Genomic DNA, 53,281 nt, shown 5'->3' with positions numbered 1-53,281 from the left:
TCCACCGCTGGCGGCGGTGGCCGGAGCTACGGTGAAATTTGACGGCGATCCGGCCGCTCGACTGCGTCCCATGGCCCCGGTACTGGATGCGCTAGAAACCTTGGGCGCGAACATCGAGTACGCGCAAGAACCTGGCATGCTGCCCTTCACCATGGACGCCAGCGCCTTGCGCTCCGGCGAACAGGTAGTCATCGACGCATCGGGTAGCTCCCAATTCATTTCCGCCCTGCTGTTGGTGGGACACGCACTGCCAGGTGGCCTCACGCTACGCGCCGCCAACGGCCCGGTGGCCTCGCCCGATCACATCATGATGACCGTGCAGACCCTGCGCGAACTGGGCGTGAAGATCACGGTGGACGAAGACGGGCGCGGCTGGAAGGTGGCCCCCGGAGCCCTAGCCGGCTTCACCGTAACGGTAGAACCGGATCTGTCCAATGCCGGGCCGTTTTTGGCTGCTGCCTTGGCCAGCGATGGCAGCGTCGGCATTCGCCACTGGCCAACGACCACCACCCAGGTCGGCGGAAAATGGGTGCAGATCCTAAGCCAGATGGGTGCCGAGGTGCACCACGGCGATGATGCGGTACTCACCGTGCGCGGTACCGGAAAAATCCACGGCATCAACTACGCGGACGCTTCCGAGCTGGCTCCAACTCTGGCTGCCCTGTGCGCGTTAGCGGATTCGCCGAGCAAGCTGACCGGGATCGGGCACCTGCGCGGGCATGAAACCGATCGCCTTGCCGCTCTAGAAACCGAACTGAACAAGGTCGGTGTGCAGGTGGTGGCCACCGCGGACAGCTTGGAAATTACCCCAGCCGAACTGCGCGCCGCCGATATTCACAGTTACGAGGACCACCGCATGGCCACCGCCGGCGCACTGCTGGGACTGGCCATCGAAGGAATCCGCGTGGAAAATATTGCTACCACCGCCAAAACCATGCCGCAGTTCCCCCAATTATGGGCTGACATGGCCTCCACCGCGAAGGCCCGCGGCTAATGCGTTACTCAGAGTACGACGAGTCCTCGGTCCGGGTTCGCCCGAATAAGCGCGGATCACGCCCCCGCACCAAAGATCGTCCGGCGTACGACAAGGCCCAGATCGGCCGAATCATCACCGTCGATCGTGGCCGATACACCGCCATCCTCGATGAGGACACCAGCACCGAACGCCTGGTGATCGCCGCGCGGGCCCGCGAACTGCGCCGCCAGGCGATTGTCCCGGGCGATCTGGTCGGCCTGGTCGGTGATACCTCGGGCAAGCCCGATACGCTCGCCCGCTTGGTGCGCATTCAGGAGCGCAAGACCCTCTTGCGGCGTAGCGCCGATGACACCGACGCCACCGAGCGCGTGGTGGTCGCCAACGTGGACAAGCTGGTCATCGTGGTCGCGGCCGCCAACCCCGAACCACGCACCGGTTTTGTGGACCGTGCCCTGGTCGCCGCCTACGATGCCGGCATTCAGCCGGTGCTGTGCGTGACCAAGGCCGATGTGAAGGACCCGGCAGATTTCCTGAGGCACTACGAGGGGCTAGATTTCCCCGTGGTCATTTCGCGCACCACAACGCAAGATGCTTCGGGAGTTGATGCCCGGGGTGCCGACGGATCTAGTGCCCGGCTGGATGCGAACGCACTGGAGGAGCTCACCGAGCTGCTGGCCGGCAGTGTTTCGGTCGTCCTCGGACACTCCGGGGTAGGGAAATCAACCCTAGTGAACGCGCTGACCGGTTCCACCCGTGCCACCGGGCACGTCAACGCGGTCACCGGACGCGGACGCCACACCTCCTCCAATGCGCTGGCCCTGCGACTGGGAGATATCCCCGGGTCCTGGCTCATTGATACCCCCGGTATTCGATCCTTCGGCCTGGGATTGGTGGATCCCGATAACATTCTGGCCGCCTTCGAAGACCTGGCAGAAATCGCGACCAATTGCCCGCGCGGTTGTACCCACGCCGTGGGGGAAGCGGGATGTGCGTTGGAAGCCTGGGCCCAGGAGGCCCCCACCCCTCAGGCCGCCGATCGCCTGGCCTCATACCGCCGGTTGGTCACGACCGAGCAAACCACGCACGAAAAGGAGCTCGGCGCCCTCTAAGCGCCAGAACACCATGGCAGATTTCACCCTTGAGCAAGATCTCGACTTCGCTTTGACCCTCGCCGACAAGGTCGACCAGTTGACCCTAGCCCGCTATGGTTCCAACGATTTGGTCGTCGAATCCAAACCGGATATGACCCCGGTGTCGGATGCCGATCGTGGGGCCGAGCAATTGATCTTGGCCGAACTGGCTGAACACCGCCCCCAGGATTCGGTGCTCGGTGAGGAATTCGGTGTGCACGGTAGCGGATCGCGGCGCTGGGTGATTGACCCGATCGACGGGACCAAAAACTTTGTGCGCCGTGTCCCTGTTTGGGCCACACTCATCGCGCTGTTGGTGGATGACGAGCCGGTGCTAGGCGTTATTTCTGCCCCTGCACTGGGTCGACGCTGGCATGCTGCCACCGGTTTGGGCGCCTACGTCAGTGAACCCACCGGAACGGGCGGTGAACGAGCCACCCGCAAGATTTCGGTATCCAGTGTCACCGAACTTGCCGATTCTTCCTTGGCCTACGCTTCGCTAAGTGGTTGGAAGGAGGCCGGGAAACTTGAGGGCTTCCTAGAGCTCTTGGATACCGCCTGGCGCACCCGCGGCTATGGGGACTTTTACTCCTACGCGCTACTGGCAGAAGGCGCCGTGGACGCGGCGTTCGAACCTGAACTGGAACTCTACGACATGGCGGCCCTGGTACCGGTGGTCCGCGAAGCCGGCGGCCGATTTACCTCGGTATCCGGTGTTGAAGGCTGCCACGGGGGCAATGCACTCGCCAGCAACGGCAAGCTGCACGACGTGATCCTCCCCTACCTCAATCGCTGATGTTAACCACCAGCGAAGAAGACTACCTCAAGGCGCTCTACACGCTCACTGAATGGGACGATACCGAGGTCAGCACGGGCGTATTGGCCGACCAATTGGGGCTCTCCCCTGCCTCGGTGACCTCCATGATCCAGAAATTGGCCGGCAAGGGGCTGGTGAACCATGTGCCGCGCAAAACCGTGGCACTCAGCCCCAGCGGGCGCCGCGAAGCTTTGCGCATGGTCCGCCGGCACCGGCTGATTGAGACTTTTCTGCGCGATGAGCTCGGCTATGGCTGGGACGAAGTGCACGATGAGGCCGAGGCCCTGGAACACACCGTCTCTGACCGCTTTATTAATGCGCTGGATGCCCGCCTTGGCCACCCCCAGCACGACCCGCACGGGGATGCGATCCCAAGCGCCGATGGCACCCTACCGGTTTCCGAGGCGATCCGCCTGGACCGCTTTAGTGGCGATTGCGCCATTATCGATCGCATTAGCGATGAGGACCCCGAGTTCCTGCGCCGTGCTGCGATCCAAGGCTTAGTGCCCGGAGCCCTCATCAGGCTCCCCCACCAACTAAATTTCATCGAGGCCTCACTGATCTGGGTCCGCAACGCTAATTCGAAGTGATCCGCCCGATGCCAATCAAGAAATTTACCGTGCGCCGAAGCGAAATCCTCTTGGTGTTCGCGGGGGCCAGCGTTGGAACCGCCACGAGGCTAGCGGTGAGCTTGGCCCTGCCGCGCGAAGGGTCGTTGCCGCTGGCCATCTTGCTGATCAACCTCTGCGGAGCGTTCGCCCTGGGTTGGCTGCTTACGTCCCTTGCTACCCGGGGCCCGGAAAATAGTCGACGTAAAAAATTGCGGTTACTGCTTGGCACCGGGTTCATGGGCGGATTCACCACCTATAGTGCGCTGGCGACCGACACAATGTTGCTTCTCACCCAAGGTGACGCAAAAACCGGTCTACTTTATGCGCTGGGCACCGTATTATTCGGTGCTTTGGCAACCTGGTGCGGCATGCTCGTAGGCGCCAGGACCCGTACTGATCCTCAGGGCGGGAAATAATGCTCATGACTCCGATGCTCTTTGTGATTGTTGCACTGTGCGGTGGCCTAGGCGCAGTGATGCGCTTCGCGCTGGACACGTTCATCTCCGCTCGAAGCGGCGGCCTGCTTCCTTGGGGAACCATGACGATCAACGTCTCAGGCTCTCTCGCCCTAGGATTTTTCACCGGCTTGCTGACAGGCACCGGAATGGACCAAACTTGGCTACTAGCGGTGGGAACCGGGGTGCTCGGTGGCTACACCACGTTCTCCACTGCCAGTTTTGATACGGTGCGCCTCTTGCGCGCTGGTCGCCCGCTCGCCAGCCTGGCCACGGCCTTTGGCACACTCATTACGGCGATCTTGGCCGCCTACATCGGTTTCCTGCTCGCCACGATGCTCTGAAGCGCCGTAGGTCATTAAAACGAGAAGCCCAGCTCTTTGGCTGGGCTTTGGAATTTCTTTTAGCGTGCTGCGCGACGCCCTTTGGGGGCTCCGGTTGCTTGACGGTTTGGCGCGCGTTTGATGGGTTTAGGCGTTCGATCATGCGGCACCACAAAACCGCCGGTGGCCAAGACCAGGATGGCACTGATTCCGGTCAGGCAGAGCATGGCAATGGCCCAGATCTGTGATTGAGCGTAAAAACTATGGTCGACGCTGAGCCACAAGACGTAGGCACCGGCCAAGTAGATGAGATGAATCAGCAAGATTCGAGTGCGCAAACGCAGTTTTACCACGGCTTTGGGCGAGAAGAAAATGGCCCAAATAACCAATAACGGGATGACGACAGTAAGTATGGCTAAGATCGTGGGCCAAGGAATGAAGGCGATCGCTGCCAGCGCAGCTGCGAATAGCAGTCCCACTTCAAGCAAAAAAGCAACCACTGCGTAGATGCCAGAAAGGAACGGCGATACCCGCTGGGAGCTCTTTTTACCCATCGACTTTAATCTCACTCCAATTCCGCACAGTCAACCGACCAGTAATCTCCGGCTTTCATTTCAAGTCTATGTGTAAATCCTCAAAGCCGCGAATAGGCTCGCGAAATTCTAGAAGTGTTTAGCCAGCGTGAACTGTGTCGCCATCAATTCGCGTCCGTTATACCTTGTTCAGCGTCCTAGCAACAAAAAAGCTCTGGAACCAGGTTGTCCCTAGTTCCAGAGCTTCAAAATGTGGAGATGGGGAGAATTGAACTCCCGTCCGATGTGGTGTTGCCAGGTCTTCTCCGGGCGCAGTTTGCTGCGGAATTTCTCTGCCCCAACCATCACGCAAACATGTGGTTGATCCGGGCACAGTTGCCTAAATATGTATCCGACAGCGGCAACAACCGCCAGATACAGTGGCTATCTAAATGACGTTAGGATCAGAGGCGATAGCAACCTCTGGCTAACGGACTGTCTGGCTGCTTAGGCAGCGAGAGCGAAGTCAGTGCGCTTTGATTCGGCACTTATTGGTTTGCAAAGAGCGTTAACGAGATAACTTTGCGTCCTCGGCCCGCTTCATCTGTCGCGACTCACACCGTCGAAACCGATCATCCCCGTATTTTGTTGTCAGTCCCGGTTTCCCGGGTGCAACCACGCTAAAAGCGTGTCTATCAATCATAGCGCACCGACGGGTTATCCCCCAAAGTCAGATGCGCCACAACTAAATCCGAACTATCTGCGATTGCGCTCACGCATCGCTCGCAACGCCTCGCGGTTATCCTGTTGTTCGCGCAAGGTCTGGCGCTTGTCGTACTCGCGCTTACCGCGAGCAACACCGATCTCAATTTTGGCGCGGCCCGACTTGAAGTACAGGCTCAGCGGGACAACTGTAAGTCCAGCTTCGCTAATTTTGCGCTCGATCTTGAGCAGTTCTTGACGGTGCAACAAGAGCTTACGACGCCTACGTGCCGCGTGATTGGTCCACGATCCATTGAGGTACTCAGGGATGTAGACGTTCTCGATATAAAGCTCACCACGGTAGAACTGGCCGAAACCGTCAACCAGCGAGGCTTTACCTTCGCGTAATGACTTTACTTCGGTGCCAGTGAGGACCATGCCAGCTTCGAAGGTATCGAGAATTTCAAAATCGTGGCGCGCCTTGCGGTTGCTCGCGATCACCCGATCTTCTTGGTTCTTCTTAGCCACGTTACTCCTTGCATGTCGCGTACGGATTCTCGCACGCAGACTACAAGTCTAGCGCTAGAGAAGTCCCAATGGGTTCACGGCCGTGCCGTTGACAATCGTTTCGAAGTGCAGGTGGCAACCTGTGGAGTTACCGGTGGTGCCAACATAGCCGATAACTTGACCCTGCTTGACGTGCTGTCCCACGCTCACTGCTACGCGTGACATGTGGTGGTATCCGGTCGCCAATGCTTTGCCATTAACAACACCATGAGAAATGAGTACCTTGTTTCCGGCGGTACCACCCCAACCGGCCGTCCATACTTCACCGTCGGCCGCAGCGGTAATTGGCGCACCACACTGGCCGCCAAAGCCCCAGTCGATACCTGCGTGGACATATCCGCCCTGTCCACCGTAATCAATCGTTCCAGCAGGGGTTGGACGCCAGCCAAAGCTTGAAGTCAGATTGTTGCTGGTCGTAGGCTTGACCAGGCCCCACGCGCTTGAACCGCTGGAGGTACTCGCCTTGGGCGTCTCAGTGGTTGTAGGAACGTAGGCCTTTTTCTTGTACGTCTTTTTCTTTGCAGCTGCTTCTTCGGCAAGACGTTTCTGCTCAGCCTCGTAGGCTGCCTTACGCTTTGCCTCGGCTTCTGCGGCCTTACGCTTGCGCTCAGCTTCCTCCCGCAACAAACGCTCTTGGCGTTCCTTGATATCGGCCTGAACCTGCGCGTATTCCTTCTGCTGCGAAGCTAGCTTTTGTTGAATCTGTGGCTTCTTGGCTTCAAGTTCAGCTCCGAGCTTTTCGGTGCTAGCAACCAGTGCATCGAGTTCATTCTTTGCGTCCTGCGCCTGATTACGAGCAGCTTGTTCCTGAGCCAGCGCATCCTCGGCCTGTGACTTTAGAGAAGAAATTTCCTTCTCAACGGCATCAAGTCGAACTTTATTGTTCTCATTGTTTGCCTGTTCTTGGGCCAAGTTATTGTAGGTGGCGCTTTGGGATTCCATCGCACGGTTTGCCAGGTCAAGACCGTCGGCAATTTCGGTGGCTGAATCCATATTGAGGATCATGTCCAGCCCGCTAGAAACTCCACCGCGCTTGTAGGCTTCCGAAGCAATAGAAGCCATGGCTTCCTTGGCCTCAGAAATCTTCTTGGCATTGGCTTCAATTTCTGCAGCGACCTGATCGCGAGTTCCCTGAGCTGCAATTAGCCGGTCGTTCAAATCAGCGACGGCCGCTTGAGCATTGGCCACACGGCTCTGCGCATCCGCGAGAGCCTGTTCCGCAGCAGGTACCTGAGCCTGTTGGTCACGCAACTTCTGATCAGTCGCCTGAATATCAGCGTCCAAGAACTCCATGTCTTGCTCAAGATCGTTGATATTGCTCTCAACTTGGGCTTTCTTATCATCCAGCTCATCAGCTGCGACAATTCCAGCTGGCAAAGTTAAAGCCAGTGCCATGGCGCCACCGAGGGTGGCGCGCAAGAACTTACTACGCACTGCTTTGGACAGCATGTGACTCCTTAGAGAGTTTTGTCGAGCATCAGATAGACCGAAGATAACGATTCGGCTAAACCTTCAGGTAACGCTTCAACGTTACCACTGATGAAATTGTGGCCAAAACGATACCAATTATCAAGAGGACAGGCGCAACAAGCCAAACTTCACCGGTGGAAATGAATGCCACACCGACATTCTCGCTAGCAAGTTTGTCTTCGACAAGGAACTTAAGCAGCAACCACAGAGTCCCCGAAGCTAGCAGCCCACCAATCAGCGAGGCGATCACACCTTCAATAATGAAGGGCAACTGAATCGTCGCTTTAGAGGCACCCACCAGTCTCATGATGGTCGTTTCCAACCTTCGATGCATTGCCGAAAGCTGGATCGTAGTTCCGGTCAGCAAGACTGCACATACGATCATGACGATTGCCACTACGGCTGCTGCAGCGGAGGCAACACGCACCAGCTGGAAGACCTTTTCTAGAAGGTCACGCTGGTCGATAACGGAATCTACTCCGTCGACAGTCGAGAAGGCTTCATTGATTACCGGATACTTCTCGGGGTCAACTAGTGCAACGCGGAAGGACTCAGGTAACTGGTCTGCAGTGATCTGATCAACCAGGGAAGAGTTCTTGTACTGATCCAAGAAGTTCTTATAGGCCTGATCTTTAGACTCGTAAGCGTATTCCTTGATGTACGGTGCGAGTTGATCAGACTTTAGGGTCTTTTCGATGTTTTCTCGCTGTGCATCAGTAACGCTGTTTCCGCCACAGTTTGGTGAAGAGCTGGTGTCGTCACAGAGGTAGATGGCTACCTCCATACGGTCATACCAGTAGCCCTTCATCTGATTAATCTGCAGTTGCAGAAGAATAGAGGCACCCACAAACGTTAGCGAAACGAAAGTCACCAGTACGACTGAAACGACCATGACGACATTCTGTCGCAGGCCCTTCGCCGCTTCGCGGAGGATAAATCCTAGTCTCACTGGTCCTCATCTTTCTGGTCCTCAGTAACCTGTGATTCTTCAACGTGTTCTACGGCCGAATCACCAACAAGCAGCTCGCGGGAACCATCTTGGTTCACCACGGTGGTCATAGGCGTGTACTGACCTTCAATCTCATCGCGGATAACTTGTCCGCGCTGCAGCTCAATGACGCGATGACGGTATTCACTGACAAGTTCGTGGGCGTGCGTGGCCATCAAAACGGTTGTCCCATTCTGATTAATTCGGTTCAGCACGTTCATTACTTCGATGCTGTTCTTGCGGTCAAGGTTGCCAGTAGGTTCATCGGCCAGCAGGATCGATGGCTTGTTCACAATGGCACGTGCAATACCAACGCGCTGTTGCTCACCACCGGAGAGCTCGGTTGGTTTACGACGGGCCTTGTCTTCGAGTCCGACCAGTTTCAATGCATCTGGAACGCGCTCACGAATTTGCGCTCGTGAGGCTCCGATCACCTCCATTGCGAAGGCGACGTTGTCAAAAACTGTACGTTCGCGCAAGAGGCGGAAGTCCTGGAAAACGAATCCGATATCTCGACGTAGTTTTGGCACGCGACGACCGGGGATTCGGTTCAGATTTTGGCCAGCAACGTAAACGGCTCCATCTGTGGACCGTTTTTCGCGTAGCACCAAGCTAAGGAAGGTCGACTTACCGGACCCGGATTCGCCGACTAAGAAGGCGAATTCGCCGCGGTTGATCTCGATGTTTATATCGTCCAAGGCAGCATTCTGCTGTCGTGGCTCATAAACCATCGAGACGTTTTCGAATTTAATCATGTCTTCAATCGCTAGTTTTCGTCGGGGCGCGACCCACGAATACCTATCTCGAGATCAAACGTCAATAGATGCGCCAATGATCCACACACTATCGGTGCAACCTGCCGAACCAGCCGAAATCTTAGGCGTGTTGCCATATTCATTCGATACACACAGCCAAGAGAAATCACCGAGTTCATGCATGACCTGAGGTCATCGGCCATTGTCCCGAGACCAGGGTGACGATACTTACACTGGTTGTGGCAAGTCCTGCCAACTCGAGAGGTATTCGAGATATCCGCTATTTGTTTGGACGGCGTTGGCCTGCACGCCAACGGATTCCTGCATCAATGAAATCGTCGATTTCACCGTCGAGCACTGCCTGAGTATTTCCTACTTCATGTTCAGTGCGCAGGTCCTTGACCATTTGATAAGGATTAAGGACATAGGAACGCATCTGGTCGCCCCATGAAGCCTTCACATCACCGGCAAGTTCCTTCTTTTGCGCGTCTTCTTGCTCCTTTTTCAAAAGGAGAAGTCTCGACTGCAAAACACGAAGCGCTGCGGCTCGGTTCTGGATCTGCGACTTTTCATTCTGCATGGAAACAACAACACCGGTAGGAATGTGGGTCATGCGAACGGCTGAGTCAGTAGTATTCACGCTCTGCCCACCGGGACCCGAGGAACGGAACACATCCACACGAATTTCAGATTCCGGGATTTCGATGCTGTCTGTTTGTTCAATGAGCGGAACGACTTCCACAGCTGCAAACGACGTTTGGCGACGTCCCTGGTTGTCGAATGGCGAAATTCGCACGAGACGGTGGGTTCCAGCTTCCACAGACAAGGTACCAAAAGCGTAAGGCTCTTCGATCTCGAAGGTTGCCGATTTCAGCCCAGCTTCTTCTGCGTACGACGTATCCATCACGGTCGCCTTGTAGCCACGCTTCTCTGCCCAACGCAAATACATACGCAGTAGCATCTCTGCAAAATCTGCAGCATCGACACCACCCGCGCCGGAACGAATTGTCACCACAGCACCACGTGAATCGAATTCGCCGTTAAGCAAGGTGACAATCTCTAGATCGTCGAGAGCCTTATGGATACTGACTAGCTCTTTATCTGCTTCTTGCAGAGTCTCTTCATCATCTTCAAGCTCGGCCAATTCGACAAGTACTTCTAGATCGTCAATTCGGGTCTTGAGTTTAGTAAGTCGTTCAAGTTCCGACTGGCGGTAGGAAAGCTTACTCGTGACAATCTGTGCCGCGGCAGGGTCATCCCACAGGTCAGGAGCTCCTGCTTCTTCGGAGAGCGTTGCAATGTCAGCTTTGATCTGATCAACATCGCTTACATCTTCAATTGCAGCGAAAGTTGAGCGCAGGGTGCGGATTTCAGCAGAGAAGTCAGTTTTAGCCATGGTCATCTAAGACTACGTCATTTAGGCGGTAATCCTTGATTCGACTATCACCTGCTCAGCACCGTCTGTGCTGTGGAGTTTACGGAGATCGGAATTCCATCCGGCACAATCCAACCAACGATCGGAGGTTGTACAGTTCCGGAAAGTTTGAGGTTCGCGCCCTGACCATCCGACCGAATGGTCACCGAAGAAATCTTCAAATTATCAATTCGGTTAGTCGCTCCGACGTCTGATAGATACTTTCCTACTGCTTGCGTTACACGATGTTCGTTCAACTCAATTCGAGGGTTTGGCCCGTTGGCTACGAATTCGAATTCATCGACCGCTGCGACCACTGCCCCGTCAGCAATGGACAGTAACTGGCGTGCTTTCAGGTTAACCGCACTCACCGCGAGAACCACAGAAATCGTCAACAAGGTGATCGCACAGAGACCAATCGCAAGCACCAGTGATTGTCCGTCCTCAGAGCTTGCCCACGTCTTGTTCTGAGTGTCGTTATCCAAATTGATCAACTCTTTGAGAAGCTGCGGAGTCAACCGAGAATGCCGACGCTGTAAACATCTGCGAGACAAAGGGCAGTGGTACGTCCAGCTCGACCGTGACTGTCACGACGCTTCCAGGACTGAGGCACTCGGAATCACAAGAAATAGTAGTTTTTGCGCCAGTGTAGCCAAAATTATTCATCGTACGGCGTACCGCTTCTTCGGCATTGGAGTGAGCCTGAGCTGGGGTCTCCGCGATGGCAAAAACCTTGGCTGCCTGATCCGCGGCGCCAACGACTGCATAGCTACCGGCTTGAAGGTGACTGGCGGCGAGAATGAGGTAAATCATCGGAATGAGAAGCACGGTCGCTGCGAAAATAAACTCAACGATCGCATTTCCGGATTCGTCGCGCGCGTTCTTTCCCAAACCTAATAAGAATGCTTTCAGGAGATTAGCCATATTTCACAGCTTCACCTTGTACATGCAGACCCCAGCCGTTAGGGAGCAGCCCAATCAACGGCACCTGGGTTTCTACGGATACCGTAATCACGCGACTCTCACCTATGGTTGCAGATCGAGCGCTGACATTTCCGGCAAAACCGGCATGCAGGCTCTCGGTGATCAAGAGCCGTGTGCGGTCCTGCGCATCGGCAGTTGATCGGTTCGCCAGAGCACCATAATGGGCTCCGTTTGAAGCGGCATCGATCAATGTGTTGCGTACGTGCAGAACCAAAGCGAGTTGAATCAACGTCATCGCGATCAGAACCAACAAGGTCGAGATCATGACGAACTCAGCAACAGCTGATCCTTTGGTCTCAGTTAATACCCGCTTCGGAAACTGCGACGTTCCCCGTTTCGCAACGCAACACATGTTTGTCTTCTATCCGAGCCCTGATACCCGATCAATCGCTTGATTAAAGAGGTCCTGTAGTCGTGGGCCCGCTATTGCTAGGAGTGCTGCAACCAAGACGGCGGACATTAGTATGAATGTGCGCTGATTGCTATTAGCGGTTAGGTGTTGGTCATGAATGTGAGTAGCCTCCGACTGCTAGTACTCGAGGTCCACCGTGATTCTCTGCATTACCCACTACGGAAGGCGATCTGTGGTCTCGCGGGAATCCGCTCTGGTGAGATTGCTAGCTACAAGACTGTCCCAAACGCGACACTGCCGTCGTTACCTTCGCCCCTTTCATGATCCTCACTGAATTCATCACGGAGCGCCCAACTCGGGCTGATCCCGTTTAAGTGCGCACTTAGCACATTATGAACCTCTGTTGGAGCGTCAGGCAGAAGATCCGCCAGCGCATCTTCAGTCTCGTAACGAGTCGCGCAACCGAGCCACCAGTATCCGTCTACGGCCTCCGGCTCAGTGGAATAGGAAAGCCTCGCCTCGTCTGGGGTTTGATATTCCCGGTGAAATTTCTCCAAGACTGCTTCCAGGTTCGCTCCGAGGGACGGTATCGTCTCGCCATGCCACACATATGAATCGTCGCGTGGATCATATAACGGAGCACCTAAGCTGAATTCTTCGTGGAAAAGCGGATCAACACCCTCTAAGCCAATAAGCATGATAACGTCGCTCAGATCGAATTGGAGCCCACCCACGATTCGCCATTCTCTTTCCCAGTCAAAGGCGTACTTACCGCGATCAACATTGTCAACGAATGGCGTAACCCTCCAGATCGGGTCCTTCCAGTCCTTAGCTGCGATTGCTGAATCTTTCATTGACTTCAGAGCAACGAAGGGTGTGCTATCGCTGCCGAGGTACCATATGCGCTGTCCCCCTTTTTCCTCAATGAACTCTTTCTTGAAAGCAATTCCCCAAGATTTCCCCCGGTCCCGAAGCCGGTCCAACTCGTTCAAAGGCATCTCTGTGAAACACGCAGACTGATGTTCAGCAGCAACCATATCGAGAGTTCGCCCCATACCGAAGCGATTTCGAGCCTCCACTTGACCACTTATCACAATTTCCGCCAACGACTTAGCGCTGCATGTCATATGGACCAGGTACTTGCTAAGATCTTTCGCCTGTTGATGCTGGTTTGTGCCGAGTAAATGTTCCGGTGGGTTGTCGCTCAATTAATTGTCCTTCACTATCTATTCACTGGTCATGTGGCAGGATAGCCAACAAAGTAACGCATGAACGAAATTCTTCTCGCTCACACCGCGCTTTCTCGACTTACGTGATTGACTCATCATAATGTGACTTAAACAGAAATTCGCCCCACCCTCGTTTGAGGATGAGGCGGTTTCGTGCTATTCGTCCAGGGTGGCCGAGTCGGTTACGTCGACATTACCTGCAGGTGGTTCGTCGGCTGTGCTCCCCGCTGCCAGCCACGGCAGGAAGCGCTGGAAGAATTCCTCCACACCGGGCAGGGCCATGATGCGGGTGACCGCTGCGGCGATGGTCAGTGCCAGCGCCGCGGCGCCGGTAGCTGCTTCTGGGCTGCCCATCGTGGCCGCCGTGTAGATCGACGGGGCCATGGCGGCCAGTGCCACGATGACCGCGAGGATCGTGCGGACGGTAGCTCGCCAGGGGTGCTGGGACTGGGTGGTGACTGCTGCGTGCTTAGCCATGGTGTCTCCTTAGTTGTTGTCGTTGAGCCAACGCTGGATGGCTTTGCCGGTTTCCTTCAACGGCTTGCCGTCCAGGCGCCACTTGCGGGTGTCGTAGTAGACCTTGCCTCGGTGGCCCAGGTCGTCGGCCAGCATGCGCTGGAACTCGACCCAGAACCAGTACCCCGCCTTGCCGTCCTTCTTGAGCGGGGTGCCCTTCTTGACACCACGGGCAGTGAACGGGGTCTTGAGGTAGTAGCCGTTGCGCTGCATCAGCGTCATGGTGTCGGTGATGGTCAGCTTCTCGAACTTGCCATCCCACTGCTTGTTGAGTCCGCCGATGACGTTCTTCAGCAAGATCTGCAGGGCGCCGATCTCCCACGACTTGAAGTTGCCGTTGATCTTCAGATCGGAATAATTGTCGGGGAAGTTCGTAGAACCGTTAGGAACGTTGTCCGGCGACTGGTCCTTGACCTTCGGACGCGACGCCACGGGCACCGTATCGCCTGTGACCTTGCCGCCCAGCTCCTTCTCCCACAGGGCCACGGTGTCCTCGACGCTGCGGTTAGCAGCCCTCCAGGAGAACTCGACGTGCAGGTGATCGGTGTGCGGGTTCACGCCGGTGTACTTGTACCAGCCGGTGTACTTGTAGCCGCCGGAGAAGATCTTCCGGTTGAAGATGATGCACTGGATGCCCAATTCCTTCGAGTTCAGGCGCAGCTGCTCGGCCAGCTCCTGGAACACCTCGATCTTGTCGTACCACTTCAGGCCTAGGTCGAAGGCTCGGCCTTCACCATGCAAGCTGGTGGTGCGGGTGGAGCCGCGCACGGGACGGCAGTTGTAGATACCAGAGTTTCGTCCGCCCTGTTCCTTGTACTTGGCGAGGAACCAAGCCATGGCGCCCTTCGCGCCGGTGGTCGGGCCCTTAGTGCAGGTCTTGGCGCCTGCATAGCCTCGGTAGATCGCCATGGTTACTTACCTCCTAGCGGTTTGATGCCCGCTGCGGGTTCGACATAGTCCGGGTGGTTTGGGTCGGTGACTTCCTCCGGGTTCGGGTCGTCGTACTTTTCCTGGTCGATGGCTTCCATCGGGTTCAGATCAGACATGATGTGTTCCTTTCGGGCATAAAAAACCCAGACACCGTTAGTGCCTGGGCATAAGAAAAGCCACCCTCGGGTGGCTTAGGATTCTGGTGCGTACTTCGATTTCAGCTTGCCAACGTCTTCGACAAGCTTTTCTTGGGCCTTGTCGGATTCCTTGGCGATGACGATGTGCTCGTCTAGTTTTGCCGTGGTCTCGGCGAGTTTGTATGCGGTCTCATTGCTACGGTCCTCGATGCGTTTCACCGCATCCTTGATCGAACCACCATGATTAGGTGTCACCTCGTGGTGAATCCGTTCGGTCTTCTCCTCCAAGGTGAGGATTCGTGCTGACACACCAGGCTCGGCATGCTGCACGATCTGCCCGGATCGGTCTTTCTTCTCGGGCTTGCCATTCCATTGGTCAAGGAACGCTGCGAACTCTTTGAGCCTTGACCAGATGACCTTCACCGGCTTCCAGAAGAACGCGATCAGCAAGATCATTACCGCCGTATAACCAAGCCAACCATTCGGTCCGCCAAGGAACTCAGGAATTATCGGCACATGCGCCCCCTAGGGAGAATTTCGGCATGAATAAGATCAGTTGGCATCCATATCGCCTGATTTTCTGATTTGCCTGGGATGGATACCGGTTCGAATGCGTGCACCCGCCAAACATATTTTTAAGTGTTTCGGATGAAGCAAAATGCTGAATAGTTGAATTAATGGTTGACTTCCTCTTGGTGATGATCGCAGTGAGTACCCTCGGGAGGAACAGAATGAATGCTAATTCCAAAATTAGGAAAAATCTCAAAGCCAGAATCACCCGCGCACGAAAACAGTACGAGTCCTTGGTAATATCGGCTGAGAATATTTCGTATGCCGACTTATCGTTCGATACTTACCACGATCCGGCCAAAGGAAGAACGGAACTTCATCTCAAGCTTCCCACTGTCCCGGATGAAGTAGGGATACTTGCTTCGGAGTGCTTACACCACCTGCGTTCTACACTAAATATGGTTTTGTCATCAGCGATTCGTTCAAGTACAGATGATCCAACGAAGATATCGAAACCCCAGTATCCGATATTCGATACCGCTGAAAAGTTTGACAAAGAAGCACGAAAACGTGACCTAAAAGGAGCAAATGACGCCTTAGTAAACTGGGTTCGGGAGAATCAACCATTTTCGTTTGAGGGAAAGTTGGCAGATTCCTTGTCGTTGCTAAACAAACTCAGTAACTCCGACAAGCACACGGATCTCACCGCAATAGCTACCGCAATGATGAACCCCGCATACATCGAGACATCAAGCATTAGTCCGAGTGAAGACGTTAGAAGCTGGCGTGTAGCAATCCCTATGGCGGTACCTGCATTTGGCTATGTACCAACGATGCTGATGGCGATAGAGACACAGCCTCCGACTGCAAGAATCCATTTCGGCAGTCCCTCCCTGCTCATGCAGTACGTGGACATCTCGGTGGTCTTCGCCGAAGCTCCACAATTCTACGTCGGCGACATTGACCTGATGATTGACGATGTAGAAATCATATGCAACTCCCTCATGGACTTTGTCTAATCGAGCCAGCTAGTCGTTATTTTCGTCGTTAGCAAAGCCCATCTGCCATCCCCTGCATTTTTCGTCTCCGCAGTCGCATTCTGAAACCATTCGACCGTGGACAGCAAGGAACTCCTTCGTAACCCCGGACCGCCTTGCATAGGTTTCTAGAAACTCTTCCTTATCCATGACTCCCCTATTGGTACCTGTGTGGAGGGCATAAAGAATGCGCCCTCCGCACAGGCGCTGCGATCTTGCTATTCAGTCATTGGCGCTTCGGGTTGCAGGTCTTCGGCCTGCCCGCCCCCAGCAATGTACTTCGCCGTGAGTTCCCGGATCTGCTCCGGGATCTCCGCTAACGCCTTGCGGCGTTCCTGCTCAGCTAGTACCTGGTTCAGGTGTTCGGCGAGCTCTTCGTCGTTCAGTGCTGAAAAGTCCACTGGGTTACTCCTTACTGGTATGGGATTGTTCCTACTGCGGAGCCGGGAAGAGTGGTTGGCCACGGGTCAGCAGTGGTGTAAGAACAACCGAACTCCATCAGTGTTCCTGCTGGCATATCTAGGATTCGCAGCAACGACGTGAACGGTGAGATCGGGCGGACAATGTTGCTGGAACGACTCGTGGCGACCCCGGCACGCTGAGATCCGTCATCTGGGCGGAAACCTAGCGGCAGATCCAAGATGGTCATGTGTCCAGCCGTGGAGCTTGTTACCGCCTGCGCTGAGACGTTCACGGTTCGACCCGTCCTGCTGATGCGCAGGTTCGTCACCGTGATCCCGGCTGGCACCAGCGAAGATACGTCGCGGACTCCGGTATCCCCGTAGATCAACTGCTCACGGTTATTCAGGTAGTCCCACACGGATACGGTGCGTCCGGCTGTCTCCCGGACTACGTACCGCTGGTCCTTCGACACCACGGTGCTCACCATGAACTGGGTGACGCGTGCGTACCCCTGCGAGGTCAGGTGAATGTCCGTGGAGGATGAAGCATACTTCAGGCTCAGCGTGGACCCATCAGGATTCGTGATCGCCATAGCCATGTCGATGAAGTACGAAGCACCACCGGGCAAGCTGGTTTCCAGCCATTCGTTGTACTGCTTCCGGACCGCTTCTTCAGGTGCGGAACCGTTGAACCGCGGGAAGATCGAACACAGCACAACGTTCGGACCGGCAAAGGCCCGAAGTTTCAGCCAGCAGTCATAGAACCGCTGCTTCATGGTCGCCAGAGAAGCCCCCGAGCCGAAAATGTCATTCGACCCCATCGCGAAGTACGTGACGTCCGGACGAGCCAACGCCTTCCACTGGTGGAACTTCCACGCTAGGTCATTGGCGAAGTTCGCCAGCGTGTCTCCTGAGGCAGCCCAGAACATCGGCAATGCACCCTCGGCGCGGCATAGCTTGGCCAGCCAGGAATCATGCACCGGCAACGTTGCTGAGACGCCCACACTGAGAGAGTCGCCAACCACCGCTTTCACGGGCGTTGCCTCCGGCACTTCGGCTTCGATCCAGAACATCAGCGGCATCGTCTTCGACATTGTGGAAGGTGTGCTGACCGAGTTCACGGCTGCAGAACCATTGGTGAGTACGAACCCTCCGCCTTGGGCCTCAACGACCATCTGGCCGCTGCCTCCGGTGAAGGCATAGGACAGCAGATACGCCTTCTCCTTCGAAACCTGGTAGTCGAAGAAGTTCGTTATGACTTCAGAACCGCTGCTCGGAGTCGTTATTCCACCCTGGAGGAACTGCTGCGTACCCTCAATCCAGTTGCCCGTGTACTGTCCGAACGCATCTATCTCAGCTTCGCCAATAGACAACGCCGTAATGGTCAGCACGCCAGTGTAGGCGTTGGAATCACGAAGGTTATAGTTGCGAATGTGCGCGCGCCAGCGTGGGATATCAACACCGAAGTTCACCGGGAGACGGCCGCCGAAGTCGGTACGCGTCTGCGCTGCTGAACCACCAGTCAGGGTCAGTGAAGTGCCGACACGCTTCGTCTTGACCCGACGCACCCAGCCCGTAACATTAGCGGTATCCGTGGAGACCGTGCGATCCCAGATACTCGCATCGTCACCGTACTCCATCCACGTCACAGTGCTGGTCGTGGACCCCACAGGGCTGACCAGCACATTGCCCGGACCAGCGCCCAGCGGGATCCCGGTAATGGCATTCACCTGTGTCTGCGTTGGAACACGATAGATCCCGGCGTTCGCCAGTCCAGTCCACGTCGAAACATCACCAGCAGGGACACTCGTCTTGAACTGCAACGCATTCTCTGCGCCAAGCCCAGGATCGCCCTTGTCGCCCTTCGGGCCTTTGACGTTAGTAATCGTCACCCAAGCCATGGGGTCACCTCCATTGTCTTACGTCGCCGGTGCCGGCAGGATCTGTGTTGTCTGCTGGGTTCATGTGCAGCCAGATATATCGGCGTGAAGGTGGCGCGGTTAGCCCTACCCACCAGATCATCGGATTCGCCCCACCAGATCCGAGCTCGATCAAGTCCGAGAGGACTCCACCAGAAGTTGGCACACGAATCTGGAACTCCAGATACGTGATCAGATTGCCGACGTTGTCCAACCACTCGATGCGGACCATGTACCAGGCATCCGCGAGCATGCTCACAGTTGGTTCGAGATTCGTGGAGAACGTGCCGTCGGAACTTGGCGTGACCGTCTGCGTGTTATTTGGTCTGAGACCACCGCCAGACGCGGTGATGTTTCCGGCGTTGAGGGTGAATTTCACAACCCCATTGCGGTTGCCCATGGCCGCACCGCCAATGTCCTTCAAGTTCCCCGTCACTACGGCCATGCCGCCTCCTTAACTAGAAAACCCACCGACTAAGCGGTGGGTTGAGAGAGTTGGTTGATCGCCTCAGCACGGGAGCGCTTGATACGTTCGCCGGCGAGCTGTGTGCTGAGGTCGGCCAGCATGAGATTCGCTATCTGCAGTTCGTTCCGCAGATTGTCGATCACTGCTTGCTGATCCTCTGTTACGGGATCTTGACCGTCTTGGTCTGCCATTCTTCGGCTCCTTAGATTAATGTGTGGAATATGCGCCCAAAACTTATTGCCCTACTCGCTGTCGCCGGGCTCGCCTTGGCCGGCTGTTCTCCAGCGGAAACACCGGCTCCTTCGCCCGAGCCGACATCCGTCCATCCGACAGCAACAGAACAGCCGACAGCAGCACCGGCGAGCGCCGGAACCGAAGAAGCTTTCATTGAGTCTGTAGAAGCACAGATCGCAGGCAAGGAAGAAGCACTCGAAGCTGAACTGCCAGCCAAGAAGATGACGGAGGAATACTGGATCGAACGCGGCGAGGTCTACTGCGAGCAGCAGGCTGCTGGGGAACTGGATCGGCCAACATTCAAAAACGCAACTGAGGGGCAGTTGGAGATTGTCCTTATGGGAGCGTCCATTTCTACTCTTTGCCCCGCGCTGTAACTATTGCACTCGGTAGAAGATCCCGTTTGAATCAACGTGGACGTTGGCTGTGGCTACCGTTGTATTCGGTAGTGCCGCAATTCTCAGTCGGTTATTTGCCACCTCGCTCGCAGTGCCCACAAAGAGCTGAGGGACCCTGGCAACACCTGTAGCTTCGAATTGTCCCCGCGCCCAGATTTTCGTGGCCGTCAAATCGATCGCCCCAGCGCGGGCGGTCACGGTGGACCCGCCTCCCGTTAGCTGGGCCTGTCCGCCGAGGCTTTCCACTATGGCGTCGTTTCCTGCTGTTCCAGTGAATCTCATGCCAAACAGACCTGCAGTAATTCCACCGGCGCCAAAGCCAATGCTGCCCCCATCGCTGGATGGGTCAATCACGACCTGCCCGGCGGTGATCTTACCGGTGTTGAGTACGTTGATGTCGTTGCTGACGTTCAAAGTACCGTCTGCCAAGATTTCCAGGGTTCCGAAGTTCGCTGACCCGTCAGGCCGCAGCTCGAATAGGCCTGCTTGCATGGTGCCGTCCGAGGCGATACCCAGGGCACCGAACTTCGCAGAACCATCCGGGTAGATGATCGACTCGCCAGCCTTGAACTGTCCACCGGCAATGATCTCGAAGTTGCCGGCCACATCAGTTGGCCCAGTCAGGTGATTCACCCCGGAGAAGTTATTCGTACCGCTGAGGTTAGTCACACCGGAACCGTTCAAGGTTCCTGTTACATCCAGCACTCCCCCGACGTTCACGGTGCCCGTGAAGTTGCCTGTACCGATCAGGTTAAGGATGCCCTCGATGTCCACACGGGACCCGGACAGCCAGCGGGTAGACCCACGCTCGACTGCCGTTCTAGACAGCGGAGTCTGAACGGCGAGCGCTCCCTGGTTCTTTTTGAAGCGTTTGAAGCTACCCGAGTTGAGGTTGGGCTTACGTGCCATTGGCGGTCACCTCACTTGGGTTGGAGTTCGAGTTTGATCCAGTCGCTAGTGACGTTGCCGGAGTACTTGATAATTTCGGACAAGTGCCAGCCGTCGGGGATGTGTGCGTCTCCATTGCTGTACCAGCGGACCAGGGTTCCGGGTTTCAGGTCCCACATGTTGCCGAAGCGTGGCGAGTCAGCACGGATGCTGAAGTCGATCTGGCTGATGAGCTTGCGGGCGGCGAGCGCAGAGGTCGCGTTCTTCTGCAGTTGGGCCGCGTCTTTGATGTTCTTGAATTGGTCGATGACTTCGAGTGACATGGGACCGGTTCGGGTTGCGGTGGCTGTGAGCATGTCGATGCCTGATCCTTCACCGATGGCCACCTGGTGGGTGGCCATGGTGCGCCCGGATCGTTTGTAAGTAATTCCTCGCAGATCGGTCTTCGGTGCTGCGAGGTTGACCTCGATGGTTTGGCCTTCGGGGCTGAGGTCTCCTGTGCGCATGGTCCACCGCAGGGAACCGCTGGTATCCCATTCGGGGCGGAAGTCGATGTCGGGGCCGTCGTCGAGATCCATGATTTCGGTGATGGCGTCGAGCACGGTGTCGAGGTTGTACCCGTAGTAGGTCCGTTCTTCTCCTCCGGTGTAGTCGTCTTCGTATCGGATGGGTATGTTCCGCCCGAGGCCGGTGGTGGCCAGCTGCATGAGGCGTTTGACGATGGTGTCGTAGGACAGACCCGAGTAGGTTTTCTTCCAGTTCGTGATGTTCGCCGTGCGGTCTTCAGCAATAAGCCGCAGGTCGAGGATCGACCAGATGTCATCGTGGGTGATCGTGAGTGTTTGGGCGTCGCGGTCGTAGGTGTCATCCCAGATGAGTCCGGCGTATGTGACCACGCCTCCGTCTTCGATCACGATGAATCGTTCCAGCGGTTCCAGGATGCCGGCTTTCATGTGCTCTGCGGTGGCTTCGTCGTTGATGTTGAAGCTGGCGGTGTGGCTGGCACCGTCGTTCGGCGCTCTGGACCAGGGGCAGTCATCCGGGTGGATGAGCGCCTTGTCTGAGAAGTTGGCCGCGGAGACGCTCCATACGCGTGTGCCTTTCATGCTAGGCCTCCTTAGATGTAGGTGTCGGTGACTTCGATGGCTGCTGTTCCGATTCCGGTGGTCAGCGGCGCCAGTGCGATGGCTTGTCCGAGTCCTGGTTCGATGGTGTTCCACTGGTAGTCGTTGAGGCCGCCGGTGACTACTGCTCCGTTGATGCGTAGGATCCCGGTGGCCATGTCCAGGGTGTGGATCTGCGAGCTGGCGAGCGGGGCGGTTACGGAGACAATTTGCCCACCTTTAGTGAGCTTGTAACCTCCGGGCATGTTCCCGCTGATCGTAATGACGGGCAGCGAGGGATAGGTCCCGCGCTGGAACACCGTGACAGCAGCAGATCCGACGCTGGCCGAGAATACTTCGGCGTTGCCATATTTGCGCGGGTCTACGGCTTTGACCTGGATCGAGTATTCGAGCAGCTTGTACGCTGTCCAGTTCATTTCGGGGTTATCCACGAGCTTGACCGTGGCCCATTGGGCTTGGCCATCGATGCGCACCACCATGATCTGCGGTCCGGAAGACAGCAAGGATGAGAGGATGTCAGCGCCTACCCAACGGTCAGCAGACGATTTCGCAGCAAAAGCGCCCTTGATAGTGATGTAGCGTGCTTCGTAGTTGTCGACTGATCCGAAGTCACCGTCCGCGTTGGGGCGAGACGAGTCCCGGGACTTGCGCGAGGGTGCTTTCCACCATCCGTCGATGTCGTCCACTTCGAAGTATCCGTTGCGGTGGGATGGATCGTTCAATTCCATCCCACCTATGGTGAGGCTCAGGTTATCCGCCAAGACCCAGCCCTTCCTTCCTGGCTTCGTTCCGGAACATCGGCCATAGCTTCTGGAACAGCTCTTCCGAATCTGCCCCCTGCACTTGATACACAGGCGCTAGCGTCACGTTCTTCTCAGTAATCTGAGGGGAATGACGAACCGGAGCCGTGGCCGCAGCGAAACCTACCGGCCCCGGAGCATCCGGAACTTCTACCAGGTGCGCCATGGACGCGTCGATCGCCGGTGCCATGTCCTCAACACCGACCAGCACACCTTCGCCGATGTTCTCGCCGAAGCCAGCAAAAACACGGGACGGCGAATGGATGCCGAGCGCCGCTTTGAACGGGCCAACGATCCAGCCAGGCAGCAGGTCGAGGAAGAAGTTTCCGATGGATCCTGCCAGCGAGCCGATGCCGTCGAGCAGGCCTTGGATGATGTTCTTGCCGGTCTCGACCAGCCAGTTTCCGGCTCCGGAGAGGACACCGAGGATCAGGTCAGGCAGGCCGGTGAAAAAATCGACCAGATTCTGACCCATATTTCTGGCGCCGTCTACGAATCCCTGCCACAGCCCGGACAGGAATTCTCCGACCCCGGCCCACATGGCGTTCCATCCCTCGATGAAACCGGCGGTGGCTTCGCCAAGCCACCCCATGAAACCGCCCCAGACCTCGGTGATCCACGCTACGACAGAGTCCCAGTTGGCGATCAGCAGCGCGAGCGCGGCGATCAGCAGGACAATGCCGGCCACGATCCATGTCACCGGGCTTGCCCACATGACAGCGTTGGCGATGCCCTGGGCGATCGCGAACGCGCCGATGGCCAGCACTAGCGGGCCAAGGATCGGCGCGAACTGCGCCAGCCCCTCCAGCAACGGCTCAAGTACCGGTAGCGCGCCGGCCACCATGCCGCCCAGGGCGGACTCCGCCTCGCGGCCCAGAGTGGTCAGCGCGGCCTGTGGCCCATCGGTCAGCGCGGTGGCCAGCTCGTCGGCTTTGCCAGCTGTTTCGCCCAGCCCGCCATCGGCCGAGGTGAGCGCGTCGAGGAATCCCGGGATCTTGTCCTTGCCGATATCCTCCAACGGGGTGCCGAACAGGGCCACCGCGGCGGCGGCCTGCTTGCTTGGATCCTTGATGCCCTGCAGCTCGGACACGATCTGCTGGAACGCACCAGAGGCTTGCTCACCGCCCGCCAGCAGGCTGTTGGCCATGTCCGTTCCGGACAGGCCAATCCCAGCCAAGGCTTCCTGCGCTCCCGTGTCATCCAGGTCGGATGCGCGGATCATGAATTCCTTGAGGGCGTCGCCCGTCTTGTCCATCTGGATCGTGCCACCCTGGGCCGCATCAGCGATCAGCCCCATGGCGTTCGGCCCCTGGATGCCCAGCGCCTGGAAGTCCTTCGAGTACTCGCTGAGCACCGGCAGCAGTTCAGCACGCATCTGCTTGGGCACCTGCTGAGAGGCGGCCGCAAGCAGATCGAATGCCTGCTCGCCATCCTTCGCCAGCCCGGTCTTGACCATCGTGCCCGCCGCAGCGGACGCTTCGGCCACATCGACTTCCAGCGTCTTGGCCAAGGCGGATGCCTGCCCGGTCATGCCCTCAATCACGTCCTGCCCGGCCGACTTCAGCGCCGGGAAGGTGGAGATGACGGACTCGACTGCCGACCCTACATCCGCGAGGGACTCGCCCCAGCCCTCAGTGTAGAGTGCAGCGGTAGCTTCGCCAGCGGCGGCTGCCTGCCCCGGGTTCAAGCCAAGGCCAGCAGAGATTTCGCGGTTGATCTGATCCGCGTCCAGAGCGGTCATGAAGCCCTTGGTCAGTGCCGCGCCAGCCAGTGCGCCAGCGCCAGCCCCCACCCGGGGATCCATCATGCCGGCGAACGCGTCCTTGCCCGCCGCCTTCAACCGGCCGCCCATGGTCTCGGCCGACTTCACCACATCATCGAACGCCTTATCAACATTCTTCGCGTTGCCAATGATGTCGAACATCAGCTTCTGAACAGCCATGGCCACCCTTCCTGCCTAGCGTCGGCGACCCGCCCTCGGCGAGCGCTTGCGTTCGCGGGCTTTCTTTTGTTGTTCGGCCCATTTGTCTGCGTGTCGGACGTAGAGGATCCACATGTCGTATTTCATGTCCCAGACGTTGAGCGGGGTGATTCCTGGCCAGACGTGGGAGATGGTGGGGAGCCAGCGGAAGACGCTTTGCTCGATGTCGTCTATGTGGTCGTTGGACCCGCTTCTTGAGGTTCTTCGTCCGGAGCGGAATCCTTCGGGGTTTCTTTTGGGTCGGCTTTGGCGGTGTCCTCTTCTTCGGTTTCGAATCCGATGGAGCTGAGGGGCATGTCGGTTGCTTCGTCGAAGTCGACGTGTTCGCCGGCGGCTCGGCGGCAGAGGAAGATCATGGCGCGCAGTGCCTGGATTCCGTTCTCGTCTTCGAGGAAGTCGAGGTGGGTTTCGGCGCCTTTGAGGCCGTTGAAGGTCTGCATGATTGTCTTGATGCCCATGCCTGATTTGATCTTGAGAACGTAGAGGTCGCCGAGGCTGGCTTTGGCGATGCCTTCCTTGAGCGGGTATTTCTTGTCGCCGATGATCAGCTTCATGGTTATCCTTTTCCGTTCAGTGCGTCGTTGATGGCTTTTTCTGCCTGGGCCGCGGCTTGCTTGCTGCCTTTGGCGATCGGTTTCCACCAGTAGGGCTGGCCGTACTGGGTGACCCAGTCGCCGCGGCGGTTGCCGAAGGCCGGGTGGCGGAAGGTCTTCTTGTTCCAGACCTTGGCCATGTCGTACTTCTTGCCGCTGGTTTTGCTCGGGGTCTTGGCCGCTTCGATGCGGATTCCCGAGCGGGTCTTGCCGGCGACGACGCGGGTCTTGAGGTTCTGCTTGATGCTTGCGCGCAGGTTGGTGCTGCGTGAGCGTCGGGCTTCGCGTGCGTCGTACACGTTGATGGTGCGCAGGTAGGCTTTGCGGCCGTTGCGTGGCTTGACACGAACGATTTTCTTGCCGGTGCGGACAGCTACGCCGGGCAACGGGCCGGAGAGTTCCTGGCGTTGCCCGGCGATGATGCCGTCACCTACGGATCGGAGGTTGCGGCGGAGGTTGCGCAGCATGCGCGGCCCCTGCTCTTCCTTGACCCGCAGGAGGGTTGCCCGCAGATTCTTCGTGTCGAATTCAATCTGCGGTTCGTTGCCGCTCATCAGTACGCGGTGTCGGTGGACCGGTACACGGCGTAGACCGGTTCGACCCCTGCGAGCAGCCCGTCCAGGGATGTGAAGTCGATGGACTGGGTGATTGGTTCGCCGCCGTTGGAGGCGGGCAGCTGGCCGTCGAGCTTCACCGAGGACAGGAAGATCTGCAAGGTGGGGCGCACCCCGGCGGAGATCTCGGCTCCTGCTTCGAAGGTGAGGACGATCTGCAGCGCTTCCTGGTTCAGGAAGGCGTCGCGCAGCATGTTGTTGTCGTACTCGGCGACCATGGAACCGGTCGCTTCGATCAGGCCGACCTCGGGGCGGCGTCCACGCTTGCCGGCAGAGCCGAAGGTGAAGCCTCCCTCGTCGATGCCGTTGGACAGTGAGAGCGTGAACTCGGTGATGTTGCCGGCGACGGTGCCGCCGGCGGCCAGCGCGGTGCTGGTCGGCGCGGTGACCGAGCCGCCGATGGTGATGGCGCCGTGCACGAAGGTGAACAGCTCCATGTCTGCCGGGTACACGGTCGGCACGTAGGGGGTGTCGGTGACGGTCTCGCGGGCGTTCCAGGTGGTGGACAGCTTCACGATTTCGCCCTGTGCGGCGCTGAACTCCGCGGACTCCACGACAGCGCCGTGGAAGGTGTGCGGCTGGATCGCGCCGCCGCCGATCAGCGGGACGCCCTTCTGGATGGTGTACGACGGCAGCGCACCCTTGGTGTAGGTGTGCACCTGCTGGTAACCCGTACCGGCATCGATCGCGGCGATGGTCGATTCCCCGAAGATCGCATGCAGGAACATTCCAAGACCCTTGGTAGTCGCTTCCACCTCGATGTCCCCGCCGGACATTTCCTTGCCCAGCGCGCGGCGGGCGGTGCGCGGGGCTCGCGACCCTACACGCAAGCCCTCGCCCTGGACCATTTCCGGGTTCCAGGACAGCGACTCGGAGACGAACTCCACGAACTGGTCCGGGGTGGCCGGCACGCCGTAGTCGGTTTCCTTGCCGAGCCCTAGCGAGCAGTCAAGCTGAGTAGTCATCGGTTGCCTCCAACCTGTTCGAAGTTACGTGCTTGCGCCAAGAGCTTGTCCGCTGCTGCTTGAGGCACGCTTATGGTCTGCCCTGCTTTGACGATCTGCCCGAGCAATGGCACGTCGAGGTCGCCCAGTGGGGAGATGTTCTTGATCTTGATGTTCTGAGCCATGCTCGTTCCTATCCTCGGACCCGGTTTTGGGCGGTGAAGGTTGCTGTGACGTCTACGCCGCGGCCGGCCTGCAAGTATTCCTCTGGGGTCTGCCCGTCGGTCTGCACGCCGGTGAGCAGGCACTGGCGTACCACGCCGCCCAGGGTGGTATCGACCATGCGCACGTGCCGTTCGACCCTGCCTAGCAGCTCGAAGGCGCGTTCCTGGGCTGGCAGTTCCTGCGTCTCATCGCCGCCGATGAGGCAGGAGAAGACGACGGTGACGGTCAAGGTTTCCTCGCGGGTGCGCAGATTGCCCATGGTCGCGAAGTCCTGCTGCACTTCCAGCGCCGTCACCGCGATGATCTCGTCAGGCTGGAAGCTCCCGGGCATGCCGGGCGCAACCAGGACATTCTCGGTATCTGCGATTTCGGCCATGATCGCCTTGATCGCTTCGAACAAGGCCTTCTTGAACGCCATGCCCGCGGTAAAGGTCGAACTCATGCGAAACCGCCTATCTGCTCGTGCGGGGCGCACAGCTCCACAACGCGGCGTGGAACGGCGAAACCGGAGGGAGTGAACACTTCATCGGTCGGATCGCTGCGGACGCCGGAGCCGCCCGCGTACTGCTTGCCGAGCTGCACCCAGTGGCGCACCAACTCGCGCGCAGCGAGGCGGACATTCGGCGGAACGCTGTCAGCGCCGAGCTGGACGGTGGCCACGAGCGTTCCCACGGGGAAAGTTCCCAATTGCTGGCGAGTGCCGGCATAGAGGATTCCATGCTCCACATACCAGTCAGCCACGGGCACACCGTCAACGCTGACCTGCGTCACCGTCCGGGCCGTCCAATCCAGCAGCACCGAACTGCCGCCGCCAGCAGCCGTCACGGTTACCGTTGAAAGCAGGATCGGGCCAGTGATGTCCTCGATAACCGGAGTAGCCGCCGCGATATACAGACGAAGATCATCGATGTACTGATCACTGGCGCGACCTGCGTTCAGACCGGCGAGCGCGTCATCGATGCTGATGATGAAGCGCGGGTCGGTTGGCCAGACGTCGAAGATGTCCGTATAGACCAGGCCGGTGTCGGTGGACCAGACGATGCGCCACCGCCCGGCCATGGTGGCCGGGATCTGGGCGGTGCCGGCGGCTTGGTCAACGGTGGCGGTTCCCGTCGTGCCGTCGGGGCGGGTGACCTCGGCTGTGAGCGTGGCAGTCTCCGGACGGGTCTTCCATTCGGTCGTGTACGTTGAGCCGAGATCAACCGCCGCCATCAGGACTCCTTGGACTTAGCAGCCGGTGCCTTCGGCTTTTCCTTGGCCGCTGCGGCCTTGGCTTCGGCTTCGGCCTTGGCAGCTTCTTCTTTCACCTTGGCTTCGGCAGCCAGGGCTTCCTTGACTTCCTCGCGGATGGACGCGAGCGACTTGTTGCCGGCAGGGGTTACAGCCTTCTCGGCGCCGTCTGCGACTGTCGCGGTCTCGGCTGCATCGGGGTCTTCTGCGATGCCCTGCGCGATCAGCTGGGCGGCTTCCTCGGCGGGAAGCTCGATAGTCTGTCCGGGCTTGGGCCATTTCTTGCCGTTGCGCGATCCGGAGATCAGCGCACGCATGCGCACTAGAGGTGCCATGATCGTTCCTTTCAAAGACAGGGAAGGCGCCACTGGCGGCCGCCTATGGGGGTGACGGCCGCCAGTGATACCGACTTGGTTAGGCTGCTGGCAGCAGCAGGTGCTTCACGGCACCGGACTGGTCCATCAGCAGGCCATCACCGCGCACCAGAGCGCGGAAGGTGATGACGTCCTTGTTGAATCCGAAGTGCTCCGAGGATTCGAAGCGGACTCCGTTGACCAGGCGCACCACGTAGGAGGCCAGATCGCCGAACAGCAGCGGCTTGGCGTTGGCGCCCATCACTGGCATGTACGGGTCGGTGCGAACCGGCTTGCCCTCGATGGTGTCGGGGGTACCGGCGATGACCGAGGCCTGCCAGATGTAGTTCTGGTTGCCGTCCTTCAGCTTGCGCAGGTAGCCGGCGGTGGTGTCCTCCATGACCCAGGAAGCTGACGGGCGGTTCCGGTATGGGCCAATGACGGAGTAGAACAGGTCGATCACGTCATCGAAGGTCGGGGTCAGCGTTGCCGCGGTCTTGCCCAGGGTGGAGCTGCCGACGACGCCGGCTGGTTCGCTGGTGCCGGTGCCGACGATCAGCTTCTCGCCCAGCGCGTTGCCGATGGCCCAGCCTGCAGCGCGAGCAAGGTAGCCCTCCAGATCCACGCCGGTGTCGTCCAAGAGTTCCTTTGGCACCTCGATCAAGTCGCCGTACTTGTACGAACCGAGGGTCCGCTTGCCGAAGACCGGATCGGACTGCGGGATTACGCCGCCCTCGGAGACCTGCGCACCCTGCGGGTGGGTCACGGTCACTGGGACGTCGATGTTCTCGCCGCTCGTGGTGGTCCAGGTGGTGGCACCGCCTACCAGCATGGTGGCTACCTCGATGGCGTGCTCCATGAGCTTGCCATAGAAGGTCGTCGGAACGGTGGCACCACCGGCGCCCAGGGTGCCGGTGGACAGCGCGCGAGTTTCTTCCTTGGTCCCGAAGCCCTCGAAGCTGCGCGATTCGCCCTTCAGGAAGGAGCGCAGCTGCTCCTCGGTTTCGGTTGCGCCGCCGCGCTGCTCCGGAGTGCCGGTCACGCCGGCCTTTTCCAGTGCATCACCAGCAGCACGGGTGCGCTCCTTGGCCTGCACCAGGGAGTCAGCCTGCTTGCGCAGGGAGTCCATGTCGGAGCTCATCTTCTCGAACTGCTCGGTTTCCTCGCCGGAGAGGCTGCGCTCTTCCTTCTCGGCGTTGTCCAGCAAAGCGCGCATCTGCGCCTCGATGTTCTTGCGCTGCTCCATGAGCAGCTGTTCCATGGTCTTGGCCACGATGGATCATTCCTTTCAGAAATGACGAAAGCACAGCACGATGCCGGGCCTTGGGTGATTTCGGAATGCGGGTGGTTTGCTACCTGCCCACGGGTTTAGAGCATGTGCTCTGCGAGCTGGGCCCGACGCGACTGCGCATCGAGCTTGGCTCGTAATTCGCCGATAGACGGATGAGTTGCGCCCTGTCCGTCCACCGGCTTCTCCTCGTGCCCGTGGGCTCGGGAAGCTTCTTTGTTGTGCAGCAGGCTGGCCAGAGTGTTGCCCTCGGCCGCCTTGCGCACCTCTTCCAGATCCAGCTCGTTGCGTTCCGCGAGGGAGCGCAGGCCGGTCGTGGTGTCCCGGTAGGCAGGCGTGACTACAGGGGCCACATCGGCAAGCTGAACCGCTTTCAGCGTGCGCAGCGGGAAGTCCTCGTCGGTGTATCCCCAGTCGTCCTCCATGGTGCGGAAGGCGAAGGAGCTGAAGCGGAGGTCTCCGCGCTCGGCGAGCGCCTTGACGTCGCGGCCTACGGAAGTGTCCGGGAGGTCCACTTCGTACCAGAGGCCGGTGCCGTCTACGCCGAGTCGCAGGGTCTCGGCCAGCAGGGTTCCGAGCAGTGCGTCATCCGAGTGGTTGAAGCGTGCCAGGACGTCGCCGCCATCGGCAAGAGTCTTGTTGAAGGCGGCCGGATCTACTTGCTCGACGAAGCCGCCGAGGTTCTGGCTGTAGCGGTTAAACACTGCGGCGTATCCGAACAGCACACCGATTCCGTTGGCGGAGGCTCGCAGTTCGATCTTGGCTGTGTGGAACCGCCGCTCGATGTCTTTGATTTTCACGAGGTTTCCTCCTTCGGTGCGGTGGGTTGCTTGCCGTAGTTCTTCAGCCATTCCTGCTTTTGCTTGTCGGTCAGGATTGGGCGTTCTTCCAGCTCGCGGCCTTCGTCCTGGGTGAGCAGGCCAATTTCCAGATTGAGCTTGTTCACTTCGGTGCGGGTCTTGATGTCGGTACGCACCAGGGCGTCCGGGTTGAACTTCATATAGTGGAAGTCCGGGAGCAGCCGGGTGATGTGGTGCTCCAGGCGGGTGAAGATCGGCTGCAAGGCCCGGGTCTGGAATTTGATCTGGTTCATTTCCAACGTGGAGTACGTCAGCGAGCTGCCGGCTTCTCCTCCGATGTCCGATGGGTCTACCCGGTAGATTGCTGCGATCTGGTTGGCCGTGGCCTTGATCGTCTCCAAGAACTGGGCCTCGTTCGGTTTAACCGAGAGCGCTTCCCAATCCCAGTCGCTGCCCGAAACAAACAAGTCGTTGTTCGAGACAGCGGCCTTGAACCGGGCCTTCGCCTTGGCGGAATCTGATCCGGTCAGCGATCCCTTGTTGTACTTCAGGTGCCCGGAAGGGGTGGACCCGTTCTTGAACCAGTCGGCGCCGTACTGCTCGGCCGAGCTGCCCGTTTCCAGCATTCGCCGGAACTGTCCAATCGGCGACAGACCCACCACGGAGCCGGGGACCGGATACCACGGGATGTGCACGACGGTGCTGGGATCCAGATCCTTGCCCTTGTACTGGTACTTGGGCTGGCTTCCGCTCTCGTCCACCGTCACCTGGTCGGGATGCAACCAGGCAAGCTTGGATGGAACACCAGCGGTGTCCACGGCAACGATCAGCCCGTACGCGTTGCCGCGCAGCAGGAAGCTGGTGGTGTACTGGTGCAGCCATTCGATGCGGGTCATCGTGGCCGCGGGGTGCGGGTCGAGCAGGAGCGGCGACTGATGCTTCGCCTTGACCTTGGAACCGCCCGTGGATTCGTACTCGCTGCAGGGCATGATCGCGATCGAGTCGGCAATCAAGCTGGTGGCCGCGTACAACGGCACCAGGCGAAGCGCCGACTTCATCGACCCGTCCAGGCCCTTTCCGCTCCCGAAGATGCTGAACCAGCCATCATTCGAGGAGCGGGCTTCAATGCTCGATCGTCGGAACAGGCTCATGCGCGCGTCCTCCGATCAATCAGCCAAGAGAGCACCAGCAGCAGCACGCCGGCCGCGGCCAGCGCCCCGGGGACCGAGTACGCGGCCACGGCGAGCGCGATAGCAGCAATGACTAGTAGGGATCCGAGCAGGTCAAGGATGCTTGTGAGCCCTACAGGACGTAGGTCATCCGAGCGTTTCATCGACATCGTAGGCGTCCTCTCTCTTCTCGATGTACAGCCAGCGGGCCAGGGCGACTGCGTACATGGGCGATATGTCCTTGAGTTCCCGGCCGCGGGCGAAGACGAACGCCTTGTCGGCGATGATGCGCTTGACCGTGCAGGCCATGGCATCGTTCAGGAGCGAATCATCCGGGAAGCGGAGGCTTCCCACCAGGGCCTTGTCGTAGAAGTCGCCACAGGCGGCCACACGCTTCGGGCCAGTGACGGTGATGACTTCGAAGCCTTCATCTTCCAGATCCTGTTTCAAAGACACTGCGGAGCCGTTGCCGTCGATTGCGACATGACTGCCGCCCAGTACTTCCCTGAGCCGTTTCAGCTCGGCTACGACGTTCTGAGTGCCATCCAGCCGGTCGAATACCTCGACGTACGCATTGGCTTTGACATCCATGGGTTTGGCCGCCAGCGCGATGGATGCGAAGTCCCGCTCCGGGGAAACATCAATCGCCCAGAACGGCGTGCCCTGCCAGGATTCGTCATCGGTGGGCACGAAGTTCTTCTTCCAAGCAAGCTCGGGAATCAGCTTCGGTGGCCCCTTGGCAGCAGGCCACCATCCCAACCAGGCGCGTTCCCACTCGGTTTTGTCTGTCGTGTTCACGCGCAGGTTCATCACGCGTTCGGCTTCGATGGTGTAGCCGATGGCCGGGTGGCAGCCGAGCAAGGTTTCAACGTCATTCGGATCCGAGTCCACCGGCGCCGAGTACTCGATATAGCAGGTCCTCGACTCCACGCCTGCATCAATCAGCGCCCGGCCCAGATCCACCTTGTCCTTCAGGTACGCCGAGGACGTATCGCCTGCTGCCGACAGCACCCACATCTGGGAGCCGACAATGGTCATCAGCGTCGGCTGCAGACCGCCTTCCAGCATGCTGTCCCGGTGCACGTACGCTTCGTCGATGTGCGCTTCGTCGTTCGCGTCGCCGTGGCCGGATTCGCGCTTCACCGCATCGATGGCCAGTTCGGCCCCGTTGATGAAGCGCACGGCCTCCTCGCCTCCGCGCCACCGTGGCTTCGTCAGGAACATGTCCAGCGGAGAACGGTGCAGCGGCAGGTAGTAGTCATCCTTGAGCCGCTTGAGCGCCTTCAGCCGGTTCTGGGCCGTGTAGATCATCCGGGCGTCCTGCGTCGTCAGCGCTCGGTGTGTCAGCTTCCCGCGGCTAATGGTGGTCTTCCCAGCACGACGCAACACAATGATGATCACCGTGTCATACCAGAAACCACCAGTGCGTGGATCAATCTCGCAGGCCACGTTCAAAGCATCACGCTGCCACGGCATCGGGGTATTGCCCATGGCCTTCATGACCTTGGCAACCTGGCCACCGCGAGTCTCCCTCTGCGGGTTGCGAGGCGTCGCGTACAGCGGCGCGGGATTCCGCGGAGCATACAGCGACTCCACGAGCTACCTCCATTACTGCGTCGAGGCGTCGCCCTCTTCGCCAAACAGGCCAGCCAAGAACTCCTCGGGCGAGGTGGCTGCTTTGTCACCGCCGTCGGTGACCTTGCGCAGCCGGTCGAAAACGTTGAACAGGCGCGACTCCATGCCGGAGATCAGGTCGGGGCGCTCGATGCGCGGGATCTGATCCAGCACCCTGGCGTTGTACTTGGCCAGCACCACCAGAGTCTTCTTGAACGGGGGCTCTCCAACGAGCTTGCCCAGCTCTTCGGTGAGCACTTCCTCGATCTGCCCAGGGGCCGCCTGCCAGTCCAGCGACATGCTCGATGGGTCAATGGCCGGGGGAAGCGCCGGCAGGTCCTCCAGCACCACCTCGCCGCCCTGCTCGCGCAGCTTCCGGCGAGCGCGGTACGCCGCCATGTCATCGCGCTTGGCCTTCTTGCATCCTGCGCAGCGGCAACCACGGCGGTATCCGTTGAGGCTGGGCTCGCCCTTGCCGTGGCGGTAAGGAATTGACGGGATCTGAGTGTCTTCCATGCCCTTAACCGCCTCTCTGGTGAGCTGGTGAAAAATCTGCCGAATCGTCGTCTGACCTGCCTACATGTGTAGGGCACTACCCGGGAAAATCGGGGAGAGAGAAAAAATGGAACATGCGCGGGTGATCCGTACGCGCTTTTCCTAAAAAACCGGAGGTTTCCGGGGTGGATCGAGGGTCATCGACGCCTCAATGCGGATAATTTTGTGACCGGCCTAGGTGCCGGTTTCTTTTTCATCCGTCGCCTGGCAGCTTCCTTCTTGCTGTTGCATCCGAGGTGCATGGGCTGAAGGTTCCATGGGGCTGTCGGGTGTCCGCCATCGGTCAGTGCGATGATGTGATCGAGCGATGGACCGAGCGGATGCCGTGGCCGAAGCCCGAAGATTATCTCTTGACTGCACCATGAGCAGATCGAACCAGACGGGCAGTGCAGTGCAACCAGACGGCGCCATGGCCTGCCTTGCCTGCCACGCTTCGGGTCCCATTCACTGAGCACTTGCACCTGCCCTAGATACGACGAAAGCCCAGCCGATAACTGGCTGGGCTTTCGATTCACAGGGTTTTGGATACACCTGTGGTAAGCACGTTCATCGTACAACGTCCATCGCTGAACTGTCGAATCAGGCTGGTCTGGTCAGCTGCTCCAGGATATGAATGTCGTTCCCCTTCCACTCAGCACCGCATACCCGGCACAGCACCAGCACGGAAGTTTCCTGGTTGCCTCGACGGATCTGGGCGACAACTGCACGATTCACCACTCGCTCGCCATTCAGCTCCTCGCGCACCTCATTCGAGCGGCAGGCAGGACACGGCCGGCGCAATGCCACGATGATCGGCGGATTCAGCAGCGACTCGATCTCCTGCACCCATGAGGCCAGCACGCGGTGGCATTCGTTGAGCGCTTCCTCATCCACGCTCACCGATCCGGACTCATGCTGGATGCTCAGGCTGTCGACCCACTGAACGACCTTCTCATTCAGACCCGGCGCGGTCTTGCCTGGATACCGGAGCCAGTACTGGTCGTTGGCTTCCTGCTCGATCTTCATCTGCAAGTCCAACGCGGCCGCATCCAACGGCAACCCCGGACCAGACGAGCTACCACCAGAGCTGGGCTCCCCCGATGGCTTTAATGCCCTGGCCAGCAACAGCAACAGCGCCTCGGTCTTCACCACGCGCGGGCCTTCCGGCAACCGCTCAATCTCATGCGTCGATTCCAGGAGCTGGTCCCGCAACCGCCACACCTGCACCAACCGATACATGGACCGACTCTCCACTGCCATTCCCCCATTCATTTGCACGCACCCCCAACATCCACAGTCTTCAACATCCTTATGCTCGGGCACTGGTCGCACCTCCTCGCAGGACCTTCTCAATACGGCGACTCACCCAATCCGACGGACGCCACACCTCAGCAAACTGGCCACCAAGACGAAGATCATCCAGCCACAATTCCTGCGCTGCACTGACTCGCCCGCCCTGGGACTTCAACTCCACGAACAAGACCTGCTTCGTCCGACCATGAATCATCACCAGATCCGGGAACCCTGCCTCGGAACCACGAGAGTCCTTGGTGTGATAGATCCTCATGTAGCCCAAGGACTTCGCCAGACGGATCACGTTGGACTGGAACACGGCTTCACTCCACTGGAGGACCGGATTATTGAACTGCTGGCTGTACTTCATTAGCTCTTCCTCCTACGAGGTCTATTGCGTCTTCGACGAGGCCGAGAGTCAGCCACAGGCTTCGCAGGAGCACCGTGGACGGCACCAGCGTGCCCGTCCAGACCCAGCCCAGCCCGACCCAACCCGTCCCGACCCGACCCGGCAAAGCCAGATCTGACATAGCTTTCACCTGTGGTCTGGTTTTGCTTATCAGTTGGTCGCCGTTTGATCGGCGTTTGATCAGTGCCCTGGTTCGACCGTGCGCCTGAGTGGCCGGAGGGTTCCGTTGCCTGTTCTGGTTCGGGAGCCTGGGTTTCCTGATCTGCAGCTGGATCCTCAACCTTGGCGGGAGGTTCAACAGCGGCGGTTTCTGCTTCGATCGCTTCAACGCTCGGATACGAGGCCAGATCTGAGTGCGATCTGAAGCCCTGGGCCGGTGATTCCGTCGCACCAGGTGACTCGTCCGCGTGCGTCTTTCCCGTTGCGGTAACAGGTGCATTGGTGGCGCCGGAGGTGTCCGTCGCGCTCACCTTGGCCGGATCCTCACCACGAGTGGGAGGTTCAACAGCCTGCTTCTGTCCTGCCGGAGACTTTGCGGGAGTCTTCGTTTCCTTGCGTTCCTCGGTCGGTTTAACGTCGAAACCACATTTTTCCATCAGCCACTTTGCCGTCGCCGCACTGTAGTACGGATTCGTCGGCGCGGGCCGGAGTTCCTTATCCCAGTTGTCACCGTCCTGTCTTGAAGAGTTGCACGATTTGCAGGCTACGACCCGGTCTTCTTCCTTCGCGTTCTTTTCGCCTGGCTTCAAATGGTCGATGGTTCCCATTCGCGCTGACCTGCGGTCTGAGTCCCATCTGGTAATCCTGCCGCACCAGCGGCATTCGTCGCCGTCACGCTTGCGCACCGGGCCGGAGCGTTCCGGGTTGCGGTTGTCGTACTGGCGCTGAGCTTCCCATTCCTTTTCGGAGCGGAGAATCATGTGGAAGAGGTCCTTTTCTTCCACGAGCTTCAGCACCTGGCGCGGTCTGGTTGAGACGACGTTTCCTTCGTCGTCCTTCACCTCCTCGGTGATCTCCTTCTCGAAGAAGATCCCGCAGAATACCGCTGCGTCCCGGAGGGCCGCATAACGCGACCCTGCAAACAGGCGAGCCTGGCCAATCTCCACGATGTAGTCCATGTCGTGAGCGGCAGACATCGTCGCGCAACGATTCACCCAGCCGTACATCTCATTCAGGAGACGATCATCGTAGTCCTTCCACTCCAGGACTCGAAGGACGAGAGGATGTGTCGCGGCGATGTCCGACTGCTTCAACCACGACATTCTCGGTTCCGTTCTTCTCTCTTGCTTTTGGTAGCTTCTGGACTTCTGCCCTGGCTACGGCGAGCGCGTCTTTTGGGTGTTTGGTGTCTGCGATGGCGTGGCCCCGTTTGAGGGTGAACCAGCGGAGCGTGTACGGGTTTCGGCAGACGTAGATCTTGTCTGAATCATCTGTCAGGGCTCTCATGAGCATCATTGGTGGGCCTCAATTCTGATGACCAGCTCGGGGTCGCTGCGGTGCTTGATTTGGATCCCGTTCCACGTGAGCTCTATGACAGTGGCATGGAGCTGGTGCGTGAGATACGTGATGCGCCCGTAGAGTCGTTGCTCGCCCGGTACATTGATGCAAGCGTGCAGCCCCATGTGCTCCAGGTTGTTGAGTCGGCCGGTTTGGATCGCTTCCATGTCGCGCAGCGGGTCGAGGCGCGAGACTGGCCCATCGCTCCTGGGTTGCTTCTGCTTCGCTGGCTCGGTCACTCGTCTGCCTCCGGGCTGTACTGTTTTGTGCGGTCACGGAGCCAGGCCGCTACGCTGCCTCGGCTCACCATGTCGCGAAGCATGACCGGGTATGCGCTGGCGGCTTCTTCGAGCGCTTCCTGTTTCGCTTCGGCGCGGACCGTTTCGAGCCATCGGTTGAACTGGGCAGCTCGGCCGGGAAGAGGGTTCCCGTCCGTGTCACTTGTATAGAACGTTCGTATGGTCGCGGTGTCAGGGGTGAATTCGGTGCCATCTGGGCGCTCAGTCATGGCTACTGCTTTCCCGTCTGGAGTTCCAGCTCCGGCAGTAGCGTTTCCGGCTTGATGATGATGCGGGTGTGGTAGACGCTCACATCGATGGCGCCGAGCTGTTCAGCCACATAGAAGGTGTTGTCCGATAGGCCGATCATGTGCTTGCGGTATTCGTTCTCGCCGTGCCGGCAGGTGACTTCCAGCTGGTGCCCCTGGTCATTGATCGAGCATCTGCCGACAACCTCGAAGGCGTACTCTCCGGTGATGCCGTTGACACCAACGATGTGGCGCTGCACCTCGAAGTTATCGGCAGCGATCGACAGGTTCTCGTTAGCCTTGTCCGCGTTCGTGGTGCAACCGGCGAGCGCGATGGTGGCTAGGAATGCGGCGATGATGGTAGTGGTTTTCTTGGTGATCATGATTCCTTCTTTCGGGTGGTGGCGATTTCGGCGATGGATCGGCCAAGCTTGCCGTGGAGTTCGGCCAGTGCGAGCGGTGAGGCGTCTTTGCTGATGTGTGCCAGATGCCGTGCAATGGTGCGGGCCTCGCGGCGTGCTTTGGCTTCAGCTGCGGTTCTGTTTGGCTGCGTCGTTGGGTTCGTGCTCATGCCCGCACCAGGAAGCCGGAGAACGGACCGATGACTGGGGTCTCATGCGGCAGCATCTGACCATCCTTTGGATAGACCAGGGCGGCTTCGTCTAGTGGATTCTCCGGATCTCCGCCGGGCAACCAGTACCAGTCCTTGCGGAACTTGATTTCAAACTCCACGAGGTCATCCGCGTCTTGGAACGCTTCGATGGTCTCCCCGGTGTGGTCTTCGACCCATCCGCGTACGGCTTCGTCTGCGCTGTGCGCGTCGGAGGTTCCTTCTACAAGCCACGTGTCGGTGTCTTCGCCGAGTTCCCAAACTGTGATGCTCTCGTTGCTCATGGCTGCAGCTCCTCTTTCAATTTGTTGATCTTGTCTGGCTGGTAGCCGAACCAGGTGGTTTCGTCGGTCGTGGCCGGGTAGTAGACGTGCACGAACGGTATTTCGCAGGCCACGCCGAGGGTGGCGGCCTCGCGCTTCAGCTCATCGATGAGTTCGAGGTGGTCGTCGTGGACGATGATCTTGTTGTGCGGGATGCCGGCCTCGTCGAGCTTGCGCAGGGTCGCCTTGCAGCCCTGGCACACGGGCGGGCCCTTCCCGGACGGCTTGACGTACACGGTGATGCGGGGACGCTCGTCTACCTGCGGTTCCTCGCCTGGTGCCTGCTCAAAGTCGCTCATGCTACTGGTCCTTTCGGTCCTTGGAGAGTGGCTGCCGATCTTCTCATCTGGGTGATGAGCCGGTTCACGGCGACCGCGCCCTCGGGGGTGAGCTTGAGAGTGTGCATTACTTCGCCGCGGAATCGTGGCGCGTCGTGCACGAGGACCGCATGGAAGTACTTCTTCTTGTCCGCCATGGCGCTGTACCGGTAGATCAACTTCTTGCGCTGCTCCTTCTCCGACCAGCGGGATGATTCCTGCTTGTAGATCCACTTGCGGTCCAGCAGGATCGCGCGCAATTCGTTCTCGCCGATCTTCAGATCCGATGCCAGCGTGCGGAAGGTGATCAGATCCTCGTCGGCCACGAAAGTGTCGACGTAATCTGCTTTAGGCTCCAGTTCTGCGATCTGCTGGTCTTTCGCCGCGATCATCGCCTGCGCCTCGATCACGGCCATGGCCAGCAGCTCAGCGCCGGACGGCTTGGCCGGCGGCGCCTGCACCTCCGCGGCGCGGGTCTGGATCGCGAAGTACGACTGCGCGGCCGCGACCTCCGGCTTGCGCGGATCCCCGTTCATGGCGACCAGGTAGCAGGCGTAGCGGGCGAGATGAATATCCTCCGCCGGACGGCCGCCCTCGGACTTTTTGACGGTGCCGACGAAAAGTGACTCGATGGGCTGGTTCTGGTTCGCTGCGGTGAACTTTGCACGGGTGATCGATTCCTCGAATCGGCGCCAAGTCTCATAGCCGAGCAGCGGCATCAGATCGCGGGCTGACCAATATTTTGTACCGGCTTCAGTCGTGAGCTTGATCTGTTCGAACGGCGATCGCGCGGTGTCTCGTTGTGCTGCGTAGGTGAGTAGGTCGTTCACTGGTTCCTCCTTACAAGGTGGTTGGCTTGTTAATTTCTTGACAAGGTTTCAGCTGACGACGGCCAGGTGCATCGGCACGTGAGCGATCCATGCTCGTTTGGTGGTTCTGAAGTTCTTGTCAGCCGTATTGTCGAGTTCCAACTTCGATACGTGCATCAGGCCGATGAACCGCGATCCGACCATGACCAGGATTTGCCCGCCGCCGGCGGCAGCGATCAGGCATCCGACTCCGTACACGGTTTCTGCAGCCTTGAACGCGCCGAGGGTTTTGCTGTCGAACTCGATCGGCGGAAGCTTGGAAGACTTCGCCTGCACGTAAGTCGCCAGCATGTGCCACGACTTTTGCAGGTCTTTGCGTTCCTGCACCGGAGTGGTGACGCGGTACGAGTCCCCTCCGAATAGCTGGCCCAGGCGACGGATGTTGATCGTCGCGAGCTGGATGTCCTTTTCCTCAGGTTGCCGTTCAACGGTGAAGGTCACCGTGATTTCCAGCTGCACTTCCCAGTCCGTCTTGGACGGCGTGAACGCAGCAATGACGGTTGAGGCGATGTCCGGAGTCATGCTGAACTCACCCAGCTCGCCATCCCACTCGTCCTGGTCCACTTCTACGCGGGCCATTCCGGTGGTGAGGCCGTTCTCGGCGAAGACCAGCAGATCCCCGTTGTGACGGAGAGACAAAGTCAGTGAATTACCGACGGTGTCTTTCTTATCCTTGGATGCGTGAGTCTTTACCGAGGCCAAGGCTGCACGGAAGTAGTACATATCAACGAGGAACTTCATGATGCTGCCCTCCTTCTCTCTTGTCTTCTCTGGTTCGCTTCGACGCGCTGCTTGAGCTTGTACCGGGTGCGTCGTTCTTCCTGGCTGAGTCCGCCGAAGGTGCCGTACTGCCGGCTGTTCGGATTGCTCTGCCCGTGCTCGTAGCAGATGCTGACGACTGGGCATCCCGCGCAGATCGTCTTGCCTGGCTTCGCGGCGAACGGCGCGGAGCTGACCGGGTAGAACGGGTCCCCGTTCTTGCGGAAGTCCCATGTCTTGGCCATGTCCGCGCAGGCGGCCTGGTCCATCCAGGCGTTCGGGTCAGTGGACTTGTCCGGAGCCTGCTGGATCATCGATGGGATGCGCCGGGTCACCATTGCGGCGCCCTCCTCAGCCAGTCGCTGGCCATGAACCACGGCATTACTTGTCGCCGCCGTCGCAGGTCGGGCACGGGGTGGACGCGTCGGCAGCGATCACCTGATGCTGGCCACAGCCCGCGCACACCACTTCGGCGCCCACCGGCAGATCAACATTCATGCCCTTGCTGAACTGCTCGTCCTGATCAGAGGCCCAGCGCATCGCGTCGACCTCGTCTCGGTCTGGCACATACCCGAAGTAGCGGATCAACTGGTTGTACCAAGTGGCCATCGGCTTCCACCGGGCCGATTTCTCCCATGAATCCCGCTGGTACAAGTTGGTCTTGTGCGACATGTCCTCGGCGGCCGCGGCCTGCAACCACGCGTACAAGCGCACCTGCTGGCCCAGCGTCATCTTGAGCACCAGGTCGATGGCCTTCATCTCCCACAGTTTGCGGCGTTCCTTAACCGCTGGATCCCAGGCGCTCTCATCGCCTTCCGGCTCAGGTATCGGGAGGTTGACGGCCAAGGCGATCAGCTGTTTGCGCTCCTCGGTCAAGGTGTCGAGCGCAAAGATGATTTCGATAAAGATCCGGCGGTCATCGAGATCCGTGAGCGCCTTCTTGTCATGGATCTTCGAGACCACGAACTGCTGGCGCGCAGCCTTCGAAGTCGGCAACGTGCCGTTGAGCCTGCGAACCAGTTCCAGTTCGGCCTTGCGCTCCGGAGAAACCTGCTTGGCCTTCGTCTTGGTCTTGGCCCACCAGTTGACCGACTCCGGGGTGCTCACGTCGAACTGGTGGCCTGCCTGGATATGCTCCTCAACGGACAGCACCGCGTCGGTCTTGGACCAGCGGCCGCTGTACCGGTTCTCGGAATCGATCTCCACCGCGCCTTGGCCGGTCAGTTCGGCGCGCAGCACGTTGCGCTTAGCGTTCGCCTTCTTCTGCTCGATCAGTCTCGTTACATCGTGCTGGTCCTGCTTCCAGCGGGAGCCTGCCAAGTCCTCCACGACGCTGTCGAACAGTGAACCGTCGCCGGTCTCGCTTTCCACATCGAGGATGTCCGCGGCCGTGAGCAGGTCAATGGTTCCGCGTTCGTGCAGCTTGGCGACCTTCGGCTGGCTGGCCAGCCGAGCGCGCGGCTTCACCTCGGCCTTGTCGATCTGGAAGTTCTTCGCGATCCACGAGTCCGTCTTGCTCTCGGTGAGCATGCCCTGGATCGCCTGCGACTGCCCCAAATGGTCGAGGGCCAGGTGGTTGGTTCCCGTGGACATGGCGTCCAGGTACAGGGCCAGTCTCGGATTCTGCGGGACCTCGACGATACGGCAGTTCAGTTCGGTCAGGCCGGCACGCAGCGCGGCCGCGTGGCGGCGGTGACCGCCCAGGATCTTCCAGTCGCCTTCGCGCTCCGGGTGCGGGTAGACCTTGATCGGTTCCATCTGGCCCACGGACTTCAGCTCGTGGGCCAGCTTGTCAATGTCGCCCAAGTCCGTACGAGGATTGTCTGGATCCGGATGAATCGCATTGATCGGCAGCATCTTCAGCTGCCCTGGATTTTGAGACACGAAGTCCTCCAAAGATGTGTTGAAAAAGAATGTGATTGGGCCAAGAAGGCCCGGAAGTTAGGCCGCAGTATCGGATGGGGCGAGGCGGTCGGCGCGCAGTTCGGCGGTTATCCAGTCCCCCAAGGCCAGGACAACCCACGCGAACGCCACCAACGCGGCCAGCGCCGACACTCCTGTCGGCCACTGAGCCGACAGCCACGACACGAGCAGCAGGAGCCCCACCACAGGCATGTGCACCCAAAACATGCGGCGCACCGCGAAGAGAAGAATCGTTTCAGCAGTCACCAGGCTCACCCCTCGAAAAGCGAAGCGACATCAACCGGCTTCGGGACGTACACGTAGCTGGTGACCTTCGCGTACTCGATGCCGTTCACGAACAGCACGCCGACGCCATCGTCGCCTTCCTTGGAAATGGATGACGTATCGACATACACGGCGTTTCCCCGGTACTTGTCGCGGGCCCAAGCCATCGCGGCCTTCTTGACCTGACGGGCACGGTCCGCCTTCGAATCAGAATCCCAGAAAGCGGTCAGCTTCGCCGAGTGCTCGTGCTGCCCTCTCGGGATGATCAGGACTCTGCCTTCAATCTTGCTCACGCCGCGACCGCCTGCGCGTTGGACTCTGCGCGCCAGCTGGCATAGACACCAGCAGCTTCCCGCAGGCACTGCTCCCGCGAAGGCCGCGGCTCCGCCTGCGAGTTCTCAGCAGTGTTCGATACACTGGACATTGAAATCACGCCTTTCTTACCGTTGGTTTTTGGTTTCATCGCACCCAGCAGTTGCCGCTGCTGGGTGCTCTTTCATTTCCGGGACAACCGGAGTTAGGCCCCTCTCGGTAGACTCGGAAGTTCCACCAACCGCGCCACATGGCGCACCATCTACTGAGAGGGAAGAATCATGGCGACAATCATTTACGGCGGGCAAGTCATCACCAATGCTGACTCGTCCATCAACGCGGATACGCTGGCCGCCATTGTTCAGAAGGTCAATAGTGGCGAGACCTTCTGGATGAATATCCACGGAGCTGACGGGCCGCTTTGCCTTCTGCTGGGACCCGGCATCCCGTTCGGAATCAAGGGCGAACCTGGTGACAAGCATTCGCTCATCGTTAGCGACTCGGCACTCGGCAATCTCTAATTTCGACTCGCCCTCAGCAGATGCGCCTGCTGGGGGCACTTCCTTTTCCTGCTCGATCATGATCCGGTAGGCCCGGGCATAGTATTCCCGTGCCTCAGCGGCCGCAGCTTCCTTCTGCTCGGCCAGTTCTTTCGCCTTCCTGTAAACATCGATTGCGGTCTGGTCGACGGTGCCGGAGGTGACCACCTGTTCGGCGATGTCCACTGCTGCTGAACCGACTAGTTGACGAGCATCGTAGAAATCGACCCCAGCAGCGCGAAGGGCCCCATAAGCCTGATCGTGCTCTTCCCTGTTCCGGCTCATACGGCACCGCCTGATGGCTGCGGAAAGCTCCTGGCCCATGCCTGCACGTCGTCGATGCACTGCAGCACGCGCTCCAGGTCCTTGCGATCGACGGTCACCGTCTCGGCGAGCGCCTGGGCATCAAGCTGGGCTTGGAGGTTGTTCTTGGCCTCGGTGGTGGTCATGCTACTTTCTTTCGTCCGATTTTCATGTCCGAGTGTTCGATCTTTTCTTCCACTTTGGTCAAGAAAAGATCGTCCACTCCGACGCCGAGGAATTTGGCGATTCGAAGGGCTGGCTCTGGCTGCAGAGTATCCACATCGCCATTGCAGAGGCGGTTCATATAGCTATGCGAGTGCCACCCGGCCACTCGGGCCAGCTCTCTGCGCGATACCTCCTGAATCTCCATGATGGTCAGGAGCTTCTTCCTGTCCTTGAGTTTCATCCAGAGATCTCCTAACGGACTCGGGAACTTTACAACCTTCACTGTAATCGCCTTTCTTCCAAGTGTCCAGTAAATCATTACATTAAGTCCCGCCTAGTGTCCACCCTCTTTTTTCACTTTCCCCCTTATTCCGCGTGGAATCGGGCATATTCGTCAAGAAAAAGCTAGAGTTCTTAGTGTCCACGAAGTGCTTACAGCGAGTGTCCGCGCGGTTTGCCAGTGTCCGAGTGATCCAGAAAGACTGATGCCGTGAACGAATTGCACCCGCTAGGCAAGCTGATCCAGGCCGCACAGGACCGTGAAGGTTGGTCAACCCGCGATCTGGAACGCGCCGCCGAACGCAAGGGCCATTCGATGAAGCACTCGAATTTTTCCCGCCTAAAGATCGAACCTGTTATTGCGATCAAGGCGAGTCAGATCCAAGTGCTCGCATCGGTGCTTGGCGTAACCGAGCAGGCCGTTGCCATGGCTGCCATTGAAAGCATGGGAGTCCGGCTGGATTCCACCTCCGCCTCGCTGGAAGATTCGCTCCGCAACACGACCGACCTAAGCAATCGCGACCAGCGGCTTATTTTGAGCCTTGCGGCCGCGATGCGCGATACCGGAAGCGGAAGCATTGGACAACACGACAACCCCAGGCCTAATAACGACACCGCACCACGACTGCGAGCGGTGGCGCCCACGAGTGACACTCGCCCTGGACAGAAGACCGGTGTACCTGACGACCTGGAACTTGCGCTTGATGAGCACGGCGTGCAACAACTCCATGGCGATGATGCTACGAGCCACGCCCGGCCGGAGCAATCACTGGCAGCGCATCATGCCTTTGAGACCGAGCGTCAAAAGTTCGAAAGGCTCCACGGTGAGCGTGGAGAAGAAAACCAAGAATCACCTGAGCAGTAGCACAATTCATTAATCTCACCTGTTTCCATGTTGGAGGAAAATTGGCGACACAGTTTGGATACCGTCTCTTCGAAGTTGAACTTCTGCGTGAGCATAAGAAATCCCCCTTAGATTTCAGTAGTGCCACGTTAGGTTCGGGTGAAAGTGAAGTTGCTTTCATCGAGTCACTGCGCCGAATTTGCGCATCTATCCAAGGTGTAACCGTGACTGGCATACTGCGATACCGGCATCGTGACGTTCCTTCAAAAATTGAGGAATCTGAAGATACCCAACCTTCGATTCGATTGCTCAAGTTTGCGAGTATCGGTAGTCGTATTGATTTCGAATTTCGTTATGGCCGTCGAGGAAGTCATGACCTAGCGATGGCAGAATCAGCGGAAGAGGATGCAGAGCTCAGTGGCAAAGCCCCGACCAACCCCTTTAGAGCTTTTCTCTATCTCCCCGTTTCCGGAACTAAGGCCATACTCGCGGTCGAAGCCAGAAATAGGATATGCCCAGCCGATAATTTGATGAAGTTACTTGGCGTAAGCAGCAAAGAGCAAGATGAAGAGCGCTCGCTAGACGCGCAGATTGGTTGGTGGCGATTCCGATATTTTCGAATCACCGACCCTGAACAATGGGTAAAGTTCATAACCCAGGGCGAACCTCGCAGCATTAGCCTCATTAAGCACGAAATTAAGCCGGATGGAACTCCTGGCACTAAGAAAGTTACCGTTCGCCAAGACGGTCTTACGGGAACAGGCGTAGCTAAAGCGTCCAAGACCCTTGGTATGTTTTGGATCAAGAAAGCAGAGGCCAAGAATCTGAGAGCCCTGGGTATCGATCCATCTGGTAATAGCGTTCAACAGCTCGCGACTCTGGTTGAAGTGAATGTCGACGCAGCAGATTTCGATGAGGCCGGGTTCACTTGGGAGGGCCCAGATGGAACCACCAAGTTCATTGGCCCAGACGACGTAGTGGACCAATTTACCTATTCAGTCGGAAAACCGGGAATATCGCCCGACAATGAAACGCTAATCGAAGCGATCGAATCAAAGCTAAGGGACTTGGCGCCTTCGCATCGGATACCGTTGGAGCTGTAACACAGAAGGAGCCCGTAATGCTGGAACGTTTTACACCTGCAGCTCTTTTTCGGGGTCAATACAAATCGCTAAGTGATTATCGGGGCGAAAACCCGAAGCCGGCATGGATCGAGCGGATACTCACATTTCTGACGCCAATCATGGCAGGTGTCGCCATGTGGTTCTTCAATGGTTCAATTGCGGATCCAAATTCGCTGCTTGCCGGAGCAGCGTTGTTTGCCGGCGCGCTGATATCAGCTTTTGCCCAGCTGTCGTCTTGGCGTGATCGTCTGACGGAAAGAGCAGCCAAGTACCGGTTGTCCGAATCTGTAGACAGGGATGCTCTAGACGAGAGTGCAACTCACCTTCTTGCCGCGTCATATGTATCAGCGCTCGCAGCGGCCTTCTTAATATTGGCAATTAATTTCGGTAGCGATTGTGATGGATCAGTAACAGGACCATTCGCCTGGCTTGCGACTGCATGTGGCGTCTATGTATTCATGGTATTTCTGATCGCTTTGCCACGCTTATACAAGAACTACGTCATGATCAACAAGGTACGTACTGACTTGGACGGAACCTCTTCTTAAGTCACCGTCTTGTCAGTTTTCGACACCTGCGCCAATTCGAATATATATTCGAATCATGCAGAACGTATGGGGAAAACTGCGCGAACTCGCGCACACGGTCGTCGTCTGGACCAAGCCACCTTCAAGTGGCTTGGCAGGAACTGACGGTCAACATATTTGGATTGATCCGTCACTCTCGTCAACTGAGAAGCGTTGTGTACTCGCACATGAAATCTTCCATCTGGTCGCTGGCCACACAACATGCCAGCCTCCGACTGTCGAGCGGCAGCTCCGGTTGGAAGTTGCGCGGTTTCTTATTCCTTACGAGGATTTGCGTCGCGTCGCCGGTTGGGCCACTTGTCCAGCAGAGATGGCTGAGGAACTCAACGTTATAGAACAGGTTGTCTTGGACCGGTTGGCCACGCTTGATGGCGATCAGCTCCAGGAACTCTGGCCACCCAGCGAACATATCGCCTAAACACTAATCCACATCTCGCTTCTCCCATGCTCCCTGGCTGTCCTGCGCCCTGATCATGGAATAAAGATTCGATATTCACAGGAGTATCCACAATGAACCCGAAAGCACGTCCTAGGGCGATCCTCTACCTCCGCCAATCAGTGGCCAGGGAGGAATCCATCAGCCTTGAGCTGCAAGAGGACGCAGGCCGGCGCTACGCAGCGCAGGCAGGCTACGACGTTGTCGCCGTCGAGGCCGACCACGGGATCAGCGGACGCACCTGGAAACGCCCAGCCGTGCTGCGCGTCATGAAGATGATCGAAGACCAGCACGCCGACGTCATCATCCTCTGGAAATGGTCGCGCCTCTCACGCGCCCGGCTGGACTGGGCCGTGGCCATCGACAAAGTGGAAGCCGCCGGCGGCCGCATCGAGTCAGCGACAGAGCAGGTTGACGTGAGTACGTCCACCGGACGTTTCGCGCGCGGCATGCTCGCGGAGTTCGCAGCCTTCGAATCGGAACGCATTGGCGATACTTGGAAAGAGGCGCACCGGCGCCGCGTCGAGCAAGGAATCCCAGCCACTGGAAAGAAACGATACGGCTACGAATACGACCGGGCCACAGGTTTCACCCCGCATCCGGTCGAGGGGCCCATCCTGCAGGAGTGCTACCGCAAATACATTACCGGCACCTCGTTCTACGAGATCACCGACTACCTCAACGCCGGGCCCACCAAGCCAGGAGAAGGCTACACCGGGCCGAAGCCTGGCATCTGGTCAGCAACCACCGTCCGACGCGTCATGGACAACCCCTTCGCCTCCGGCCACTTCATCTCCAAGGGCGAAGTCCACCAGGGGATCCACGATCCGCTGATCGACGAAGAAACATGGGAGCAGTACCAGGTACGACGCAAGAGCCGCAGGGTCAGCCGCTCCAGCACCAAAAGCACATACCCCTACACAGGCCTGATCTTCTGCGAACTCTGCGGCCACGGCATGTACGCCGGCCTCTTCGGCTCAGGCCACACCCTCAAATACCGTTGCAGCGGCGCCGCCCAATGGAAACTCCATTCCGGTGGCTACGTCATGAGCAGCACCATCGAAGCGACGCTTCTTCCCTGGCTCACGGACTTGGCTGCAGAAATCAACGAGGCCACCAAGGACCGCAAGGCACCCAAGCCTCACGATCCCACCCCCAGCCTCCGGCGAGCGCTGATCAAGGTCGAGTCCAGGTTGTCGGCGTTGACTGAGAAGCTGGTGGATGGGACGGTGCCGCAGGAGGTGTATGAGCGGATGCGTGACCAGTGGCTCGGTGAGAAGAAGTCTTTGGAAGATCAGTTGATGGCGGCGCGGGTTGAGGCGCGGGTAGAGCCGGTGAAGTTACCTCCTGACCTGATGGAGCAGTGGGGCGAGATGCCGGCCGCGGTAAAGCGTGAGCTGCTGTCCAGGGTGGTGGCACGGATCGTGGTAAAGCCTGGGCGGCCGCGTGCCGAGGTGCGGATTGTTGCCCGTTGGGAGCAAAGCACCTTGTCAGATGGTGGGAGCAATTAGGGCTTAGTCACGAGAGTAATCATGACCCACCCCGGCACATCTCCTCTGCTCTCCGCCAATTTGGGCGAAATCTTTTCCCAGAATCTGCGAGTCTCCCCGACGACGCGCAAGTAGAAACCAACCATAAATTCTTGAATGCTTAACATGACATCCCCTTCAGTGATTCGTGCTTCGTAAGTTCTTCGATGACTTGTTGTTTCGTTTCGATCAATAGCTCATCTCCAATAGCGCTAGTCCAGGGAACACCGCGAAAATGATGGTCAGGGGTAATATCCCGAATACCACCGGAACGAGCATCAAAATTTCTCTTTTTCCGGCAACTTCCATTAGTTCGCGCTTTGATGCGTCACGAACATCTTGAGCTTGGTCACGAAGCACCTGAGCGAGCGGAGTACCGCGTTCCGTAGCCACGACAATGGCGTCTACGAATCTAGTGATCGTGCCGACCTGCATTCGATCCGACATATTCTGCATCGCTTGAATCATTGGTGTTCCAGCGTGGATGTCATTCAACGTCTTGACGAATTCTTCACCTATTACTCCGTGACAGATACGGGAGATTCGTTCGATGGCTCCGGTGGTGGACTCCCCAGCGCCCACGGTAAGTGCCAGAACTTCAGCGACGGTCGGAAATTGGGTCAGTATTTTTCGGGAGCGCCGATGGATTTGTTCGCCAAGCCACCAGCCACGCAGTGCGTACCCCAGCATGCCGCAACAGATTGCTATCAAGACGCTCGATACCAATGAAAGGTCATATTGAAGCGAGGCGACTGCTGTGAATACCGAACCCACAACTATGCCGACCAATGCGCAAATGATTTCTTGTGCGCGATAGTCAATGACACTTAGTTCAAGGCCAGCGGCATTGAGCTTTTTCAAGAGGATGTCGTTAGAAGGGTTATGGCTCGTGGCAAATTTTCTTATTTGCGAAATCATTGGCGACGCGAGTTGGGCCAATGCGGAATGCCCCGATTCTGAATGCCATGAGTCTTCAAGCATTCGCGAGCTCCGTACGCCTACGCGCACGTGGGGCGCAATACGTTCAGCGAACGCCATCTTCCGCCATCCGGGTAGGTTGACCAAGATGATCCAAAGTCCGAGGCCGAAGCCGAAACCGCACAGAGCAGCCCACGAAATGAAGGAGTTCATGACAAAACCCTCTCTTCTACAGGCAAAGTTCCCAGCCGCAACATGATCCGATAACAGACAACTGAAATCCCAATTCCTAGTGCAAGAACGAGCACTCCTCCGGGTGTCATGTAGGCATCTTTAGCTGCTGGTTGAGTTCCAAGAACCAAGAGAAGAATCCACGGTGCTGCCACGGCGAGCCTCGCAGCAGAAACTATCCACGACTGACGTGCAGCCAATTCGCCTCGCGTGCGCACATCGTCACGGAGGAATGCAGACAAAGTAGCAAGTGTGTTTCCCAGATCCGTGCCGCCGACCTCACGAGTAATTCGAAGGGTCGTCAAAATCTTGTCCGCGACCGGGTCTGCTAGACGTTCACCCAGTTGATCTAATGCAACACGAAAATTTGCGGTGGCCCTATAGTCCAGAGCGAAATCTCTAAAAAGCGGCCTCAATATTTGAGGGCCCAATGACGTCAACTGGCTCAGAGCTTCCGGCAACGAAAGTCCCGCACGTATCGCACTTCTTAGGTGGTCGACGACTTCAGGCCATTGTTCTTGCAATGCGGCCTGCCGTTTTGCTGCTTGCCGACGTAAAAATGCCCACGGTGCCAACGTCCCAAAACTGAAAAACAATATGGCAAAAAGCCACGCGCCTGTTAGCCCAAACGTCAGCAAACCAGATATGACCCCGCACCCCAAGCAAATCAGGAGAAACTTGGCAGGAGCGACGTTAGTCATTCCGGCTTGTTGCAGGGCAGTTTTGATTCTGGACGTGCGTTTCGGAGCACGGACCCAAGGCGCAAAAAGCAACCAATCTACCAATATGGCCAGCCCGAGGCCTCCGAGTAACGCGAAAAACGCAAGCATGGTTATGCCACCATCAGCTCAGCAATATTGATACCCGCAAGATCAAATTTCTCATGTTCCCAATCCGCGCCTGGTGCAGGACAGAGAGCGCCATCCCGTCGTTCGAACAATGTCGAGGACTCAATTTGTCCGGCCTCGACACGGTTGCGAATGCTGAGTATTTCGTTGACGTACCGATGGCCGCCGGGGCTACGCACACAGTGAACGACCAGATCAATACAGGCAGCCACTGTCTTGATTGTAAAGTCGCTGGTTATATTCGGGCCTGCCAACAATGGGAGTGTGCATATTTTGGTAATTGCGTCCCTCGCCGAATTTGCGTGGAGCGTACAAAGTCCTGAAATGCCCGAGTTCAGGGCGATGAGCATGTCTAGAGATTCAGCTTCTCGAACCTCTCCCACAATGATCCGATCAGGCCTCATGCGTAATGCCTCTTTGACCAATCGGCGCATTGTAATTTCGCCAGTTCCTTCTAAGTTGGCCAGCCGTGTTTGCATGGCCACCACGTCACGAAGGACAAGGTTAAGTTCGAAAATTTCTTCAATGCTAATGACCCGCTCACGCGGTCCAATTGAAGATGCCAAGCAATTAAGCATGGTCGTTTTTCCAGCCTGGGTTGGACCCGTAACGATCACGTTCAAGCCCGCGTTAATCGCCATCGACAAGTACAACGCGGCTGGTCTGCTCAATGAGTCGAGATCTACCAGGTCTTCTAGCTTGCCTGCGCGAGCAATGAACTTTCGGATGTTCACGGCCCAGTGTTCATGAGTGATGTCGGGGATGACGACGTGTAATCGAGAGCCGTCTGGAAGCTGGCAATCGACAAATGGTTGAGACAGATCTAGACGCCGTCCAGAAGACTTCAACATCCGTTCAACCAAAGCAGCGATCTCTGAGGATTCCATACGGATGTGGGTGAGTTGGCTTTGGCCACCTCTGGCGCAAAAAACTTGATGTGGCGCGTTTATCCAAATCTCTTCAACAGTGGGATCATCAAGAAGCGGCTGCAGCGCACCGAAACCGGCGACATTATCAAAAATTGTCTGTCGTGCAGCATCGAGAGATCCCAGCGACGGTACTGCGCCCAGAAGTGCTCGCTCATCGTAATCTTTGATTACTTCTTCAATCAATGACTTGATCATGGTGGGCTGTTTAGCTGGATCTAGTCCACGCCTTCTCACCAATTCACGAACTTCGTCCTCAACGATGGCCAGCGCCTGCACAACTCACTCCTCTGGCTTTTCTTATCAAAGAATCCCGAATTCGGGGACCATCGGCGAGCGCTTCGTCGGTGCAGCTTTCTTACTCGTATGACTAGGGATGCTATAGGCACTTCGCTTCCCTTTCAAGAGGTTTTATTTTTGTGGATAAACGGAAACAGATTCTCCACAGGCCGTCTTTTAGTTATGCGAGCAGGTGGACTAGCGCGCTTTGATTAGTACCTCATGGTTCGTCACACATGTTCAGGACTCTTCATGGCACGCTACGAATTACTCTTAATCTCCCAAAAGTTTCAGCATCCACGTCAATTTGAGGTGGTCTCGACAGGAAAAATGACAGGCGGCAAACTGTCATCGATTCTTGAGACCGCATTCCCTGGCTTGCGTTGGTATGCAGGACACGAGGTTCTAAAGCAAGTCGGTACTGTGGCGTCAGGCCAAAAAATAGTCCTCAGTGATATTCCTCGGATACAGCCAGATTGCACGATCAATTCAAGTGCGCTGAAACTCTTTGTACTTCAAGGACCAGATTCTGGAGCATGGATTTCTCTTACTCATGGCGAACACACGATAGGTAGACACGCGCCGCTGTGGCTAGAAGACCCACAAATCTCACGTTGCCACGCAACGATAAAGGTTTCGGCCCGCCAAATACGACTCGTCGCAACTCCTGGTAATCACATATCACGTGACGATGGAACCAACTGCATCACCCTAGACCTTGAACTGGGGTCAAAATTTCGTCTCGGCAATACATTTTTTGTCGTTGGAGATCCGGTCTTGTCGGAACCGAGAGCTACGATCGTGGCTGACGATTTAGAGGTCCGTGTTCCAGCAAAACCTGAAATTGATCGCTTGGTAATGCTCATCCTGGCTGCCACCGTTCCGATACTCACCGGGTTATTACTGGCTTTCCTGATGGGAACGATGTTCTTCTTGATCATTAGTGGCGTCTCTGCGCTTATGGGTTTAGCCCCTGCTTGCCAATTGGTTTCAGAACTCCGACGCTGGAAACGCGCCATGCGCAATCAGATGAGATCAGCTCTCCAAGCCCGATACAACTATGCGGCTCCGTTGGGGCAAAACGTTATTGCAGGGCTTGATGCAACTGCCTTGGGAATTACCACGCTCCCTGTACCGCCCGTTGTGTGGGGCGACGGGCTTTGGTCTGCGCACCTATCTGG

At 58.0% G+C, this 53,281-nt stretch carries 71 protein-coding genes and 1 other RNA gene (2 of these 72 cut by a window edge); 14 read left to right on the top strand and 58 right to left on the bottom strand.

Annotated features, from left to right (window positions below):
• The 6 genes in view from aroA to crcB are tightly spaced (at most 13 nt apart) and all read left to right on the top strand, a layout consistent with a single transcriptional unit that may run on beyond the window.
• A protein-coding gene (gene aroA, locus QMQ05_RS05935) for a 3-phosphoshikimate 1-carboxyvinyltransferase (RefSeq protein ID WP_345473802.1) crosses the window boundary here: on the top strand, positions 1-994 show its 3' portion. The gene continues 287 nt to the left of window position 1, outside the view; 994 of the gene's 1,281 nt are visible here — the last part of the coding sequence; its start codon lies beyond the left edge, outside the window; its stop codon occupies positions 992-994.
• On the top strand, positions 994-2,085 hold the full coding sequence (rsgA, locus tag QMQ05_RS05930) for a ribosome small subunit-dependent GTPase A (protein ID WP_345473799.1): 1,092 nt from the start codon (positions 994-996) through the stop codon (positions 2,083-2,085). The genes aroA and rsgA overlap by 1 nt, the downstream gene beginning before the upstream one ends.
• A 13-nt stretch (positions 2,086-2,098) precedes the next feature.
• Positions 2,099-2,902, top strand: a complete 804-nt coding sequence (locus QMQ05_RS05925) for an inositol monophosphatase family protein (RefSeq protein WP_345473797.1) — start codon at positions 2,099-2,101, stop codon at positions 2,900-2,902.
• Positions 2,902-3,513, top strand: a complete 612-nt coding sequence (locus tag QMQ05_RS05920) for a metal-dependent transcriptional regulator (RefSeq protein WP_345473795.1) — start codon at positions 2,902-2,904, stop codon at positions 3,511-3,513. The genes QMQ05_RS05925 and QMQ05_RS05920 overlap by 1 nt, the downstream gene beginning before the upstream one ends.
• Positions 3,514-3,521: 8 nt before the next feature.
• Positions 3,522-3,950, top strand: coding sequence for a fluoride efflux transporter FluC (locus tag QMQ05_RS05915; protein ID WP_345473793.1), 429 nt, complete (start codon positions 3,522-3,524; stop codon positions 3,948-3,950).
• Positions 3,950-4,333, top strand: coding sequence for a fluoride efflux transporter CrcB (gene crcB, locus QMQ05_RS05910; RefSeq protein WP_345473791.1), 384 nt, complete (start codon positions 3,950-3,952; stop codon positions 4,331-4,333). Before QMQ05_RS05915 ends, crcB begins: the two co-directional genes overlap by 1 nt.
• Before the next feature lie 59 nt (positions 4,334-4,392).
• On the opposite strand, the gene QMQ05_RS05905 is transcribed toward crcB, so the two are convergent.
• From QMQ05_RS05905 to QMQ05_RS05835, 15 genes are all read right to left on the bottom strand, one after another.
• Positions 4,393-4,866 carry a DUF2568 domain-containing protein gene (locus QMQ05_RS05905; RefSeq protein ID WP_345473789.1) on the bottom strand — a complete coding sequence of 158 codons (474 nt, stop codon included), beginning with the start codon at positions 4,864-4,866 and terminating at the stop codon, positions 4,393-4,395.
• 229 nt (positions 4,867-5,095) lie between these two features.
• Positions 5,096-5,464: a transfer-messenger RNA gene (gene ssrA, locus QMQ05_RS05900) on the bottom strand.
• Between the two features lie 116 nt (positions 5,465-5,580).
• Entirely contained in the window at positions 5,581-6,054 is a 474-nt protein-coding gene (gene smpB / locus QMQ05_RS05895) for an SsrA-binding protein SmpB (RefSeq protein WP_074439916.1), read from the bottom strand.
• A 54-nt stretch (positions 6,055-6,108) separates the two neighbouring features.
• On the bottom strand, positions 6,109-7,542 hold the full coding sequence (locus tag QMQ05_RS05890; RefSeq protein WP_345473787.1) for a peptidoglycan DD-metalloendopeptidase family protein: 1,434 nt from the start codon (positions 7,540-7,542) through the stop codon (positions 6,109-6,111).
• 55 nt (positions 7,543-7,597) lie between these two features.
• On the bottom strand, positions 7,598-8,512 hold the full coding sequence (gene ftsX, locus QMQ05_RS05885) for a permease-like cell division protein FtsX (protein ID WP_058256873.1): 915 nt from the start codon (positions 8,510-8,512) through the stop codon (positions 7,598-7,600).
• Positions 8,509-9,306, bottom strand: coding sequence for a cell division ATP-binding protein FtsE (ftsE, locus tag QMQ05_RS05880; RefSeq protein ID WP_058256872.1), 798 nt, complete (start codon positions 9,304-9,306; stop codon positions 8,509-8,511). The genes ftsX and ftsE overlap by 4 nt, the downstream gene beginning before the upstream one ends.
• A 280-nt stretch (positions 9,307-9,586) precedes the next feature.
• Positions 9,587-10,702, bottom strand: a complete 1,116-nt coding sequence (gene prfB / locus QMQ05_RS05875) for a peptide chain release factor 2 (protein ID WP_345473786.1) — start codon at positions 10,700-10,702, stop codon at positions 9,587-9,589.
• Positions 10,703-10,749: 47 nt separating this feature from the next.
• On the bottom strand, positions 10,750-11,205 hold the full coding sequence (locus tag QMQ05_RS05870) for a hypothetical protein (RefSeq protein ID WP_345473785.1): 456 nt from the start codon (positions 11,203-11,205) through the stop codon (positions 10,750-10,752).
• A complete protein-coding gene (locus QMQ05_RS05865; protein WP_345473782.1) occupies positions 11,198-11,644 on the bottom strand; it encodes a hypothetical protein in 447 nt (148 codons plus the stop codon). Before QMQ05_RS05865 ends, QMQ05_RS05870 begins: the two co-directional genes overlap by 8 nt.
• The gene (locus QMQ05_RS05860; protein ID WP_058256869.1) at positions 11,637-12,056 is read right to left on the bottom strand and encodes a TadE family protein; all 420 of its coding nucleotides are present in this window, start codon (positions 12,054-12,056) and stop codon (positions 11,637-11,639) included. Before QMQ05_RS05860 ends, QMQ05_RS05865 begins: the two co-directional genes overlap by 8 nt.
• A gap of 269 nt (positions 12,057-12,325) precedes the next feature.
• Positions 12,326-13,264: a hypothetical protein gene (locus QMQ05_RS05855; RefSeq protein WP_345473778.1), complete on the bottom strand. Its 939-nt coding sequence runs from the start codon at positions 13,262-13,264 to the stop codon at positions 12,326-12,328.
• A gap of 177 nt (positions 13,265-13,441) precedes the next feature.
• Complete coding sequence (locus QMQ05_RS05850; RefSeq protein WP_345473776.1) at positions 13,442-13,762, bottom strand: hypothetical protein; 321 nt, start codon at positions 13,760-13,762, stop codon at positions 13,442-13,444.
• 9 nt (positions 13,763-13,771) lie between these two features.
• Positions 13,772-14,710 (bottom strand): hypothetical protein, encoded by a 939-nt coding sequence (locus QMQ05_RS05845; protein WP_345473774.1) that lies wholly within the window; start codon positions 14,708-14,710, stop codon positions 13,772-13,774.
• A gap of 2 nt (positions 14,711-14,712) precedes the next feature.
• The gene (locus QMQ05_RS05840) at positions 14,713-14,847 is read right to left on the bottom strand and encodes a hypothetical protein (protein WP_345473772.1); all 135 of its coding nucleotides are present in this window, start codon (positions 14,845-14,847) and stop codon (positions 14,713-14,715) included.
• A 75-nt stretch (positions 14,848-14,922) separates the two neighbouring features.
• Positions 14,923-15,384 (bottom strand): hypothetical protein, encoded by a 462-nt coding sequence (locus tag QMQ05_RS05835; protein ID WP_345473770.1) that lies wholly within the window; start codon positions 15,382-15,384, stop codon positions 14,923-14,925.
• 215 nt (positions 15,385-15,599) lie between these two features.
• Between QMQ05_RS05835 and QMQ05_RS05830 the strand changes: the two genes are divergently transcribed.
• The gene (locus QMQ05_RS05830) at positions 15,600-16,397 is read left to right on the top strand and encodes a hypothetical protein (RefSeq protein WP_345473768.1); all 798 of its coding nucleotides are present in this window, start codon (positions 15,600-15,602) and stop codon (positions 16,395-16,397) included.
• A gap of 236 nt (positions 16,398-16,633) precedes the next feature.
• Here QMQ05_RS05830 and QMQ05_RS05825 read toward each other — a convergent pair whose 3' ends face one another.
• The 4 genes from QMQ05_RS05825 to QMQ05_RS05810 are packed head-to-tail and all read right to left on the bottom strand — an operon-like array spanning position 16,634 to position 19,392.
• Positions 16,634-16,816, bottom strand: coding sequence for a hypothetical protein (locus QMQ05_RS05825; RefSeq protein ID WP_345473766.1), 183 nt, complete (start codon positions 16,814-16,816; stop codon positions 16,634-16,636).
• 11 nt (positions 16,817-16,827) lie between these two features.
• Complete coding sequence (locus QMQ05_RS05820) at positions 16,828-18,717, bottom strand: SGNH/GDSL hydrolase family protein (protein ID WP_345473764.1); 1,890 nt, start codon at positions 18,715-18,717, stop codon at positions 16,828-16,830.
• A gap of 4 nt (positions 18,718-18,721) precedes the next feature.
• Positions 18,722-19,180 (bottom strand): hypothetical protein, encoded by a 459-nt coding sequence (locus QMQ05_RS05815; RefSeq protein WP_345473762.1) that lies wholly within the window; start codon positions 19,178-19,180, stop codon positions 18,722-18,724.
• Between the two features lie 29 nt (positions 19,181-19,209).
• A complete protein-coding gene (locus QMQ05_RS05810) occupies positions 19,210-19,392 on the bottom strand; it encodes a hypothetical protein (RefSeq protein ID WP_345473761.1) in 183 nt (60 codons plus the stop codon).
• Positions 19,393-19,422: 30 nt separating this feature from the next.
• Here QMQ05_RS05810 and QMQ05_RS05805 point away from each other — a divergent pair, with 30 nt between their 5' ends.
• Complete coding sequence (locus QMQ05_RS05805; protein ID WP_345473759.1) at positions 19,423-19,812, top strand: hypothetical protein; 390 nt, start codon at positions 19,423-19,425, stop codon at positions 19,810-19,812.
• Here QMQ05_RS05805 and QMQ05_RS05800 read toward each other — a convergent pair whose 3' ends face one another.
• The 36 genes from QMQ05_RS05800 to QMQ05_RS05625 form a co-directional block, all read right to left on the bottom strand.
• Positions 19,813-20,742 (bottom strand): hypothetical protein, encoded by a 930-nt coding sequence (locus tag QMQ05_RS05800; protein WP_345473757.1) that lies wholly within the window; start codon positions 20,740-20,742, stop codon positions 19,813-19,815.
• Positions 20,743-20,753: 11 nt separating this feature from the next.
• On the bottom strand, positions 20,754-21,827 hold the full coding sequence (locus QMQ05_RS05795; RefSeq protein ID WP_345473755.1) for a hypothetical protein: 1,074 nt from the start codon (positions 21,825-21,827) through the stop codon (positions 20,754-20,756).
• An 11-nt stretch (positions 21,828-21,838) separates the two neighbouring features.
• Complete coding sequence (locus QMQ05_RS05790; RefSeq protein ID WP_345473754.1) at positions 21,839-22,573, bottom strand: hypothetical protein; 735 nt, start codon at positions 22,571-22,573, stop codon at positions 21,839-21,841.
• A 22-nt stretch (positions 22,574-22,595) separates the two neighbouring features.
• Positions 22,596-24,587, bottom strand: coding sequence for a hypothetical protein (locus QMQ05_RS05785; RefSeq protein ID WP_345473753.1), 1,992 nt, complete (start codon positions 24,585-24,587; stop codon positions 22,596-22,598).
• Between the two features lie 209 nt (positions 24,588-24,796).
• Positions 24,797-25,180, bottom strand: coding sequence for a hypothetical protein (locus QMQ05_RS05780; protein WP_345473751.1), 384 nt, complete (start codon positions 25,178-25,180; stop codon positions 24,797-24,799).
• 2 nt (positions 25,181-25,182) lie between these two features.
• Complete coding sequence (locus QMQ05_RS05775; RefSeq protein ID WP_345473749.1) at positions 25,183-25,773, bottom strand: hypothetical protein; 591 nt, start codon at positions 25,771-25,773, stop codon at positions 25,183-25,185.
• A complete protein-coding gene (locus QMQ05_RS05770; protein WP_345473748.1) occupies positions 25,773-26,798 on the bottom strand; it encodes a phage tail tube protein in 1,026 nt (341 codons plus the stop codon). The genes QMQ05_RS05775 and QMQ05_RS05770 overlap by 1 nt, the downstream gene beginning before the upstream one ends.
• Positions 26,795-26,962: a hypothetical protein gene (locus QMQ05_RS05765; protein WP_321171450.1), complete on the bottom strand. Its 168-nt coding sequence runs from the start codon at positions 26,960-26,962 to the stop codon at positions 26,795-26,797. Before QMQ05_RS05765 ends, QMQ05_RS05770 begins: the two co-directional genes overlap by 4 nt.
• 8 nt (positions 26,963-26,970) lie before the next feature.
• Positions 26,971-27,444: a hypothetical protein gene (locus tag QMQ05_RS05760; RefSeq protein ID WP_345473746.1), complete on the bottom strand. Its 474-nt coding sequence runs from the start codon at positions 27,442-27,444 to the stop codon at positions 26,971-26,973.
• Positions 27,441-28,214: a hypothetical protein gene (locus QMQ05_RS05755; RefSeq protein WP_345473745.1), complete on the bottom strand. Its 774-nt coding sequence runs from the start codon at positions 28,212-28,214 to the stop codon at positions 27,441-27,443. Before QMQ05_RS05755 ends, QMQ05_RS05760 begins: the two co-directional genes overlap by 4 nt.
• Positions 28,214-28,567 (bottom strand): hypothetical protein, encoded by a 354-nt coding sequence (locus QMQ05_RS05750; RefSeq protein ID WP_345473743.1) that lies wholly within the window; start codon positions 28,565-28,567, stop codon positions 28,214-28,216. Before QMQ05_RS05750 ends, QMQ05_RS05755 begins: the two co-directional genes overlap by 1 nt.
• Positions 28,568-28,646: 79 nt before the next feature.
• Positions 28,647-29,831 (bottom strand): phage major capsid protein, encoded by a 1,185-nt coding sequence (locus QMQ05_RS05745; protein WP_345474650.1) that lies wholly within the window; start codon positions 29,829-29,831, stop codon positions 28,647-28,649.
• A 122-nt stretch (positions 29,832-29,953) separates the two neighbouring features.
• Entirely contained in the window at positions 29,954-30,673 is a 720-nt protein-coding gene (locus QMQ05_RS05740) for an HK97 family phage prohead protease (RefSeq protein ID WP_052253607.1), read from the bottom strand.
• On the bottom strand, positions 30,670-31,824 hold the full coding sequence (locus tag QMQ05_RS05735; RefSeq protein WP_345473741.1) for a phage portal protein: 1,155 nt from the start codon (positions 31,822-31,824) through the stop codon (positions 30,670-30,672). Before QMQ05_RS05735 ends, QMQ05_RS05740 begins: the two co-directional genes overlap by 4 nt.
• Positions 31,821-32,012, bottom strand: a complete 192-nt coding sequence (locus tag QMQ05_RS05730) for a hypothetical protein (protein WP_345473739.1) — start codon at positions 32,010-32,012, stop codon at positions 31,821-31,823. Before QMQ05_RS05730 ends, QMQ05_RS05735 begins: the two co-directional genes overlap by 4 nt.
• Positions 31,990-33,438, bottom strand: coding sequence for a hypothetical protein (locus QMQ05_RS05725; protein WP_345473737.1), 1,449 nt, complete (start codon positions 33,436-33,438; stop codon positions 31,990-31,992). The genes QMQ05_RS05730 and QMQ05_RS05725 overlap by 23 nt, the downstream gene beginning before the upstream one ends.
• A gap of 12 nt (positions 33,439-33,450) precedes the next feature.
• The gene (locus QMQ05_RS05720) at positions 33,451-33,972 is read right to left on the bottom strand and encodes a hypothetical protein (protein WP_345473735.1); all 522 of its coding nucleotides are present in this window, start codon (positions 33,970-33,972) and stop codon (positions 33,451-33,453) included.
• 618 nt (positions 33,973-34,590) lie between these two features.
• Positions 34,591-35,229, bottom strand: a complete 639-nt coding sequence (locus QMQ05_RS05715; RefSeq protein WP_345473733.1) for a DUF7341 domain-containing protein — start codon at positions 35,227-35,229, stop codon at positions 34,591-34,593.
• A 70-nt stretch (positions 35,230-35,299) separates the two neighbouring features.
• Positions 35,300-35,653 (bottom strand): VRR-NUC domain-containing protein, encoded by a 354-nt coding sequence (locus tag QMQ05_RS05710; RefSeq protein WP_345473731.1) that lies wholly within the window; start codon positions 35,651-35,653, stop codon positions 35,300-35,302.
• Positions 35,653-36,954 carry a hypothetical protein gene (locus QMQ05_RS05705; RefSeq protein ID WP_345473729.1) on the bottom strand — a complete coding sequence of 434 codons (1,302 nt, stop codon included), beginning with the start codon at positions 36,952-36,954 and terminating at the stop codon, positions 35,653-35,655. Before QMQ05_RS05705 ends, QMQ05_RS05710 begins: the two co-directional genes overlap by 1 nt.
• A gap of 189 nt (positions 36,955-37,143) precedes the next feature.
• Positions 37,144-37,428 (bottom strand): hypothetical protein, encoded by a 285-nt coding sequence (locus QMQ05_RS05700; protein WP_345473727.1) that lies wholly within the window; start codon positions 37,426-37,428, stop codon positions 37,144-37,146.
• Positions 37,425-37,697, bottom strand: a complete 273-nt coding sequence (locus QMQ05_RS05695) for a hypothetical protein (protein WP_345473726.1) — start codon at positions 37,695-37,697, stop codon at positions 37,425-37,427. Before QMQ05_RS05695 ends, QMQ05_RS05700 begins: the two co-directional genes overlap by 4 nt.
• Positions 37,698-37,699: 2 nt before the next feature.
• Complete coding sequence (locus QMQ05_RS05690) at positions 37,700-38,098, bottom strand: hypothetical protein (protein ID WP_345473724.1); 399 nt, start codon at positions 38,096-38,098, stop codon at positions 37,700-37,702.
• Positions 38,095-38,286, bottom strand: a complete 192-nt coding sequence (locus QMQ05_RS05685; RefSeq protein WP_345473722.1) for a hypothetical protein — start codon at positions 38,284-38,286, stop codon at positions 38,095-38,097. Before QMQ05_RS05685 ends, QMQ05_RS05690 begins: the two co-directional genes overlap by 4 nt.
• Positions 38,283-38,609: a hypothetical protein gene (locus QMQ05_RS05680; protein ID WP_345473720.1), complete on the bottom strand. Its 327-nt coding sequence runs from the start codon at positions 38,607-38,609 to the stop codon at positions 38,283-38,285. Before QMQ05_RS05680 ends, QMQ05_RS05685 begins: the two co-directional genes overlap by 4 nt.
• Positions 38,606-38,947 (bottom strand): hypothetical protein, encoded by a 342-nt coding sequence (locus tag QMQ05_RS05675; RefSeq protein WP_345473718.1) that lies wholly within the window; start codon positions 38,945-38,947, stop codon positions 38,606-38,608. Before QMQ05_RS05675 ends, QMQ05_RS05680 begins: the two co-directional genes overlap by 4 nt.
• Positions 38,944-39,795 carry a phage antirepressor KilAC domain-containing protein gene (locus QMQ05_RS05670; protein ID WP_345473716.1) on the bottom strand — a complete coding sequence of 284 codons (852 nt, stop codon included), beginning with the start codon at positions 39,793-39,795 and terminating at the stop codon, positions 38,944-38,946. Before QMQ05_RS05670 ends, QMQ05_RS05675 begins: the two co-directional genes overlap by 4 nt.
• A gap of 48 nt (positions 39,796-39,843) precedes the next feature.
• Positions 39,844-40,575, bottom strand: a complete 732-nt coding sequence (locus QMQ05_RS05665) for a hypothetical protein (RefSeq protein ID WP_345473714.1) — start codon at positions 40,573-40,575, stop codon at positions 39,844-39,846.
• Positions 40,572-40,931, bottom strand: coding sequence for a WhiB family transcriptional regulator (locus QMQ05_RS05660; RefSeq protein ID WP_345473712.1), 360 nt, complete (start codon positions 40,929-40,931; stop codon positions 40,572-40,574). The genes QMQ05_RS05665 and QMQ05_RS05660 overlap by 4 nt, the downstream gene beginning before the upstream one ends.
• A 43-nt stretch (positions 40,932-40,974) precedes the next feature.
• Entirely contained in the window at positions 40,975-42,477 is a 1,503-nt protein-coding gene (locus QMQ05_RS05655; protein WP_345473710.1) for a ParB/RepB/Spo0J family partition protein, read from the bottom strand.
• Between the two features lie 57 nt (positions 42,478-42,534).
• A complete protein-coding gene (locus QMQ05_RS05650; protein WP_345473709.1) occupies positions 42,535-42,762 on the bottom strand; it encodes a hypothetical protein in 228 nt (75 codons plus the stop codon).
• 5 nt (positions 42,763-42,767) lie between these two features.
• On the bottom strand, positions 42,768-43,073 hold the full coding sequence (locus QMQ05_RS05645) for a hypothetical protein (RefSeq protein ID WP_345473707.1): 306 nt from the start codon (positions 43,071-43,073) through the stop codon (positions 42,768-42,770).
• Positions 43,070-43,204: a hypothetical protein gene (locus QMQ05_RS05640; RefSeq protein ID WP_345473705.1), complete on the bottom strand. Its 135-nt coding sequence runs from the start codon at positions 43,202-43,204 to the stop codon at positions 43,070-43,072. The genes QMQ05_RS05645 and QMQ05_RS05640 overlap by 4 nt, the downstream gene beginning before the upstream one ends.
• 16 nt (positions 43,205-43,220) lie before the next feature.
• Positions 43,221-43,916, bottom strand: a complete 696-nt coding sequence (locus QMQ05_RS05635; RefSeq protein ID WP_345473703.1) for a hypothetical protein — start codon at positions 43,914-43,916, stop codon at positions 43,221-43,223.
• The gene (locus QMQ05_RS05630; RefSeq protein WP_345473701.1) at positions 43,913-44,080 is read right to left on the bottom strand and encodes a hypothetical protein; all 168 of its coding nucleotides are present in this window, start codon (positions 44,078-44,080) and stop codon (positions 43,913-43,915) included. The genes QMQ05_RS05635 and QMQ05_RS05630 overlap by 4 nt, the downstream gene beginning before the upstream one ends.
• Entirely contained in the window at positions 44,077-44,340 is a 264-nt protein-coding gene (locus QMQ05_RS05625) for a helix-turn-helix domain-containing protein (protein WP_345473699.1), read from the bottom strand. Before QMQ05_RS05625 ends, QMQ05_RS05630 begins: the two co-directional genes overlap by 4 nt.
• A gap of 249 nt (positions 44,341-44,589) precedes the next feature.
• Here QMQ05_RS05625 and QMQ05_RS05620 point away from each other — a divergent pair, with 249 nt between their 5' ends.
• The 5 genes from QMQ05_RS05620 (at position 44,590) to QMQ05_RS05600 (ending at position 48,880) form a co-directional block, all read left to right on the top strand.
• A complete protein-coding gene (locus tag QMQ05_RS05620; RefSeq protein ID WP_345473697.1) occupies positions 44,590-45,243 on the top strand; it encodes a hypothetical protein in 654 nt (217 codons plus the stop codon).
• Positions 45,244-45,446: 203 nt separating this feature from the next.
• Entirely contained in the window at positions 45,447-46,325 is an 879-nt protein-coding gene (locus QMQ05_RS05615; protein WP_345473694.1) for a hypothetical protein, read from the top strand.
• 17 nt (positions 46,326-46,342) lie between these two features.
• Positions 46,343-46,894 carry a hypothetical protein gene (locus QMQ05_RS05610; protein WP_345473692.1) on the top strand — a complete coding sequence of 184 codons (552 nt, stop codon included), beginning with the start codon at positions 46,343-46,345 and terminating at the stop codon, positions 46,892-46,894.
• A 55-nt stretch (positions 46,895-46,949) separates the two neighbouring features.
• Positions 46,950-47,351 carry an ImmA/IrrE family metallo-endopeptidase gene (locus QMQ05_RS05605; protein ID WP_345473690.1) on the top strand — a complete coding sequence of 134 codons (402 nt, stop codon included), beginning with the start codon at positions 46,950-46,952 and terminating at the stop codon, positions 47,349-47,351.
• Positions 47,352-47,443: 92 nt separating this feature from the next.
• Positions 47,444-48,880 (top strand): recombinase family protein, encoded by a 1,437-nt coding sequence (locus QMQ05_RS05600; RefSeq protein ID WP_345473688.1) that lies wholly within the window; start codon positions 47,444-47,446, stop codon positions 48,878-48,880.
• Positions 48,881-49,087: 207 nt separating this feature from the next.
• Here the strand turns inward: QMQ05_RS05600 and QMQ05_RS05595 are convergent, their stop codons facing one another.
• The 3 genes from QMQ05_RS05595 to QMQ05_RS05585 are packed head-to-tail and all read right to left on the bottom strand — an operon-like array spanning position 49,088 to position 52,100.
• Entirely contained in the window at positions 49,088-50,029 is a 942-nt protein-coding gene (locus QMQ05_RS05595; protein ID WP_345473686.1) for a type II secretion system F family protein, read from the bottom strand.
• Positions 50,026-50,877, bottom strand: a complete 852-nt coding sequence (locus QMQ05_RS05590; RefSeq protein WP_434063176.1) for a type II secretion system F family protein — start codon at positions 50,875-50,877, stop codon at positions 50,026-50,028. Before QMQ05_RS05590 ends, QMQ05_RS05595 begins: the two co-directional genes overlap by 4 nt.
• Before the next feature lie 2 nt (positions 50,878-50,879).
• A complete protein-coding gene (locus tag QMQ05_RS05585) occupies positions 50,880-52,100 on the bottom strand; it encodes a CpaF family protein (RefSeq protein ID WP_345473682.1) in 1,221 nt (406 codons plus the stop codon).
• 252 nt (positions 52,101-52,352) lie between these two features.
• On the opposite strand from QMQ05_RS05585, the gene QMQ05_RS05580 reads away from it, so the two are divergent.
• Positions 52,353-53,281: the start of an FtsK/SpoIIIE domain-containing protein gene (locus tag QMQ05_RS05580; protein ID WP_345473680.1), read on the top strand. 2,758 nt of this gene lie beyond the right edge of the window; only the first 929 of its 3,687 coding nucleotides appear in the window; it begins with the start codon at positions 52,353-52,355; its stop codon lies off the right edge, out of view.

The sequence above is a fragment of the Glutamicibacter sp. B1 genome (assembly GCF_039602135.1).
Taxonomy (GTDB): Bacteria; Actinomycetota; Actinomycetes; order Actinomycetales; family Micrococcaceae; genus Glutamicibacter; species Glutamicibacter ectropisis.
This window is presented reverse-complemented; position numbering and strand designations above follow the sequence as displayed.

Bases quoted from the DNA above. Each gene is read 5' to 3' on its own strand.
- QMQ05_RS05685 (WP_345473722.1), bottom strand. From the start codon at position 38,286: ATGAGCACGAACCCAACGACGCAGCCAAACAGAACCGCAGCTGAAGCC.
- QMQ05_RS05845 (WP_345473774.1), bottom strand. From the start codon at position 14,710: ATGGCGATCTACCGAGGCTATGCAGGCGCCAAGACCTGCACTAAGGGC.
- QMQ05_RS05715 (WP_345473733.1), bottom strand. From the start codon at position 35,229: ATGTATCGGTTGGTGCAGGTGTGGCGGTTGCGGGACCAGCTCCTGGAA.
- QMQ05_RS05690 (WP_345473724.1), bottom strand. From the start codon at position 38,098: ATGATCACCAAGAAAACCACTACCATCATCGCCGCATTCCTAGCCACC.
- QMQ05_RS05800 (WP_345473757.1), bottom strand. From the start codon at position 20,742: ATGGCACGTAAGCCCAACCTCAACTCGGGTAGCTTCAAACGCTTCAAA.
- QMQ05_RS05710 (WP_345473731.1), bottom strand. From the start codon at position 35,653: ATGAAGTACAGCCAGCAGTTCAATAATCCGGTCCTCCAGTGGAGTGAA.
- rsgA (WP_345473799.1), top strand. From the start codon at position 994: ATGCGTTACTCAGAGTACGACGAGTCCTCGGTCCGGGTTCGCCCGAAT.
- QMQ05_RS05605 (WP_345473690.1), top strand. From the start codon at position 46,950: ATGCAGAACGTATGGGGAAAACTGCGCGAACTCGCGCACACGGTCGTC.
- QMQ05_RS05720 (WP_345473735.1), bottom strand. From the start codon at position 33,972: ATGGAAGACACTCAGATCCCGTCAATTCCTTACCGCCACGGCAAGGGC.
- QMQ05_RS05915 (WP_345473793.1), top strand. From the start codon at position 3,522: ATGCCAATCAAGAAATTTACCGTGCGCCGAAGCGAAATCCTCTTGGTG.
- QMQ05_RS05665 (WP_345473714.1), bottom strand. From the start codon at position 40,575: ATGAAGTTCCTCGTTGATATGTACTACTTCCGTGCAGCCTTGGCCTCG.
- QMQ05_RS05730 (WP_345473739.1), bottom strand. From the start codon at position 32,012: ATGTCGATGAAACGCTCGGATGACCTACGTCCTGTAGGGCTCACAAGC.
- QMQ05_RS05905 (WP_345473789.1), bottom strand. From the start codon at position 4,866: ATGGGTAAAAAGAGCTCCCAGCGGGTATCGCCGTTCCTTTCTGGCATC.
- crcB (WP_345473791.1), top strand. From the start codon at position 3,950: ATGCTCATGACTCCGATGCTCTTTGTGATTGTTGCACTGTGCGGTGGC.
- QMQ05_RS05695 (WP_345473726.1), bottom strand. From the start codon at position 37,697: ATGACTGAGCGCCCAGATGGCACCGAATTCACCCCTGACACCGCGACC.
- QMQ05_RS05765 (WP_321171450.1), bottom strand. From the start codon at position 26,962: ATGGCTCAGAACATCAAGATCAAGAACATCTCCCCACTGGGCGACCTC.
- QMQ05_RS05680 (WP_345473720.1), bottom strand. From the start codon at position 38,609: ATGAGCAACGAGAGCATCACAGTTTGGGAACTCGGCGAAGACACCGAC.
- QMQ05_RS05635 (WP_345473703.1), bottom strand. From the start codon at position 43,916: ATGAGCCGGAACAGGGAAGAGCACGATCAGGCTTATGGGGCCCTTCGC.
- QMQ05_RS05890 (WP_345473787.1), bottom strand. From the start codon at position 7,542: ATGCTGTCCAAAGCAGTGCGTAGTAAGTTCTTGCGCGCCACCCTCGGT.
- QMQ05_RS05590 (WP_434063176.1), bottom strand. From the start codon at position 50,877: ATGCTTGCGTTTTTCGCGTTACTCGGAGGCCTCGGGCTGGCCATATTG.
- QMQ05_RS05610 (WP_345473692.1), top strand. From the start codon at position 46,343: ATGCTGGAACGTTTTACACCTGCAGCTCTTTTTCGGGGTCAATACAAA.
- QMQ05_RS05595 (WP_345473686.1), bottom strand. From the start codon at position 50,029: ATGAACTCCTTCATTTCGTGGGCTGCTCTGTGCGGTTTCGGCTTCGGC.
- QMQ05_RS05810 (WP_345473761.1), bottom strand. From the start codon at position 19,392: ATGGCAGACCAAGACGGTCAAGATCCCGTAACAGAGGATCAGCAAGCA.
- QMQ05_RS05815 (WP_345473762.1), bottom strand. From the start codon at position 19,180: ATGGCCGTAGTGACGGGGAACTTGAAGGACATTGGCGGTGCGGCCATG.
- QMQ05_RS05785 (WP_345473753.1), bottom strand. From the start codon at position 24,587: ATGGCTGTTCAGAAGCTGATGTTCGACATCATTGGCAACGCGAAGAAT.
- QMQ05_RS05600 (WP_345473688.1), top strand. From the start codon at position 47,444: ATGAACCCGAAAGCACGTCCTAGGGCGATCCTCTACCTCCGCCAATCA.
- QMQ05_RS05755 (WP_345473745.1), bottom strand. From the start codon at position 28,214: ATGGCGGCGGTTGATCTCGGCTCAACGTACACGACCGAATGGAAGACC.
- QMQ05_RS05705 (WP_345473729.1), bottom strand. From the start codon at position 36,954: ATGTCGTGGTTGAAGCAGTCGGACATCGCCGCGACACATCCTCTCGTC.
- QMQ05_RS05750 (WP_345473743.1), bottom strand. From the start codon at position 28,567: ATGGCACCTCTAGTGCGCATGCGTGCGCTGATCTCCGGATCGCGCAAC.
- ftsE (WP_058256872.1), bottom strand. From the start codon at position 9,306: ATGATTAAATTCGAAAACGTCTCGATGGTTTATGAGCCACGACAGCAG.
- QMQ05_RS05830 (WP_345473768.1), top strand. From the start codon at position 15,600: ATGAATGCTAATTCCAAAATTAGGAAAAATCTCAAAGCCAGAATCACC.
- QMQ05_RS05820 (WP_345473764.1), bottom strand. From the start codon at position 18,717: ATGGCTTGGGTGACGATTACTAACGTCAAAGGCCCGAAGGGCGACAAG.
- QMQ05_RS05805 (WP_345473759.1), top strand. From the start codon at position 19,423: ATGCGCCCAAAACTTATTGCCCTACTCGCTGTCGCCGGGCTCGCCTTG.
- QMQ05_RS05840 (WP_345473772.1), bottom strand. From the start codon at position 14,847: ATGTCTGATCTGAACCCGATGGAAGCCATCGACCAGGAAAAGTACGAC.
- QMQ05_RS05850 (WP_345473776.1), bottom strand. From the start codon at position 13,762: ATGGCTAAGCACGCAGCAGTCACCACCCAGTCCCAGCACCCCTGGCGA.
- QMQ05_RS05745 (WP_345474650.1), bottom strand. From the start codon at position 29,831: ATGGAGCAGCGCAAGAACATCGAGGCGCAGATGCGCGCTTTGCTGGAC.
- QMQ05_RS05790 (WP_345473754.1), bottom strand. From the start codon at position 22,573: ATGGAATTGAACGATCCATCCCACCGCAACGGATACTTCGAAGTGGAC.
- QMQ05_RS05770 (WP_345473748.1), bottom strand. From the start codon at position 26,798: ATGACTACTCAGCTTGACTGCTCGCTAGGGCTCGGCAAGGAAACCGAC.
- QMQ05_RS05660 (WP_345473712.1), bottom strand. From the start codon at position 40,931: ATGGTGACCCGGCGCATCCCATCGATGATCCAGCAGGCTCCGGACAAG.
- QMQ05_RS05775 (WP_345473749.1), bottom strand. From the start codon at position 25,773: ATGAGCGGCAACGAACCGCAGATTGAATTCGACACGAAGAATCTGCGG.
- QMQ05_RS05640 (WP_345473705.1), bottom strand. From the start codon at position 43,204: ATGTCCAGTGTATCGAACACTGCTGAGAACTCGCAGGCGGAGCCGCGG.
- QMQ05_RS05920 (WP_345473795.1), top strand. From the start codon at position 2,902: ATGTTAACCACCAGCGAAGAAGACTACCTCAAGGCGCTCTACACGCTC.
- prfB (WP_345473786.1), bottom strand. From the start codon at position 10,702: ATGGCTAAAACTGACTTCTCTGCTGAAATCCGCACCCTGCGCTCAACT.
- QMQ05_RS05735 (WP_345473741.1), bottom strand. From the start codon at position 31,824: ATGAGCCTGTTCCGACGATCGAGCATTGAAGCCCGCTCCTCGAATGAT.
- QMQ05_RS05780 (WP_345473751.1), bottom strand. From the start codon at position 25,180: ATGAAGCTGATCATCGGCGACAAGAAATACCCGCTCAAGGAAGGCATC.
- QMQ05_RS05625 (WP_345473699.1), bottom strand. From the start codon at position 44,340: ATGAAACTCAAGGACAGGAAGAAGCTCCTGACCATCATGGAGATTCAG.
- QMQ05_RS05630 (WP_345473701.1), bottom strand. From the start codon at position 44,080: ATGACCACCACCGAGGCCAAGAACAACCTCCAAGCCCAGCTTGATGCC.
- QMQ05_RS05795 (WP_345473755.1), bottom strand. From the start codon at position 21,827: ATGAAAGGCACACGCGTATGGAGCGTCTCCGCGGCCAACTTCTCAGAC.
- QMQ05_RS05860 (WP_058256869.1), bottom strand. From the start codon at position 12,056: ATGTGTTGCGTTGCGAAACGGGGAACGTCGCAGTTTCCGAAGCGGGTA.
- QMQ05_RS05675 (WP_345473718.1), bottom strand. From the start codon at position 38,947: ATGAGCGACTTTGAGCAGGCACCAGGCGAGGAACCGCAGGTAGACGAG.
- QMQ05_RS05760 (WP_345473746.1), bottom strand. From the start codon at position 27,444: ATGAGTTCGACCTTTACCGCGGGCATGGCGTTCAAGAAGGCCTTGTTC.
- QMQ05_RS05865 (WP_345473782.1), bottom strand. From the start codon at position 11,644: ATGGCTAATCTCCTGAAAGCATTCTTATTAGGTTTGGGAAAGAACGCG.
- QMQ05_RS05925 (WP_345473797.1), top strand. From the start codon at position 2,099: ATGGCAGATTTCACCCTTGAGCAAGATCTCGACTTCGCTTTGACCCTC.